Source organism: Streptomyces sp. YKOK-I1 (assembly GCF_054660435.1).
Window position 1 is genome coordinate 2,724,336 of sequence record NZ_BAAGDR010000001.1, and the last position, 54,300, is coordinate 2,778,635.

General features: G+C 71.3%; 53 protein-coding genes and 2 pseudogenes (2 of these 55 running past the window's edge). 13 read left to right on the forward strand and 42 right to left on the reverse strand.

Annotated features, from left to right (window positions below):
• Positions 1-314: the 3' end of a rhamnogalacturonan lyase B N-terminal domain-containing protein gene (locus tag ACYQ8Q_RS11680; RefSeq protein ID WP_460064257.1), read on the forward strand. 1,372 nt of this gene lie to the left of the window's left edge; the window shows 314 of its 1,686 coding nt (coding positions 1,373-1,686); its start codon lies off the left edge, out of view; its stop codon occupies positions 312-314.
• A gap of 87 nt (positions 315-401) precedes the next feature.
• Here ACYQ8Q_RS11680 and ACYQ8Q_RS11685 read toward each other — a convergent pair whose 3' ends face one another.
• On the reverse strand, positions 402-1,556 hold the full coding sequence (locus ACYQ8Q_RS11685) for a right-handed parallel beta-helix repeat-containing protein (RefSeq protein ID WP_460064259.1): 1,155 nt from the start codon (positions 1,554-1,556) through the stop codon (positions 402-404).
• A 218-nt stretch (positions 1,557-1,774) separates the two neighbouring features.
• On the opposite strand from ACYQ8Q_RS11685, the pseudogene ACYQ8Q_RS11690 reads away from it, so the two are divergent.
• Positions 1,775-2,586: pseudogene (locus ACYQ8Q_RS11690) on the forward strand (family 43 glycosylhydrolase); the annotation flags it as partial.
• Positions 2,587-2,877: 291 nt separating this feature from the next.
• On the opposite strand, the gene ACYQ8Q_RS11695 reads toward ACYQ8Q_RS11690, so the two are convergent.
• From ACYQ8Q_RS11695 to ACYQ8Q_RS11705, 3 genes are all read right to left on the reverse strand, one after another.
• Positions 2,878-3,675: an HAD family acid phosphatase gene (locus tag ACYQ8Q_RS11695; protein ID WP_460064261.1), complete on the reverse strand. Its 798-nt coding sequence runs from the start codon at positions 3,673-3,675 to the stop codon at positions 2,878-2,880.
• Positions 3,676-3,797: 122 nt separating this feature from the next.
• The gene (locus tag ACYQ8Q_RS11700; protein ID WP_460064263.1) at positions 3,798-4,910 is read right to left on the reverse strand and encodes a right-handed parallel beta-helix repeat-containing protein; all 1,113 of its coding nucleotides are present in this window, start codon (positions 4,908-4,910) and stop codon (positions 3,798-3,800) included.
• Between the two features lie 38 nt (positions 4,911-4,948).
• A complete protein-coding gene (locus ACYQ8Q_RS11705; RefSeq protein ID WP_460073268.1) occupies positions 4,949-6,091 on the reverse strand; it encodes a dienelactone hydrolase family protein in 1,143 nt (380 codons plus the stop codon).
• Here ACYQ8Q_RS11705 and ACYQ8Q_RS11710 point away from each other — a divergent pair.
• Complete coding sequence (locus ACYQ8Q_RS11710) at positions 5,981-6,292, forward strand: hypothetical protein (RefSeq protein WP_460073764.1); 312 nt, start codon at positions 5,981-5,983, stop codon at positions 6,290-6,292. The two genes, ACYQ8Q_RS11705 and ACYQ8Q_RS11710, sit on opposite strands and share 111 nt — an antisense overlap.
• A gap of 199 nt (positions 6,293-6,491) precedes the next feature.
• Here the strand turns inward: ACYQ8Q_RS11710 and ACYQ8Q_RS11715 are convergent, their stop codons facing one another.
• From ACYQ8Q_RS11715 to ACYQ8Q_RS11735, 5 genes are all read right to left on the reverse strand, one after another.
• Positions 6,492-7,523 carry a pectinesterase family protein gene (locus tag ACYQ8Q_RS11715; RefSeq protein ID WP_460073270.1) on the reverse strand — a complete coding sequence of 344 codons (1,032 nt, stop codon included), beginning with the start codon at positions 7,521-7,523 and terminating at the stop codon, positions 6,492-6,494.
• 7 nt (positions 7,524-7,530) lie between these two features.
• Complete coding sequence (locus ACYQ8Q_RS11720) at positions 7,531-8,646, reverse strand: pectinesterase family protein (RefSeq protein WP_460064265.1); 1,116 nt, start codon at positions 8,644-8,646, stop codon at positions 7,531-7,533.
• 121 nt (positions 8,647-8,767) lie between these two features.
• Positions 8,768-10,081, reverse strand: a complete 1,314-nt coding sequence (locus ACYQ8Q_RS11725; protein ID WP_460064266.1) for a pectate lyase family protein — start codon at positions 10,079-10,081, stop codon at positions 8,768-8,770.
• Between the two features lie 18 nt (positions 10,082-10,099).
• Entirely contained in the window at positions 10,100-10,894 is a 795-nt protein-coding gene (locus ACYQ8Q_RS11730; RefSeq protein ID WP_460064268.1) for a rhamnogalacturonan acetylesterase, read from the reverse strand.
• Between the two features lie 92 nt (positions 10,895-10,986).
• Positions 10,987-12,324, reverse strand: coding sequence for an ABC transporter substrate-binding protein (locus tag ACYQ8Q_RS11735; RefSeq protein ID WP_460064270.1), 1,338 nt, complete (start codon positions 12,322-12,324; stop codon positions 10,987-10,989).
• A 159-nt stretch (positions 12,325-12,483) separates the two neighbouring features.
• Between ACYQ8Q_RS11735 and ACYQ8Q_RS11740 the strand changes: the two genes are divergently transcribed.
• Entirely contained in the window at positions 12,484-13,758 is a 1,275-nt protein-coding gene (locus ACYQ8Q_RS11740) for an RNA-guided endonuclease InsQ/TnpB family protein (protein ID WP_460064271.1), read from the forward strand.
• On the opposite strand, the gene ACYQ8Q_RS11745 is transcribed toward ACYQ8Q_RS11740, so the two are convergent.
• From ACYQ8Q_RS11745 to ACYQ8Q_RS11810, 14 genes and pseudogenes are all read right to left on the reverse strand, one after another.
• Positions 13,745-15,256, reverse strand: coding sequence for a glycoside hydrolase family 43 protein (locus ACYQ8Q_RS11745; RefSeq protein ID WP_460064273.1), 1,512 nt, complete (start codon positions 15,254-15,256; stop codon positions 13,745-13,747). The genes ACYQ8Q_RS11740 and ACYQ8Q_RS11745 overlap by 14 nt on opposite strands.
• Positions 15,253-16,104, reverse strand: coding sequence for a DUF6807 domain-containing protein (locus ACYQ8Q_RS11750; protein ID WP_460064274.1), 852 nt, complete (start codon positions 16,102-16,104; stop codon positions 15,253-15,255). Before ACYQ8Q_RS11750 ends, ACYQ8Q_RS11745 begins: the two co-directional genes overlap by 4 nt.
• Complete coding sequence (locus ACYQ8Q_RS11755) at positions 16,104-17,258, reverse strand: Gfo/Idh/MocA family protein (RefSeq protein WP_460064276.1); 1,155 nt, start codon at positions 17,256-17,258, stop codon at positions 16,104-16,106. Before ACYQ8Q_RS11755 ends, ACYQ8Q_RS11750 begins: the two co-directional genes overlap by 1 nt.
• Positions 17,255-18,562 carry a pectate lyase family protein gene (locus ACYQ8Q_RS11760; RefSeq protein WP_460064278.1) on the reverse strand — a complete coding sequence of 436 codons (1,308 nt, stop codon included), beginning with the start codon at positions 18,560-18,562 and terminating at the stop codon, positions 17,255-17,257. Before ACYQ8Q_RS11760 ends, ACYQ8Q_RS11755 begins: the two co-directional genes overlap by 4 nt.
• Positions 18,559-19,458 carry a carbohydrate ABC transporter permease gene (locus tag ACYQ8Q_RS11765; protein ID WP_460064280.1) on the reverse strand — a complete coding sequence of 300 codons (900 nt, stop codon included), beginning with the start codon at positions 19,456-19,458 and terminating at the stop codon, positions 18,559-18,561. The genes ACYQ8Q_RS11760 and ACYQ8Q_RS11765 overlap by 4 nt, the downstream gene beginning before the upstream one ends.
• Entirely contained in the window at positions 19,455-20,390 is a 936-nt protein-coding gene (locus ACYQ8Q_RS11770; protein ID WP_055636563.1) for a carbohydrate ABC transporter permease, read from the reverse strand. The genes ACYQ8Q_RS11765 and ACYQ8Q_RS11770 overlap by 4 nt, the downstream gene beginning before the upstream one ends.
• A gap of 85 nt (positions 20,391-20,475) precedes the next feature.
• Positions 20,476-22,221 (reverse strand): L-arabinonate dehydratase, encoded by a 1,746-nt coding sequence (araD, locus tag ACYQ8Q_RS11775; protein WP_460064282.1) that lies wholly within the window; start codon positions 22,219-22,221, stop codon positions 20,476-20,478.
• Positions 22,218-23,129 carry a dihydrodipicolinate synthase family protein gene (locus tag ACYQ8Q_RS11780; protein WP_460064284.1) on the reverse strand — a complete coding sequence of 304 codons (912 nt, stop codon included), beginning with the start codon at positions 23,127-23,129 and terminating at the stop codon, positions 22,218-22,220. Before ACYQ8Q_RS11780 ends, araD begins: the two co-directional genes overlap by 4 nt.
• A complete protein-coding gene (locus ACYQ8Q_RS11785) occupies positions 23,126-23,782 on the reverse strand; it encodes a GntR family transcriptional regulator (protein WP_460064285.1) in 657 nt (218 codons plus the stop codon). The genes ACYQ8Q_RS11780 and ACYQ8Q_RS11785 overlap by 4 nt, the downstream gene beginning before the upstream one ends.
• A gap of 146 nt (positions 23,783-23,928) precedes the next feature.
• Positions 23,929-24,681 carry an MBL fold metallo-hydrolase gene (locus tag ACYQ8Q_RS11790; RefSeq protein ID WP_460064286.1) on the reverse strand — a complete coding sequence of 251 codons (753 nt, stop codon included), beginning with the start codon at positions 24,679-24,681 and terminating at the stop codon, positions 23,929-23,931.
• 94 nt (positions 24,682-24,775) lie between these two features.
• Complete coding sequence (locus tag ACYQ8Q_RS11795; protein ID WP_460073271.1) at positions 24,776-25,138, reverse strand: TIGR03086 family metal-binding protein; 363 nt, start codon at positions 25,136-25,138, stop codon at positions 24,776-24,778.
• Positions 25,117-25,413 (reverse strand): annotated as a pseudogene (locus ACYQ8Q_RS11800) (maleylpyruvate isomerase N-terminal domain-containing protein); the annotation flags it as partial. The pseudogene ACYQ8Q_RS11800 and the gene ACYQ8Q_RS11795, both read right to left, overlap by 22 nt.
• Positions 25,414-25,426: 13 nt before the next feature.
• On the reverse strand, positions 25,427-26,626 hold the full coding sequence (locus tag ACYQ8Q_RS11805) for a hypothetical protein (RefSeq protein ID WP_460064288.1): 1,200 nt from the start codon (positions 26,624-26,626) through the stop codon (positions 25,427-25,429).
• A complete protein-coding gene (locus tag ACYQ8Q_RS11810; RefSeq protein WP_460064289.1) occupies positions 26,623-27,570 on the reverse strand; it encodes a 5-dehydro-4-deoxyglucarate dehydratase in 948 nt (315 codons plus the stop codon). Before ACYQ8Q_RS11810 ends, ACYQ8Q_RS11805 begins: the two co-directional genes overlap by 4 nt.
• A gap of 169 nt (positions 27,571-27,739) precedes the next feature.
• Here ACYQ8Q_RS11810 and ACYQ8Q_RS11815 point away from each other — a divergent pair, with 169 nt between their 5' ends.
• Entirely contained in the window at positions 27,740-28,549 is an 810-nt protein-coding gene (locus tag ACYQ8Q_RS11815; protein ID WP_460064291.1) for an NAD-dependent epimerase/dehydratase family protein, read from the forward strand.
• 86 nt (positions 28,550-28,635) lie between these two features.
• The gene (locus ACYQ8Q_RS11820) at positions 28,636-29,832 is read left to right on the forward strand and encodes a TerD family protein (RefSeq protein ID WP_460064293.1); all 1,197 of its coding nucleotides are present in this window, start codon (positions 28,636-28,638) and stop codon (positions 29,830-29,832) included.
• A gap of 66 nt (positions 29,833-29,898) precedes the next feature.
• Here the strand turns inward: ACYQ8Q_RS11820 and ACYQ8Q_RS11825 are convergent, their stop codons facing one another.
• Entirely contained in the window at positions 29,899-30,465 is a 567-nt protein-coding gene (locus ACYQ8Q_RS11825; RefSeq protein ID WP_460064294.1) for a TetR/AcrR family transcriptional regulator, read from the reverse strand.
• Positions 30,466-30,622: 157 nt separating this feature from the next.
• Between ACYQ8Q_RS11825 and ACYQ8Q_RS11830 the strand changes: the two genes are divergently transcribed.
• Complete coding sequence (locus ACYQ8Q_RS11830; RefSeq protein ID WP_460064296.1) at positions 30,623-32,068, forward strand: MFS transporter; 1,446 nt, start codon at positions 30,623-30,625, stop codon at positions 32,066-32,068.
• Here the strand turns inward: ACYQ8Q_RS11830 and ACYQ8Q_RS11835 are convergent.
• The 4 genes from ACYQ8Q_RS11835 to ACYQ8Q_RS11850 form a co-directional block, all read right to left on the reverse strand.
• Positions 32,050-33,075 carry a 1-aminocyclopropane-1-carboxylate deaminase gene (locus tag ACYQ8Q_RS11835; protein WP_460064298.1) on the reverse strand — a complete coding sequence of 342 codons (1,026 nt, stop codon included), beginning with the start codon at positions 33,073-33,075 and terminating at the stop codon, positions 32,050-32,052. The genes ACYQ8Q_RS11830 and ACYQ8Q_RS11835 overlap by 19 nt on opposite strands.
• A 14-nt stretch (positions 33,076-33,089) precedes the next feature.
• Positions 33,090-33,746: a GntR family transcriptional regulator gene (locus tag ACYQ8Q_RS11840; protein WP_460064299.1), complete on the reverse strand. Its 657-nt coding sequence runs from the start codon at positions 33,744-33,746 to the stop codon at positions 33,090-33,092.
• A 207-nt stretch (positions 33,747-33,953) separates the two neighbouring features.
• Positions 33,954-35,402: an alkaline phosphatase PhoX gene (locus tag ACYQ8Q_RS11845; protein WP_460064301.1), complete on the reverse strand. Its 1,449-nt coding sequence runs from the start codon at positions 35,400-35,402 to the stop codon at positions 33,954-33,956.
• A 1,221-nt stretch (positions 35,403-36,623) separates the two neighbouring features.
• Positions 36,624-38,054, reverse strand: a complete 1,431-nt coding sequence (locus ACYQ8Q_RS11850; RefSeq protein ID WP_460064303.1) for a hypothetical protein — start codon at positions 38,052-38,054, stop codon at positions 36,624-36,626.
• Positions 38,055-38,326: 272 nt separating this feature from the next.
• On the opposite strand from ACYQ8Q_RS11850, the gene ACYQ8Q_RS11855 reads away from it, so the two are divergent.
• On the forward strand, positions 38,327-40,153 hold the full coding sequence (locus tag ACYQ8Q_RS11855; RefSeq protein ID WP_460064305.1) for an endonuclease/exonuclease/phosphatase family protein: 1,827 nt from the start codon (positions 38,327-38,329) through the stop codon (positions 40,151-40,153).
• Between the two features lie 4 nt (positions 40,154-40,157).
• Here ACYQ8Q_RS11855 and ACYQ8Q_RS11860 read toward each other — a convergent pair whose 3' ends face one another.
• From ACYQ8Q_RS11860 to ACYQ8Q_RS11870, 3 genes are all read right to left on the reverse strand, one after another.
• Complete coding sequence (locus ACYQ8Q_RS11860) at positions 40,158-40,892, reverse strand: SRPBCC family protein (protein ID WP_460064306.1); 735 nt, start codon at positions 40,890-40,892, stop codon at positions 40,158-40,160.
• Between the two features lie 20 nt (positions 40,893-40,912).
• Complete coding sequence (locus tag ACYQ8Q_RS11865; RefSeq protein ID WP_460064308.1) at positions 40,913-41,521, reverse strand: ArsR/SmtB family transcription factor; 609 nt, start codon at positions 41,519-41,521, stop codon at positions 40,913-40,915.
• A 76-nt stretch (positions 41,522-41,597) separates the two neighbouring features.
• A complete protein-coding gene (locus ACYQ8Q_RS11870) occupies positions 41,598-42,035 on the reverse strand; it encodes a DUF3618 domain-containing protein (RefSeq protein ID WP_460064309.1) in 438 nt (145 codons plus the stop codon).
• Between the two features lie 118 nt (positions 42,036-42,153).
• On the opposite strand from ACYQ8Q_RS11870, the gene dapA reads away from it, so the two are divergent.
• Positions 42,154-43,053 carry a 4-hydroxy-tetrahydrodipicolinate synthase gene (gene dapA, locus ACYQ8Q_RS11875; RefSeq protein ID WP_460064311.1) on the forward strand — a complete coding sequence of 300 codons (900 nt, stop codon included), beginning with the start codon at positions 42,154-42,156 and terminating at the stop codon, positions 43,051-43,053.
• A gap of 12 nt (positions 43,054-43,065) precedes the next feature.
• Here the strand turns inward: dapA and ACYQ8Q_RS11880 are convergent, their stop codons facing one another.
• Positions 43,066-44,289, reverse strand: coding sequence for a WD40 repeat domain-containing protein (locus ACYQ8Q_RS11880; RefSeq protein ID WP_460064313.1), 1,224 nt, complete (start codon positions 44,287-44,289; stop codon positions 43,066-43,068).
• Entirely contained in the window at positions 44,286-44,843 is a 558-nt protein-coding gene (locus tag ACYQ8Q_RS11885; RefSeq protein WP_460064315.1) for a SigE family RNA polymerase sigma factor, read from the reverse strand. Before ACYQ8Q_RS11885 ends, ACYQ8Q_RS11880 begins: the two co-directional genes overlap by 4 nt.
• 140 nt (positions 44,844-44,983) lie before the next feature.
• Here ACYQ8Q_RS11885 and ACYQ8Q_RS11890 point away from each other — a divergent pair, with 140 nt between their 5' ends.
• On the forward strand, positions 44,984-45,535 hold the full coding sequence (locus ACYQ8Q_RS11890) for an HAD domain-containing protein (RefSeq protein WP_460064317.1): 552 nt from the start codon (positions 44,984-44,986) through the stop codon (positions 45,533-45,535).
• On the opposite strand, the gene ACYQ8Q_RS11895 is transcribed toward ACYQ8Q_RS11890, so the two are convergent.
• Entirely contained in the window at positions 45,511-45,816 is a 306-nt protein-coding gene (locus tag ACYQ8Q_RS11895) for a hypothetical protein (RefSeq protein WP_460064318.1), read from the reverse strand. The genes ACYQ8Q_RS11890 and ACYQ8Q_RS11895 overlap by 25 nt on opposite strands.
• 157 nt (positions 45,817-45,973) lie before the next feature.
• On the opposite strand from ACYQ8Q_RS11895, the gene ACYQ8Q_RS11900 reads away from it, so the two are divergent.
• Positions 45,974-46,150 carry a hypothetical protein gene (locus tag ACYQ8Q_RS11900; protein WP_460064320.1) on the forward strand — a complete coding sequence of 59 codons (177 nt, stop codon included), beginning with the start codon at positions 45,974-45,976 and terminating at the stop codon, positions 46,148-46,150.
• Between the two features lie 26 nt (positions 46,151-46,176).
• Here ACYQ8Q_RS11900 and dapD read toward each other — a convergent pair whose 3' ends face one another.
• Together dapD and ACYQ8Q_RS11910 are read right to left on the reverse strand one after the other, a co-directional pair.
• Positions 46,177-47,166, reverse strand: a complete 990-nt coding sequence (gene dapD, locus ACYQ8Q_RS11905; protein ID WP_460064321.1) for a 2,3,4,5-tetrahydropyridine-2,6-dicarboxylate N-succinyltransferase — start codon at positions 47,164-47,166, stop codon at positions 46,177-46,179.
• A 98-nt stretch (positions 47,167-47,264) separates the two neighbouring features.
• Entirely contained in the window at positions 47,265-48,431 is a 1,167-nt protein-coding gene (locus ACYQ8Q_RS11910) for an MFS transporter (protein WP_460064322.1), read from the reverse strand.
• Positions 48,432-48,577: 146 nt separating this feature from the next.
• Between ACYQ8Q_RS11910 and ACYQ8Q_RS11915 the strand changes: the two genes are divergently transcribed.
• Positions 48,578-49,507, forward strand: a complete 930-nt coding sequence (locus tag ACYQ8Q_RS11915) for a winged helix-turn-helix transcriptional regulator (RefSeq protein ID WP_460064324.1) — start codon at positions 48,578-48,580, stop codon at positions 49,505-49,507.
• Here ACYQ8Q_RS11915 and ACYQ8Q_RS11920 read toward each other — a convergent pair.
• Together ACYQ8Q_RS11920 and ACYQ8Q_RS11925 are read right to left on the reverse strand one after the other, a co-directional pair.
• Positions 49,431-50,033, reverse strand: coding sequence for a TetR/AcrR family transcriptional regulator (locus tag ACYQ8Q_RS11920; protein ID WP_460064325.1), 603 nt, complete (start codon positions 50,031-50,033; stop codon positions 49,431-49,433). The two genes, ACYQ8Q_RS11915 and ACYQ8Q_RS11920, sit on opposite strands and share 77 nt — an antisense overlap.
• On the reverse strand, positions 50,033-50,353 hold the full coding sequence (locus tag ACYQ8Q_RS11925) for a DMT family transporter (RefSeq protein ID WP_460064327.1): 321 nt from the start codon (positions 50,351-50,353) through the stop codon (positions 50,033-50,035). The genes ACYQ8Q_RS11920 and ACYQ8Q_RS11925 overlap by 1 nt, the downstream gene beginning before the upstream one ends.
• A gap of 200 nt (positions 50,354-50,553) precedes the next feature.
• Between ACYQ8Q_RS11925 and ACYQ8Q_RS11930 the strand changes: the two genes are divergently transcribed.
• Positions 50,554-51,441, forward strand: coding sequence for an AbfB domain-containing protein (locus ACYQ8Q_RS11930; protein WP_460064329.1), 888 nt, complete (start codon positions 50,554-50,556; stop codon positions 51,439-51,441).
• A 76-nt stretch (positions 51,442-51,517) separates the two neighbouring features.
• Here ACYQ8Q_RS11930 and ACYQ8Q_RS11935 read toward each other — a convergent pair whose 3' ends face one another.
• The 4 genes in view from ACYQ8Q_RS11935 to sufC are tightly spaced (at most 16 nt apart) and all read right to left on the reverse strand, a layout consistent with a single transcriptional unit that may run on beyond the window.
• A complete protein-coding gene (locus tag ACYQ8Q_RS11935) occupies positions 51,518-51,850 on the reverse strand; it encodes a metal-sulfur cluster assembly factor (protein ID WP_171140724.1) in 333 nt (110 codons plus the stop codon).
• The gene (gene sufU / locus ACYQ8Q_RS11940) at positions 51,847-52,311 is read right to left on the reverse strand and encodes a Fe-S cluster assembly sulfur transfer protein SufU (protein WP_067258568.1); all 465 of its coding nucleotides are present in this window, start codon (positions 52,309-52,311) and stop codon (positions 51,847-51,849) included. The genes ACYQ8Q_RS11935 and sufU overlap by 4 nt, the downstream gene beginning before the upstream one ends.
• Before the next feature lie 16 nt (positions 52,312-52,327).
• On the reverse strand, positions 52,328-53,584 hold the full coding sequence (locus ACYQ8Q_RS11945; RefSeq protein WP_460064331.1) for a cysteine desulfurase: 1,257 nt from the start codon (positions 53,582-53,584) through the stop codon (positions 52,328-52,330).
• A protein-coding gene (gene sufC, locus ACYQ8Q_RS11950; RefSeq protein WP_055636906.1) for a Fe-S cluster assembly ATPase SufC crosses the window boundary here: on the reverse strand, positions 53,581-54,300 show its 3' portion. Its footprint extends 45 nt past the window's final position; only the last 720 of its 765 coding nucleotides appear in the window; its start codon lies off the right edge, out of view; the stop codon is at positions 53,581-53,583. Before sufC ends, ACYQ8Q_RS11945 begins: the two co-directional genes overlap by 4 nt.

Here is a 54,300-nt window from a genome sequence, read left to right on the forward strand (position 1 = left end):
AGGAGCAGGCGGCGGCCGCCCACACCCTCCGCATCGGCGTCACCGACGCCTTCGCGAACGGCCGCCCGCGGGTCGGTGTGAACGACTGGGTCTCCGCGGTCCCGGCGGCGGTCACCCAGCCCTCGACCCGCTCCCTCACCACGGGGTCCTACCGGGGCAACAACCACACCTTCACGTACAACGTCCCGGCGACCGCCTGGAAGACGGACGTCTCGCAGTACAACGTCCTCAGGCTCAGCATCGTCAGCGGCTCGTCCGGCACGGCGTATCTGAGCCCGGGCACGTCCTTCGACTGCGTCGATCTCCTCGCCTGAGAGGACTTGCCGGCTTCAGCCCCTCTGCGGCCGGCAACAGGGAAAGCCCCCGTCGCTGGAACCCGACGGGGGCTTTTCCCGCATTCCTCAGTTCATGGTGGACCCGATGGTCGTGGAACCCGTGGTGAGAAATGTCGTCGCCGGCAACGCCCCGTCCGACTTCCGCGCCCCGTACGCGGAACTCGCGTCCGTGGAAACGAACTTGGGAGTGGCCACCCCACTGTCCCAGTTGTTCGCGGCGGACACCGCCGACGATCCCAGTTTCGACAATCCGCCCTTGTTGCCCACCGCGAGATTCCGGGCGAGCCGCGCCTTGCCGGTGGCGAAATAGAATCCCGTCTGGGCATTGGAGTACGCGGTGTTGCGGTTCAGCACGATCGCACCCGTGTTGGAGTTCTCGGTGAATCCGTTGAGCGTGTTGTCCCAGGCCGCGTTGTTGTTGACGACGTGCGCGACCGCGACGCCCCCGCCGCCCAGCTTGAACCCGTTGCCGTTGCCCTCGAACGCCGAGTCGCCCCAGCGGTTCCTGCCGTTGCCGAAGGCCCAGCTGTGCTCGATGGTGACGGGCGTGGAGAACTGCCAGAGGTCGAGCCCGTCATCCGAATTGTTGTACAGACGCGCTCCGGTGATCCTGTTGCCGCTGCCGGAGCCGAACTTGACGGCGATGCCGTCCGCGTTCTGCCCGTGCCCGGAGGCGTCGTAGTTGCCGTGACTGTCCAGGTTCTGCACGAGGTTGCCGACCGTGTCGTCGCCGCGCAGGGTGAACCCGGAGTCGCCGTTGTCCGCGGTGACGAGGTTCCTGAAGACACCGCCGGTGGAGGACGTGACGACGAAGCCCTGGGCGGGGGAGTTCTGGAAGGTGAGGTTCTGGACGGTCCAGTAGCTGCCGTAGATGCCGGTGAGCCAGGAGCCGTCGGGCAGCTTGGAGCCGTCGATCTTCACCTTCTCGCCGCCGTAGGCCTGGAGCGTGATGCGCGACGCGCTCGTGCCGCTGGCCGTGGACTTGAGGGTGGCCGTCGGGTAGTAGGTGCCGGCGCGGACCTGGATGACCGTGCCGGCGACCGCGTTCTTCACGGCCGACTCCAGCTGCGCGGTGGTGGAGACGGTGACGGTGGCGGACACGGCCTGGGCGCCGCCGCCCGACAGTCCGAGGTAGACGCCGCCGCCCCCCGAGGCGAGCGCCACGGCGGCGGCGATCGAGAGGGTGCGCGTCCTGCGGTGGCGTCCGGTGCTCAAACGCACGGGCGTTCCTTTCAACGTGAGGCTGCCGGGAGGAAGCGGGCCGGAGGGGCCGCCCCGGCCCGCTTCCGCACAGCAGTCGCCGCCATGGCCGAAAAGGGTTGCCGCGCCTGAGGAAAAGGATCGAAACTTTCGCGCCCCTCCCACCGGACCGCCGATCCCCGCAGACTGTGCTCCTGGCCCTTTTCATCAGCGACTTCACCGACGAGGGGAGAAAGGTGACGCCCACCTCGGTCGTGGACGTGACGGCGGCGGACCAGCGGGGATACGCGATCGTCACGGAGGCCTCGGCGACGGTCGTCCTGCCGATGGAGCCGGACGCCGACCTCTCGTGGCTCGCGCCGGAGATCCGGGTGGGCGAGGGCGCCGCGCTCAGCCCCGCGTCGGGGACGCCTCGCGACTTCCGCGAGCCGCAGGCCTACACCGTGACGGCGGCCGACGGTACGAGCCGCACCTGGACGGTCGAGGCGGTGCCGACCGGGAGCCCCCTGCTGCCCGGGCTCCACGCCGATCCGGATGTGCGCTTCCTGGACGGCGCGTACTGGATCTACCCGACCACGGACGGCTTCCCGGGCTGGGGCGGGACGCGTTTCTCGGCGTTCTCCTCGAAGGACCTGGTCCACTGGACCGACCACGGGGTCGTCCTCGACCTCGCCACCGACGTCGGCTGGGCCGACAGGTACGCGTGGGCGCCGGCGATCGCCGAGCGGGACGGCGGGTACTACTTCTACTTCTGCGCCGAGCAGCAGATCGGGGTGGCGGTGGCGGACTCCCCCGCCGGGCCGTTCCGGGACGCGCTGGGCAGGCCGCTGGTGGCGAAGGCCGACTACGGCGGCCAGATGATCGACCCCGCCGTCTTCACGGACGAGGACGGGACGTCGTATCTCTACTGGGGCAACACGCACGGCTATGTGGTGCCGCTGGACGACGACATGGTGTCGTTCGACGCGGGCGCGGTGCGGGAGATCACCCCCGGAGAACTCCCGAGAGGCGTTCTCCGTGGGTGAAGCGGCACGGCACGTACTACCTGATTTGACATCCTCCCTCGACTGAAGCCGAAGGATTCCAGCCTTCGCAGGCTGAGGTTCACGGGCACTCGAACCCTCACGGGTTGTCACCCCTCCGGCGTGTCCCGCCGCGACATGAACACTGTCCAGCTCGGCGCCCGCTTGGTTGTCGCCCAGCGCCGCGGTGACCTTATCGCTTGTGTGCCGGAGGCGTCGAATCACTCTCGCGGCGATTCGACGCTTCCTGCCCCGCCCCGCCGGAGCGGGCAGCGAGCCGGTCGTGCCGACGCTGCAGGGGATCGAGCCCCTACGGCACGTCAGCTGACGAAGTACGTCGGGTTCGGCAGCTTGTAGCGCCGGTCGGCGTAGCCGCCCTCGAGGTCGGAGTACTGGTCGCCGAAGTTGGCGATGATCTCGTACCCGAGGTCGTTCTCGATGTGCTTGCGGGTGCCCGACTTGTACTGGACGGTGGTGCAGGTCCAGTTGTTCGCGGTGGCGCAGGCGCTCAGGTAGGACGGCGGGTTGGCCGCGTCCTTGAGGAACATGTGGTCGGCGTCGAGGTTGACGTCGGCGCCGACCTTCTTCAGGTTCTCGACGGCGGAGACCCGCTGCGACTCCTTCAGGCCCGAGTTGTAGAAGACCTCGACGCCCTTGGACTTGGCGTACTGCACGAGTTCGGGGCTGCCGAAGACCGCCGGACGGTCCGCCTTCGCCACGTACTCGGCCCAGCTGGCCGAGTTGTAGGTGTAGTTGGTCTTCTTCTCGTAGTCGAGGCTGAGCAGCAGCGTGTCGTCGACGTCGAAGACGACCGCGGGCTTCTCGCCGTGGTGGCGGGCCTTGCGGGCCGCCTGGTCGATGTACTTCCGCGCGGACTTGTCGATCGCCGCGAGGTCCTTGGCGTACGGGCTGGTCGGAGACGCCTGGTACACGCCGTTCGCGTCCGCCGCGGTGCCGTAGTAGGTGTCGATGTCCTTCACCAGGAGCCCGATGTTGTAGGGCTCGTGGGTGGAGTTGGCCGTGGACTGGCCGGCCGTGGCCGCGCCGGCGCCGTAGAGCGCGGCACCGGCGACGGCACAGGCGGCGACGGAGGCCGCGATGCGCAGTGACTTATGCATGACAGGCTTTCTACGCGCGTCACGCGGTCGGGCGCGAGACCCGTTGCCCGATCGATACCCGTTCGGCGGGCAAAAATCGGGTCAAGCGCCCGGTTGGCCCAGCGGGGTGGGCCGGCGGCGGGTCAGTCCATCGTCGCCCCGATCGTCGTCGAACCCGTCGTCAGGAACGTGGTGGTGGGCAACGTGCCGCTGGAACTGCGGGCGTTGTACGTCGTGGAGGCGTCCGTCGACCGGAAGGCGGGCGTCGAGATGCCGCTGTCCCAGTTGTTGCCGGACGAGGTGACCGACGAGCCCTTGTTGACCGAGCCGCCGCCGTTGCTCACGGCGAGGTTCTTGCCGAGCTTGGCGGAGCTGGTCGCGAAGTAGTAGCCCCACTTGCTGTTGGCGTAGGCGGTGGTGCGGTTGATGACGATCGCCCCGGTGTTGGAGTTCTCGGTGAAGCCGTTGCCCGCGTTGCCCCAGGCGGCGGAGTTGTTGACGACGTGCGCGACGACCTCGCCGTCGCCGCCCAGCTTGTAGCCGTTGCCGTCGCCCGCGAACGCGGAGTCCGACCAGCGGTTGACGCCGTTGCCGAAGGACCAGGTGTGCTCGATGGTGACGGGCGAGGAGAAGGACCAGAAGTCGATCCCGTCGTCCGAGTTGTTGTAGAGGCGGGCGCCGGTGATCAGGTTGCCGGTGCCGGAGCCGAACTTCACGGCCACCCCGTCGGCGTTCTCGCCGTGGTTGGCGGAGTCGTAGTTGCCGTAGGAGTCGATGTTCTTGACGGTGTTGTTGACCGTGCCGTCCCCGGTGAGGGTGAAGCCGGAGTCACCGCCGTTGATGGTCTTGATGTTGTTCCAGACCGTGCCGGTGCAGGACTGGCAGACGACCGCGCTGTCCGGGGAGTTCTGGAAGGTGATGTTGGAGACGTTCCAGTAGTCGGCGGTCAGCTTGAAGATCCAGTCGCCGTCGGGGAGCGAGGAGCCGTCGATCTTCACGGTCTCCGAGCCGTACGCGGTGAGCGTGATCGGCGAGGAGGAGGTGCCGTTGGCGGTGGACTGGAGGGTGGCCGTCGGGTAGTAGGTGCCGCCCCGGACCTGGATGACCGTGCCCGCGGTGGCGTTCTTGATGGCGTTGGACAGGTCGGTGGAGTTGCTGACGACCACCGTGGCGGCCTGCGCCTGGGTCGGGAGGGCGGCGAGACCTGCGCCTAGGGCGAGGGCCGCGCCGAGCGCGAAGGCGGTGCGACGAGACATGGAGTGCGGGTCCTTTCTCGTGTGGGGAGAGGGGTGGTTCACAGGACGCGGTCGAGCCAGTCGAAGACCTCGTCCTGCATGCGGTCGACGAAGACATGGCCGAGCTCGGGCCAGGTCGTCAGTCGCAACCGCTCCTCGGCGTGGCGCGAGCGCCAGACGGCACGCAGCTTCTCGTGGGCGGTGCGGACGCCGTCGGTGGGGAACAGCGGGTCCAGTGCGCCGGAGAAGAACAGCATCGGCCGGGGTGCGGCGATGCTCGCCACGTCGGGGAAGTCGAGGAACCGGGGCAGTCCCGGGTGGAGCATGTAGTACGACGACTGCCCGCGCAGGGTGTTGTTGCCGGGCACCATCATTTCCTTCAGGCCGGTCATCCAGCAGACGCAGGCGGCGGCACGCACGGCGTCGGTCAGGGCCGCGGTCTGCCAGGCCCGGTAGGCGCCCATCGAGAAGCCGACGGCCGCGACCCGGCGGGCGTCCACCCGGTCCAGGCCCGCCAGGAACTCGGCGGCGCGGGCGTCCTCGCGGGCCATGAGGCCGGCCAGCGAGGAGCCGAGGTGGAAGAAGTTCGAGGCGAGGGCCTGCTGCTGGTCGTAGGCGAGGGGGCCGCGGTCGCCCCAGCCGAGGGCGTCGGCGCACAGCACGGCATATCCGCGCCGGGCCAGTTCGTCGCCGACGAACCGCCCGCTGAAGTACTTCGCCGCCCAGGCCTGTGCGGAGGCGAGCCGGACGTCGTCGTCCCAGGGCCGGACCAGTTTCTCCTTGCCGATGTCGAACTTCGCCCCGTGGTCGTGCAGCAGCAGCACCGCCGGGAAGGGGCCCGGGCCGTCGGGGGTGAGCAGGGCGGCACGGACCCGCTCGTGCCGGGTGAGCGAGAGGGTGACCGACTGGGCCCGGTAGCCGTCCTGCCGGACGGGCTCGCCGAACTCGGGGGCGTACGGCGTACGGTCCTCCCGGCCGACGATCAGCAGCTCGTCCACCTTGGCCCGGGCCGCCCGCCGCCAGGCCCGGAAGTCCCGCACCGGGGAGGCACCCCAGGCGAGGGGAAAGGTCAGGGCGGCCTTGAGCGCGGGGTGGAAGCCGGGGAGGGGCCCGTCGACCACGGAGATCCCGGCGACGGCCGTCCCGGCGGCACCTGTCCCGGCGGCAGCCGTGTCGGCGTCGGCGATCTCGGCACCAGCCACGTCGGCACCGACAACCTCAGCACCAGCCACGTCGGCACCGGCAACCTCGGCACCAGCCATGTCAGCACCGGCAGCCTCGGCACCAGCCGCGTCGGCACCGGCAGCCTCGGCACCAGCCATGTCAGCACCGGCAGCCTCGGCACCAGCCGTGTCGGCACCGGCCTGCGACGCGACTCCGGTTGCCTCGGTGGCGGCCGATGAGGCAAGGCCGGTGGGCCCGGCGCCCGTCGCCCCCGTGCCGGCCCGCGACGCGACGCCGGTGCGCCCCGCGCCGGCCGAGGAGGCGACGCCCGCCGCCCCGGCGGGCGGCTCGGCTCCCTTCGCCGCCGCACGCCCCGCCGCTCCCCCGGCCAGCAGGGCCGCCCCCGCACCGGTCACGAACGCACGTCGGCCCAGGGGGTCATGGCCGCCCGTCATACGGCCTCCAGTCCCCGAGGTAGGTCCGCCGGGTGTGGAGGGCCGCCTCCTCGGCCGTGAGCTGGGGCCGGTTCTCCGGTACGGAGATCTCCGCGCCGGGGCCGGAGTTGGCGTGCTCACGGAAGCGCATGGTCTGCCAGGGGTAGGCGTCCCGCATGTTGGTGTAGGGGGCCGCCGCGTCGATGCCGGGACCGATCCAGGTGTCCCGGACGACCAGGGAGGGCCAGGCGGTCGTCTCGTACGACGGCACCCAGGGCCGGGCGATCTTGTACGCCGCGTCCTCGGCGCCGGAGGTGATCCGGGAGCGGAGGGCGAGGAAGCCGTAGGGGTTGGCCCGGGCGGTGGAGGGGGCGAAGACCATGCCCTTGGGGGTGAAGGTCACCTCCCGCTGGAGGGTGTGGAAGCGGCAGCCCTCGAAGACGGCCCGGGCCCGCCCGAAGACGAAGTCGACGTCGCCCTCGATGTGGCAGTGGCGGTAGTACTGCCGGTCGAAGGCGTCGAGCGCGGTGGTGTCCGCGAAGAGGGTGTCCTGGTGGGCGAGCAGGCGCACGTTCTCGAAGTGGCTGCGGTCGCCGGTGACATAGGCGGCGACGGCCTGGGTTCCGGTGATGTCCGGGTGGTCGGCGCGCAGCCAGTCGTTGGCGAGGGTGAGACCGCGGACGGTGAGTCCGGGGGCGGCGGAGGTGAAGGTGGCGGAGCCCGCGGTGCCGTAGGTCCCCGAACCGTCGGGTTTCGGCGTCCCGTTGGCGTTGTCGTAGACGATGACCGCGGCACGGGGGTCACGGCTCGCGCCGCGCAGGGTCAGCTCGCCCTTGTCGGCTGGGACGGTGACGACTTCCCGGTACGTCCCCGGGTGCACGACGATCGTCCAGCCGGGGCCGTCGGCCGCGTCCACCGCCGCCTGGACGGAGTCGCCGGGACGGACGTGCAGGACGCGGCGGGACCCGGCGTGCGCGGGGGTGGTGCCGAGCAGCGCGGCGCCGGTGAGACCCGCGAGGAGGGTGCGTCTGCGCAGCGGCATCTCAGCACTCCCCCCGCCATGGCGCCCAGTCCCCGAGGTAGGTCTCCCGGGTCGCCGACTCGGCTTGTTCGTCGGTGAGCTGGGGCCGGTTCTCGGGGACGGTGATCTCCGCGCCCGGGCCGGTGTTGCGGTACTCGGCGAACCGCTGGTTCTGCCACGGGAAGGAGGCCGACATGTTGGTGTAGGGCGCGACCGCGTCGATACCGGCGTCCAGGCGGGTGTCGCGGACGGTGAGGCTCGGGCGGGCGGTGGTGTCGGAGCTGGGCACCCAGGGGCGGGCCAGCTTGTAGGCGGCGTCCGGGGCTTCGCTGCTGATACGGCTCCTGGTCACCAGGTAGCCGCGCGGGTTGGCGCCCGCCGTGGAGGGGGCGAGGACGAACCCGTAGGGGGCGGCGGCCAGGTCGGTGCGGTTCAGGGTGCGGAAGTGGCAGTGCTCGTAGACGGCGGTGGCCCGGCCGAAGACGAAGTCGACGTCGCCCTCGGCATAGCAGTGGGCGTAGTACTGCCGGGCGAAGGCGGTCAGGGCGATCGAGTCGGCGTACAGGGTGTCCTGGTGGCCGAGGAAGCGGCAGTGGTGGAAGGCGGAGCGGTCGCCCTGGACCTTGATGGCGACGGCCTGGGTGCCGGTGATGTCGGGGTGGTCGGCGCGCAGCCAGTCGTTGGCGAAGGTGATCCAGCGTGCGGTGAAGCCGTCGGCCTGCACGGTGGTGGTGGCCGAGCCGGTGGTGCCGTAGGTGCCGCCGCCGGGCTTGGGGGTGCCGGCCGCGTTGTCGTAGACGATGACGACGGCCCGCGGGTCCTCGGGGGCGCCGATCCAGGTGGCCTCGGTGCGGGTGGTGTCGAGGGCGACCGTCTCGCGGTAGACGCCCGCGGCGAGGACGAGGGTCCAGCCGCTGCCGGTGGTGGCGGCGACGGCGTCGCGGACAGTGCCGAAGTCGCCCCGGCCGAGCGGGTCGACGTACAGGGTCCGGGGGGTGAGCCGGGCGGCCGGGCTGCCGTGGCGGCCGAACGGGCCGCGTCGGCCGGGGGCGGCCTGCGCGGGCGCGGCGGCAAGCCCCAGGGCGGCCACGGTGCCGCCGGTCGCGGCGAGGAACCGCCTTCGGGAAAGGGAGGACATGCGGGTGCTCCTTGGCGGGTGCGGCGGGGTGCGGCGGTGCGGGGAGGGGGCCGGGGTGACGACGGGACGCCGCCGCCCCGGCCTTCGGGAAAGGGACGAGAAGGGGGCGAGAAGGGGGCGATCAGCCCAGGCGTCCCGCCCCCGCGCCGCAGTCGACGATCCGGGGCACGGACCGCGTGGGGTCGACCTTGGTGCGCAGGGTCGGGGTCCAGCCCGCGCCGGACTGGAGGACCTCGCCGGGGATCTCGGCGTTGTGGACGGCGATCAGGTCGGTGGCGGTGCCGTTGACGTAGTTGTCGTCGGCGGTCAGCGGCGAGACGTTCCAGCGCTTGAGCACCTTGGCCGCGCTGACCCCCTCGGGCAGGGTGAACGCGTTGTGCTCGGCGACGAGCTGGGACTCCTTGCCGATGCCGAAGCTGTAGGAGTAGTCGCCGTTCGCGACGAAGTGGTTGTTGTAGGAGTCGACCTGGCCGAAGCGGACGCGGGGGGCGCGCTCCACCAGGTTCGAGAACAGGTTGTGGTGGAAGGTCACCTTCAGGTGGCCCCGGTCGCCCGCCGCGGTCGACTCGCTGTCGCTGTTGCCGATGAGGATCGTCTTGTCGTGCTCGGAGAAGACGTTCCAGGAGGCGGTGACGTAGTCGGCGCCGCGGACGATGTCCAGCTCGCCGTCGTGCTGCTGGTAGAGCATCCCGAAGTAGGTGGGGGCGGCGCTGTCGGGGTGGGAGCCGTCGGTGAAGGTGTTGTGGTCCAGCCAGACATGGGTGGCCCCGTACACCACGGCGGTGTCGTACTCGGAGTTCCAGTTGCCGTTGGTGCCGTCGGTCGGGTCCCACTGCGGGAAGCAGTCGATCGGCGACTCGAAGGACAGATTGCGGACGATCACGTTGTCGACGGCCTTGATCTGGAGGCTGACGCCCTTGAACCCGGCGCCTCGGCCGATGCCGACGATGGTGGTGTTGGAGGGGATGATCGCCTTGATCGCCTTGTCCTGGTTGGCCTGCGAGACCCGGCGCAGCCCCTCCGGGCTGTCGTCGGGCTCGGCGCTGAGGTCGGTGTCCAGCCCCCAGACCTCCGGCGAGTACGTCGCCAGGTAGGCGTCGAAGTCGTAGCCGGGCGCCGCGAAGGCGTCGCAGCCCTCGGCGACGGCGTCGATGACCCCCTTCACCTTGATGATCTTCGGGGCGGAGCCGCCGGCGGCGAGGGCGTCCTTGAACTCGGCCCAGGTGGTGACGGTGTACACGTGGTCGGCGTCGGCGGCCGACCCGCCCGTGGTCCCCGTCCCGTACGAGCCCCAGCCGTCGTTCGCGGCGAGCACCTGGCGGCCGAGGTCGCGGGACGTGGTGTGGGCGGACGCGGTACCGGTGACGGACAGCACCAGTGCGGTGCACCCCACCAGGGCAGCAATGACGCGTCCATGACATTTCTGTGTACGCACTGTGCGGGTCTCCTCTTGTTACGTCAGCGGCTCGGGCCAGGTGATCCAGGACGTGGGGATCTCGTCGCGCAGCCGCACCACGTCCCGCGGGCCGAGCACCCGCGTCCGCAGCAGCTCCCGCGCGACGAGCCGCGCCACGGCGATCGCGCCCGGCGGATTGAAGTGCGTGTTGTCCTGCTCGGTCCCGGTCCAGTTGAAGTAGGTCTTCGTCGCCTCGACGCCCAGCTCCTGCCAGAGCGCGAGCGACAGCGCCTGGAGGTCGAGCAGCGCCACCCGCTCCTCCTCGGCGAGCGCCCGCATGGCCGCGGGGTACTCCCCGTGCGTCGGCACGGCGTTCCCCTCGGCGTCGAACCTCCGCCGCTCCACGGGCGTGGCCAGGACCGGCCGCGCCCCCTTCGCCCTGGCACCCTCGATGTAGAGGCGCAGGTAGTCCTGGTACGTCGTCCAGGGCTCGGTGTAGCGGGTGGGATCGGTGGTCTTCTCGTCGTTGTGCGCGAACTGGACGAGGAGGAGGTCCCCCGGCCGGATCGCCGCGAGGATCGCGTCCAGCCGCCCCTCGTCGACGAAGCTCTTCGAACTCCGCCCGTTCACCGCGTGGTTGGCGACCGGCCGGTCACCGCGGAGAAAGAACGGAAGCGCCATGCCCCACCCGGTCTCGGGCGCGGCGTCGGAGTACTTCTGCGCGGCGGTGGAGTCACCGGCGATGTAGAGCGTGCGGGGCCGGCCGTGGGCTGCGGCGGTACCGGCCACGGCGACCGAGAGGGGTACGGCGGCGAGAACCGCCGAGGCGACCTGTCTACGGGTAAGAGACAACGAACGTCCACCTCATGTCTTGTGGGGGCGCGGGGAACTGCGCGACCAGCCGCAACCGGCCCGCAGTCGCCCCACGACAGCAACCACCCGGGTTATCCGTGGTTCTTCTTCCAGTCGGCCTGAGCGGCGTTCAGCTGCTCCGCCAACGTGTCCAGGAAGTCCTTCGCGCTCATCTTCCCGAGCAGCACCTTCTGGAAGTTCGGCTCGTTGTCGGCCTTGGAGATCGTGTTCCAGTCGGGCAGGTAGTACGGCAGCTGCACGATCTTCGTGCCGTCCCCCGACAGCGCCTCGGCGGCGAGCTTCGTCGGCTCCGAGGACTGCACCCAGCTGTCCTGCGCCGCCTCCAGGTTCGCCGGCACCTGCCCGGCCGTCTCGTTCCACTTGCTGTTCGCCTCATGGCCCGCGGCGAACTCGATGAACCTCCAGGCGGCGGTCTTGTTCTTGCTCGACTTGAACAGCCCGAGCCCGTCGACGGGGTTGGACACCTGCACCCGCGTGCCGTCGTCCTGCGTCGGCGCGGGGATGCCCTTGAACTTGCCGGCCAGCGCCTTCTGGTGGTCGGCGTAGGAGCCGAGGTTGTGGCTCAGCATGCCGATGGTGCCGCTGTCCCACTGCGCGACCATCTTGGTGAAGTCGTTGTTGACGTCGGCGGCCGGGGTGTCCTTCTTGTACAGACCGACGTACTTCTCCAGCGCCGCCACGTTCTTCGGGTCGTTGACCGTGGTCTTGTCACCGCTCCAGAACTCGGTGAGGCCGCTCTGCCCGTAGGTGGCGTCGAGGGCCTGGGCGATGGACCCGGCACCGCCGCGGATGGTGTAGCCGAACGCGTTCTTGCCCTTGTTCGTGAGCTTGTCGGCGGCCGTGTAGAACTTCGTCCAGGTCGTCGGCGCCTCCAGGCCCGCCTGCTCGAACAGGTCGGTGCGGTACCACAGGGTGCCGTTGTTGGCGGAGGTTGGCACGCTGTACGTCTTGCCGTCGACCCCGGCCGCCTTGACGCTGTCCAGGAACTTGGCGTTGAGCTGGTCCTTCAGGTCGCTCTTGGCGAGGCGGTCGTCCAGCGGTTCGAGGGCGCCCTGCGCCGCGACCTCGGCGAGCATCGCGGTGCCCACACCGCCGACGTCGGGCAGGCCGCCGCCCTGGATGGCGGTGTCGTACTTGGACTGGACGCTGTCGGCGGGGACACCGACGTACTTCACCTTGATGTCCGGGTTCGCCTTCTCGAAGTCGGCGATGATCTCCTTCCAGATGTCGGTGCGGACACCGCCGTTGTTGTCCCAGAAGGTGATCTCGCCCTTGCCCGAGCCCTCGCCTCCCTTGTCCCCCGCGCTGCCGCTGCCGTCGTCACCGCAGGCGGTGGCGGTCAGCGCGAGCACGGAGCCCAGGGCGACGGCCAGTGCGGCGCGCCTGCTTCTGCGGATGCTGCTGTTCATTTGCGGCTCTCCCTCGTGGGTACCCCCGGCTTCAGCCGGGGAAGGATGCGAAGCTCCCGCACAACGGGGCGGGGAAAGGTGAATCGTCGCCAGGGCGATGCGGCGTCCGCCAATCACCACACGACGGCCTCTCACACGGGAACTGATAGAATGTGAGGCATGACGCAGCAGGTCAAGCGGGCTTTCAGGTACCGCTTCTACCCCACGGACGAGCAGGCAGCAGAGCTGTCGCGCACGTTCGGCTGCGTCCGGTTCGTGTACAACAAAGCACTGGAGGAGCGCACTCGCGCCTGGTACGGCGAGCAACGCCGGATTTCCTATGTGGAGTCGTCCGCAGCGCTGACGGAATGGAAGAAGACCGAGGAACTCGCCTTCCTCACCGAGGTCTCCTCCGTCCCGCTCCAGCAGGCGCTGCGCCATCTTCAGACGGCGTTCGGGAACTTCTTCGGCAGACGGGCGAAGTACCCGCGTTTCAAGTCGCGGAAAAAGTCCCGTGCATCGGCCGAGTACACCCGCAGCGCGTTCAAGTGGCGTGACGGGAAGCTGACGCTGGCGAAGATGGCGGAGGCCCTCGACATCCGCTGGTCGCGTCCGCTCCCAGAAGGCGCTGAGCCGTCCACGGTGACGGTGTCCCGGGACAGCGCGGGCCGCTGGTTCGCCTCGCTGCTCGTCGAGGACGTCATCGCCCCAGCCCCCGCCACCAACGCGGTGGTGGGCCTGGACGCCGGGATCACCTCCCTGGTGACCCTGTCCACCGGGGAGAAGATCGCCAACCCGAAGCACGAGCGCCGGGACCGCACCCGACTGGCCCGCGCGCAACGGGAGCTGTCCCGCAAGGTCAAAGGCTCGAAAAACCGGGAGAAGGCCCGCCGAAAGGTGGCCCGTGTGTACGCGCGGATCACCGACCGCCGCGTGGACTTCCTGCACAAGCTCACCACTCGGCTCGTCCGTGAGAACCAAACGGTCGTGATCGAGGACCTCACCGTCCGCAACCTGCTCAAGAACGGCAGGCTCGCGCGCGCCATCTCCGAGGCGTCCTGGACGGAACTCCGCACAATGCTGGAGTACAAGTGCGCCTGGTACGGGCGGGAACTCGTCGTGATCGACCGTTTCTTCCCCAGCAGCAAGCTGTGCGGGAAGTGCGGCACGGTCCGCAAGAAGCTGCCGCTGAACGTCCGCGAGTGGACATGCGACAACTGCGGTGTCGTGCACGACCGCGACACGAACGCGGCACGCAACATCCTGGCCGCCGGGCTGGCGGCGTCTGCCTGTGGAGACGGTGTAAGACCTCAACGGGAGTCCTCCCGGACGGGGCGGTCGTCGGTGAAGCAGGAAACCCAGCGGGCGACCGCTGGAATCCCCCGCCGTCAGACAGGGGAGGAAGCCAATGCGGCTCCCGACAGGCGTACGGGGGAAAAGGTCAGAGCGGTCTGATCCGGAACTCCGTGAACGAGGCCGCTCCGGCGTGCCCCGGTCCCGAGGGGGCGAGCGCGAAGAGACCGAGCAGGGCGCCGACCCAGCGCCAAGGGGTGGCGGCGAAGACCGGGCCGGACCAGCGCAGGCCCTCACCGACGTCGTAGGCGAACCGGCAGCGGGCGCCCGCGCCGATCTCGATCCGCAACCGGGCCCGGCCCCCGGGCGCGAGCCGCGGGCGGGCGGCGTCGCGTTCCCGTTCGGCGACCGGCTCGGCGAACCGGTGGACGAGGTGGACGCCGCCGTCACCGGCGCGCTCCAGCCCGATCCAGGCGAACGCGTCGCCGAGGACCGCGAGTCCGGCGCGGGCGCCGGGCTCCTCGCCGTGCAGGGTCAGCTCCACCTCGACGGCCGACGGGACACCGGGGAGCCGCTGGGTGAGGACGCTCGGCAGTCTGCGCAGGTCGTGCGCGTCGCCGGTCCGGACGCAGGACAGCCGCAGGCCGTCACCGGAGTGCTGGGTGGCCCAGCCGACCTGGGGGTTGGCGGTCCACTGCCACTGGCGGCCGAAGCGTCCGCCGGGGAAGTCGTCGTCGGTCGCGGGCGCGGCGGGCGGCTGCGCCGGCAGGCCGGGGCGCCGGTGGACGCGGACGGGGGCGCCCTCGTCGCCTAGCACCGGCCAGCCGTCGTCCGTCCCCCAGCGCATCGGCTGAAGGTGGACGACCCGGCCGTAGGCGCCGCGCTGCTGGAAGTGCAGGAACCAGTCCTCGCCGGCCGGGGTGCGCACCCAGCCGCCCTGGTGGGGGCCGTTGACCTCGGTGTCCCGCTGCTCCAGGACGACCCTCTCCTCGTACGGGCCGAAGAAGTCCCGCGCCCGTAAGGCGCCCTGCCAGCCGGTCTCGACTCCCCCGGCGGGCGCCAGGATCCAGAACCAGCCGTCGTGCCGGTAGAGCTTGGGGCCTTCGAGGGTGAACCAGCCGGGGATGCGGTCCCCGTCGACGATCAGCTTGCCCTCGTCGAGCAGGGAGGCGCCGTCGGGGTGCATCCGGTGGCCGGTGAGCCGGTTCTTGACGCCCGCGCGGGACTTCGCCCAGGCGTGCACGAGATACGCCTCACCGCTCTCCTCGTCCCACAGGGGACACGGGTCGATCAGCCCCTTGCCCGCCTTCACCAGGTGCGGGCGGGTCCAAGGACCCCTGATCTCGGGGGCGTTGACCTGGAAGATGCCCTGGTCGGGGTCGCCCCAGAAGATCCAGAAGCGGTCGTCGTGGTGGCGGATCGACGGGGCCCAGACCCCGCAGTCGTGCCGGGGCGTGGTGAACTCCGCGGCCGGTTCCAGGCGTTCGAGGGCGTGCCCGACCAGCGTCCAGTTCACCAGGTCCCGGGAGTGCAGCAGGGGCAGTCCGGGGACGCGGCCGAAGCTGGAGGCGGTGAGGTAGAAGTCGTCGCCGACGCGGACGACGTCCGGGTCGGACCAGTCGGCGTTGAGGACCGGGTTGGTGTAGGTGTCGGCGGTCACTGGCTCACCGCCTTCCTGACCAGTGCCGCCGCCTCGTCGCGGCCCAGGCGGCCGTCGGCGACGACGGTGACGATCCGGCGTACGGCGGTGTCACCGGGGGCGATCGGGAGGCGGGCGGCCGAGGCCAGCGAGGAGCCGACGCCCGGGTACTCGGCGGTGCGGACGAACCAGGGATCGCGGCGGGTGGCGTCGGTGGCGCCCGCGAAGACCAGGGTCCAGCCGGTGCCGGCCAGCGCCAGCCAGTCGGCCCGGCCGCCGTGCACCCGCTCCTCGCCCTCGGTGTGCGCGGTGAAGACGTCCGGAGCGGTGTCCTCCTTGCGGGCCCGCCAGAAGAAGCCGCCGTAGGCCGCGCCGGGGCGTCCGTTGGTCGCCGGACTGCCGAGGGAGAGCCCGGCCCCGGTCACGTTGGTGAGGGAGAAGGTGAAGTCCAGCGCCCAGGCGGTGTCGGTGAGCGCGGTGGCGGCGACGGTACGGCGCTCGCGCAGCAGCTCGGCTCCCGAGGCGACCCAGCGCAGCTCCTCCACGAAGCCGTCGGGGTCGCTGAGCTGGAAGGAGTGGTGATGCTGGACGCCGTGGTTCTCGAGCTCGGTCGGGCCCCGGTCGCGAACGTAGGTGCGTCCGCCCCAGAAGTTGTGCCCCTCGACGTCGGGTACGGCTACACCGACGCCGAGGTGGTGGAGGTGGTCGGCGGGGGCCAGCTCGGTGACCTGGGTGCCGGCCAGGGTGGTGACGGGGTGGAGGTAAGGGCGGGGGGAGAGCCGGGCGGGCAGCTCGGGCCGGATGACGTAGCGGCCGACCGGGCGGCCCGCGACGCGCAGCACGACCGGTGCGTCGGATGCCGGTGCCATCAGGTGCTCACCTCTTTCGGATGCGCGGTCGTGAGCGCCCAGGCGGCGCCCAGTTCGGAGTAGAGGGCGAGGGTGTCGGCGGCGGCGGCGACCAGACCGTCGATTCCGGGGACGACCCTGCGGTCCTCGTCCTTCAGCAGGTGCCAGGTGTCCTGGTCGAGCTGCACGGGATCGGGAGCGGTCCGGATCGCCTCGACGACCCGCATGAACGCCTCGGTGGCGGCGGGCGGGACCAGCAGGGCGGTGCCGTCGGTGAGGTGCTCGACGAGGTTCTCCAGCAGGTCGGTGCGGCCGTACTCGAACTCCTCGGGGCCGTGGCCGGCGCGCTGGAGCAGGACGCGGTCCTGCTTGTACCAGTAGGTGATCCGGCCCCGGTCGCCGTGGACGACGACATAGGGGTCGTCCGGGTCCTCGGCGCACAGGGTGGCGGCGACCACGATCGGCAGACCGTCCGTGGTGGTGACGCGGACGCAGGAGGTGTCGTCGGACTCGATGGCGTTGGCGTGCGCCAGTTCCGTCTCGATGCCGGCGACGTCCTCGGCGCGGGTGGCGCCGGCCAGGGCTAGGGCGGTGGCGACGGCGTGCGCGAGCGGGTTGGTGAGGGCGCCGTCGATGACGTCGACGCCGTTCAGCCGTCGCTTGCCGGCCCAGGGGGCCCGCCGGAAGTAGGCCTCGGCGCGGGCCCAGGCCCCGGCGCCGCCGACCCCGCCGATCTCGCCGATCACCCCGTCGGCGAGCAGCCGGCGGATCGCGGGTACGGCGTGCGAGCCCAGCGACTGGAAGCCGATCTGGCAGACCACGCCCGCCGCGGCGACCCCGTCGGCCATCCGGCGGAACTCGGCGTAGGACGGGGCGGGCGGCTTCTCCAGCAGGATGTGCACCCCGCGGGCGGCGGCCGTGAGGGCCAGATCGGTGTGGGTCGGGATCGGGGTGCAGATCACCGCGATCCGGGCGCGGGTGGAGTCCAGCAGGGCGCCGAAGTCGGCGGACTGCTCGGGCGTGCCGAGGCCCTCGGGGAGCTCGTCCGGGGTGAGCGGGGTCAGCTCGCAGACGCCCGCCAGCCGGACGATGCCCTTGTCCTGGAGCCGCCGGATGTTGTCCAGGTGCCAGCGGCCGTGTCCGCGCGCACCCGCCAGGACGATGTCGATGGTCATGGGATCCTCCCTGCGCCCGCGCCGCGTGCCACCTCACGGTCGGCCACCGCGGCGCTGTCGATCTTTCCGTGCAGGGTAGGCGTCCAGCCGACGTCCGCGGTGAGATCGCGCTCGCTGCCGCTGTTGTAGGCGTTGTGGATGGCCAGGAGATCGACGGGCCAGCCGTTGAACAGGGTGCCGCTCTGGTCCAGGGCGGTGCCGTTCCAGCTCTTGACCAGGTCGGCGGCCTCGACGTGCCCGGGGGTGTGGAAGGCGTTGTTCTCGGCGTGGATCCCGGACTCGGTCGACACGCCGAGCGAGTAGCGGTACTCCGTGCCCTCGGGGACGACGTACCGGTTGTCGTAGACGTGCACCTGTCCGAAGCGGACGCGCGGGGCGCGCTGGACGACGGACTCGAACTGGTTGTGGTGCAGGGTGACCCGGAGTCTGCCCCGGTCCCCGGTCGCGGAGTCGCTGTTGCCGATCAGCATCGCCTTGTCGTGGTCGGCGAACCGGCTCCAGGAGACGGTGACCAGGTCGGAGCCGTTGGTGATGTCCAGCAGGCCGTCGTGGCGCAGGTAGTTGCGGGCGAAGTAGGTGGGCTCGTCCGCGTCGGGGTGGCCCTGGTCGCTCGCGGTGACGTGGTCGACCCAGACATGGGTGGCGCCGGTCAGCCAGACGTTGTCGTACGCCGTCTTCCAGTCGCCGAGACCGCCGGTGTTGGGCTGCCAGACGGGGAAGCAGTCGTAGGCGTCGCGCAGGTCGAGGTTGCGGAGGATGACGTTGTCCGCGTTCCTGACCTGGAGGGACGCTCCCTTGAGGACGGCCCGTCCGCCGAGGCCGACGATGGTGGTGTTCGAGCCGACGGTGAGGACGATCCGCTCGGCCTGCCGCGCCGCCGAGGCCTGCCGCGCCGCCGAGGCCTGCCGGGCCTCCTCCTGGGCGCCGGCCGGCTTGGCGGAACCCCAGGTGCGGGGGTCGTAGGCGGCCAGGTACGTCCTGGTCGTGTAGCCGTCGGTGGCGTAGTCGGCGCAGTCCAGGTGGTCGCCGGCGTCGTCGGTGTTGGCGTCGATCGTCCCGGCGACCTTGATGATCTTGGGGGTGCCGCTGCCGTTGTCGAGGGCGCGGACCAGTTCGGCGCGGTTGGTGACGGTGTACACATGGGCGTCGTCCGCGGCCGCGCCGCCGGTGGTGCCGGTGCCGTACGCCGCCCAGCCGTCGTCCGGGGCGAGGGTGTCGCGGCTGATGTCGCGGGCCTCGGCGTGCGCGGGGAGACAGAAGGCGCCCACCAGGACTCCCACGAACGCGATCTGACGGAGTCTCATCCCTTCACCGCCCCCGCGCTGAAGCCGGTGATCAGCCACTTCTGGATGAAGGCGAACACGATCACCACCGGGACGGCGGCGATGATGCCGCCCGCGGCGAGCGCGCCGAGGTCGACGCTGTCCGCGCTCATCAGGGTGTTGAGACCGACCGGGATGGTCTGCTTGGTCTGGTCGGAGAGGAACATCAGGGCGAAGAGGAAGTGGTTCCAGGCGTGCACGAAGGCGAAGGAGCCGACGGCGATCAGGCCGGGACGGAGCAGGGGGAGGACGACGATCCGGAAGGCGGTGAGGCGGCCGCAGCCGTCGACCCAGGCGGCCTCCTCCAGGGAGTAGGGCACGTTCCGGATGAAGCCGCTGATCAGGATCATCGACAGGGGCAGCTGGAAGACCGTCTCGGCGATGATGACGCTGCCCAGCGAGTTGATCATCTTCAGTTCGGCGAAGATCTGGAAGAGCGGGACCAGCAGCAGCGCGCCCGGGACGAACTGGGTGCACAGCAGGGCCAGCATGAACCCGCGCTTGATCTTGAAGTCGAAGCGGGCCAGGGCGTAGCCGCCGGTCAGCGCGACGAGGGTGGTGAGCAGCAGGGTGGCGACGCCGGTGAGCACGCTGTTCTGGAAGTAGATCCCGAAGTCGCGTTCGTTCCAGACCTTCTCGAAGTGCTCGAAGGTCATCGGCCAGGGCACGAGCGAGGTCGAGCCGGCCGGGCGGAGCGCGAAGAGCAGGATCCAGTAGAACGGGATCAGCGTGAAGAGCAGGTAGATCGACAGGGGGACGTAGATCTGCCAGCGGGGGACCTCGTCCCAGGCACGGTGGTTCCTGCGCGGCCGCTGGTCGGCGGCGGGGGTCACGGGCGCGGGTGCGGGCGCGACCTCGGTGGCCTCCTTGGTGATCACTTGCCTTCACCTCCGAACTTGCTGAGCCGCAGATAGACCATCGAGCAGAAGAGCAGGATCACGAACGCCACCGTGGTGAGGGCGGACGCGTAGCCGAAGTTGTGGGCGTCGACCGAGGTGTTGGCGATGTAGAGCGGGAGGGTGGTGGTCTCCCCCGCCGGGCCGCCGCCGGTGAGCGTGTACAGCAGGTCGACGTTGTTGAACTCCCAGACCGCGCGCAGCAGCGTGGACAGGACGATCGCGTCCTTGAGGTGCGGCAGGGTGATGTGCCAGAACTGCTTGAGCCGGCTCGCCCCGTCGACCTCGGCGGCCTCGTAGAGGTCCTTCGAGACGGACTGGAGGTCGGCGAGGATGAGGATCGCGAAGAAGGGGACCCCGCGCCACAGGTCGGCGACGATCGCCGCCGGGAAGACCGTGGAGGTGTCCGACAGCCAGCTGGTGCCGTACTCGCCGATACCGGCGTCGGCGAGGTAACGGGTGATGCCGGTCTGGGAGTTGTAGAGGAGCACCCAGATCGCGGAGGTCAGCACGCCGGAGACGGCCCACGGGGAGAAGACCAGGGCACGGCCCAGCGCCCGGCCGACGAAGGTCTGGTTGACGATCAGCGCCAGCGCCAGACCGAACAGCAGCTGCAGTCCTACCTCGACGACGACCCATTTGGCGCTGAAGGTCAGGGTGTCCCAGAACTGCGGGTCGTCGGTGAAGGCGTGGACGAAGTTGTCGAAGCCCGCGTAGCCGTTCCGCCACGGCTTGGTGGGGTTGTAGTTCTGCAGGCTGTAGTAGAAGACGCTGATCACCGGGTAGGCGATGAAGCCCAGCATCAGCAGCGCCGCCGGCGCGATCAGCAGGTACGGGAGCCTGCGGGGCGTGGCGGAGGCACGGCGCCGCCGGGGTGGCGCGGGCGGCTTCGCCACGGCTGCGGCTTGGGCCATGGACTGTTCTCCGTTCTCGGGTGCGTCGTACAGGAAGCGCTTTCTCCGTGTGCAGGGGTGTGCGAGGTCGTGCTTGCCGTCGCGGTCAGCCCGCGTAGGGGTCCTGCACCGTGCCCGGCCGCGCGAGGAACTCGAAGTCGCAGCCGGTGTCCGCCTGGGTGATCTGGTCGTTGTAGAGCGCGCCGTAGCCGCGCTCGTAGCGGGTGGGCGGCGGTACCCACTCGGCTCTTCTGCGCTCCAGCTCTTCGTCGTCGACGTTGAGCTGAAGGGTGCGCCCGCCCACGTCCAGGGTGATGGAATCACCGGTGCGGACCAGCGCGAGCGGCCCGCCGACGTACGACTCGGGCGCCACGTGCAGCACACAGGCGCCGTAGCTCGTACCGCTCATCCGGGCGTCGGAGATCCGGACCATGTCCCGCACGCCCTGCTTGAGCAGGTGGTCGGGGATGGGCAGCATGCCGTACTCCGGCATGCCCGGGCCGCCCTTCGGACCGGAGCCCCGCAGCACCAGCACGCTGTCGGCGGTGATGCCGAGTTCCGGGTCGTTGATGGTGCGCTGCATGGTCCGGTAGTCGTCGAAGACGACCGCGGGTCCGGTGTGCTTGAGCAGGTGCGGCTCGGCGGCGATGTGCTTGATGACCGCGCCGTCCGGGCAGAGGTTGCCGCGCAGCACGGCGACCCCGCCCTCGCTCGCGACCGGGTTGTCGCGGGGCCGGATGACGTCGTCCTGGTGGACCTGCGCGTCGGCGAGCTGCTCGCGCAGGGTGTCGTGGGAGACGGTGGGCCGGTCCAGGTGGAGCAGGTCCGGGATCCGGGAGAGGAAGCCGGGCAGGCCGCCGGCGAAGTGGAAGTCCTCCATGAGGTACGTCCGGCCGCCGGGGCGGACGTTGGCGAGGACGGGGACCGTGCGGGCGATGCGGTCGAAGTCGTCGAGGGTGAGGCGGACCCCGGCCCGGCCGGCCATGGCGATGAGGTGGATGACGGCGTTGGTGGAGCCGCCGAGGCCGAGGACGGTGGTGACGGCGTCCTCGAAGGCCTCGGCGGTGAGGATCTCGGACAGGACGCGTCCCTTGTGGACCTGTTCGACGATCGTCAGGCCCGCCTGTGCGGCCATCCGGTCGTGTCCCGAGTCCACGGCCGGGATGCTCGACGCTCCCGGCACCGTGACGCCGAGCGCCTCGGCCGCGGCGGTCAGCGTGGACGCCGTGCCCATCGTCATGCAGTGGCCCGGCGAGCGGGCGAGGCCGTTCTCCAGCTCGGCCATCTCGCAGTCGCCGATGAGGCCGGCGCGCTTGTCGTCCCAGTACTTCCACATGTCGGTGCCGGAGCCGAGGACCTCGCCCCGCCAGTGCCCCGGCAGCATCGGCCCGGCGGGCACGAACACGGTGGGCAGGTCGACGCTGGCCGCGCCCATCAGCAGCGCGGGGGTGGTCTTGTCGCAGCCGCCCATCAGGACGGCCCCGTCGACCGGGTAGGAGCGCAGCAGCTCCTCGGTCTCCATCGCGAGCAGGTTGCGGTAGAGCATCGGGGTCGGCTTCTGGAAGGTCTCGCTGAGCGTGGAGACCGGGAACTCCAGCGGGAAGCCGCCCGCCTGCCAGACGCCCCGCTTGACCGCCTGCGCGCGATCACGGAGGTGCACATGACAGGGATTGATGTCCGACCAGGTGTTGAGGATCGCGATGACCGGCTTGCCGAGGTGCTCCTCGGGGAGGTAGCCGAGCTGGCGGGTGCGGGCGCGATGGCTGAAGGAGCGCAGGCCGTCGGTGCCGTACCACTGGTGGCTCCGCAGCTCTTCGGGCCGCTTCCGGGGAAGATCGTCGAAGCGCTTCACAGGGACCACCCCGCGGCGATGGCGGCGACCTCGGCGCGCTCGCCCTCGGGCAGCCCGCGGCTCGGCGGACGGACCTCGCTCCGGCACAGCCCAAGGGAGGCAAGGGCTTCCTTGACCACCGTGACATTGTTGGCGGAGCCGTTGGCGGCCCGCAGCTCCTCGAAGCGGCGGATCTGCTCCCAGACCTTCATGGCCGCCGGATAATCCCCTGATCGAAGCGCTTCGATCATGTTCAGCGAAACGGCCGGGGCGACGTTCACCAGCCCCGAGGTGAAGCCGGTGGCGCCCGCCGAGAAGTAGGAGGGGGCGTAGGGCTCGGCGAGCCCGGCCACCCAGACGAAGCGCTCCAGGCCCGCGTCCCGGGCGAAGGCGGCGAACCGGGCCGCGTCCGGGACGGCGTACTTCACGCCGATCACATTGGGGCAGGCGTCGGCGAGTTCCGCGAGGCGGTCGCCGTGCAGCTGCGCGTTGCGGATGTACGGGACGACGCCCAGCTCGGGCACGGCCTCGGCGATGGCCCGGTGGTAGTCGACCCAGCCGCGCTGGGAGACGTACGGGTGGACGGGCTGGTGCACCATCACCATCGCGGCGCCCAGCTCGCGGGCGTGCCGGGCGGAGGCGACGGCGGTGGGGACGTCGTGGCCGACCCCCACGAGGATCGTGGAACGGTCCCCCGCCTCGTCGACCGTCAGTTCCGTGACCAGCCGCCGCTCCTCGGGCGTGAGGGCGTAGAACTCGCCGGTGTTGCCGTTCGGCGTGAGCGTGGTGATCCCGCCGTCGAGCAGCCGGCGCAGCAGGGCCCGGTGGGCGGCCCGGTCGACGGTGCCGTCCTCGGCGAACGGGGTCACCGGGATCGCCACCACGTCGGCCAGGGCCGCACGCTGGGTCTCGAACGCCACGCTGCTCATTCCTGGCCTTCCTGGTTCGCTGCCTCGGGGAACGCCCGTTCGACGAACGAGGCGATATGGGCGTGCAGGGCGCGGGCCGCGCCGTCGGCGTCGCCGCCCAGGGCGAGCCGCAGGATCTCCCGGTGCTCACCGGCCTCGCGCTCCCAGGAGGGGGAGGCGGCCCAGGCGACGGCGGAGACCAGGGCGGCCTGGTCACGGACCTCGTCGAGCATCCGGCCGAGCAACGGGTTGCCGCAGGGCAGGTAGAGGGCGCGGTGGAACTCCCGGTTGGCGAGGGAGCGTTCGGCGGTGTCGGCCGCGTCGTCGGCCCGGGCGAGCGCGTCCCGCGCGGCGTCCAGCGAGGCCCCGCGCCGGACGGCCCGCTTGAGCGCCTCGGGCTCCAGCAGCAGCCGTACGTCGTAGACCTCGCGCGCCATGTCCGCGTCCACCATGCGCACCGTGACGCCCTTGTACTGGCTCATGACGACCAGTCCGGTCCCGGCCAGGGTCTTGAGCGCCTCGCGCACCGGGGTCTTGGACACCCCGAACCGTGCGGCGAGCTCGGTCTCGACCAGGGCCTGACCCGGCGTCAGCTGCCCCGTGAGGATGCGGCGTTTGATCTCCTCCAGCACGTACTGCGTGCGGGAGGGGATCGGCGTGGGCACAGAGGTCATGCGCGCCTCTCGGATCTCGACGGCTCGGATCTCACATATCGCGTCTCATATATGACGTACGAAGTACGACGCGTTGAAGGTAGGGAGGGGCTCTGTGTTTCGTCAATGCTTCTGACAGAGGAAGTTGACGTGACCGCGACGCCTCGTCAGAACGGAACGGTCTCGCCCTCGCGCGCCGTGCGGGTGGGTCCGCCGAAGGCCGCCGCGGCCCGCGCGGTCGCCTCCTCGCGGGTGAGCGTGGGCCCGACATGGGTGACGAACAGTTCGCGCACACCCGCCTTGCGGGCCGCGTCACCGGCCTCCTCCGGAGTCAGATGCACGTGTTCGCTTTCGCCATGCCGGTCGAGGTCCGCCTCGCACAGGAACAGGTCGGCGCCGGAGGCGGTCTCGGTGAGCGCGTCACAGGGGCCGCTGTCCCCGGAGTACACGAAGACGCTCCCCTGGGACTCGGCGCGCAGGGCGTACGCCTCGGTGCCGTGCGCCACCGCGCGGGAGGTGAGGCGTACGTTCCAGTGCCGGACGGTGTGCCCGTCGTACAGGGGACGGAAGTCGAAGACCCCGCTCAGGAACCGGATGTCCGGCCGCCCGAAGAAGCCCGCCAGGCGCCGGGCGCAGTCCATGGGGGCGTACACCAGGATGGGCACCGGCGGGGTCAGGCCGCCGTAGGCGAACGCATAGGCGGCGGAGAGCAGATCGGCGCTGTGGTCGGCGTGCAGGTGGGAGATCCAGATCGCCGTGAGCCGTTCCGGATCTGTGTGCCGCTGCAACTCGGCGAAGGTTCCGGGGCCCGCGTCCACCCAGACCTCGGCGCTCCCGCCGCGGAGCAGATAGCCCGAGCACGGGCGCCCCGGACGGGGGTGCGGGGAGGCGGTACCGAGGATGGTGAGACTCAGGGGCATGGTGGGGAGCGTACGGTCCGCCCCTGCCGGGCGGGCCCCGATTGCGTAGGTCTACGGCATCCGTACAAGACCGTCTACGGACGGCCACGGCCCGCTACGGCTGTCGCGGAGGGGCCCAGTGCGGGTCGCGGCCGCTCAGCGCGACCGCCCGGTCCAGCAGCGGGGCGTCCTCCGGGACGGGCACCACGGGACCGAAGATCCCGCCGCCCCGGCTGGGATCGTCGGCCGCCGCGCACAGGAAGGCGTACGACGCCTGGAGCGCGGCCGGGTCGGGGGTGTACTCCTGGCCGGTGGCCCGGGCCAGGTCCCAGCCGTGGATCACCAGTTCGTCGGCGGCGACGGCTCCGGCGACCGCGCCGGGCAGGTCGATGCCGCCCGCGTCGTACCGGTCCAGGCGGCGGGGTCGCGCCAGGCCTCGGCGAGTTCGTCGAGGACCCGGGGCAGCTCGGAGCGCCAGCCGGGCGCGATGTCCGGGGTCGCGACGGTCGGCGGCGTGTCGGTGGTGGGCCCGAGATCCTTGCGTGCGGCGTCCCGGAACGCGGCCGAGAGGTGCGTCAGATGCCCGAGCAGATGGTGGAGCGCGTACCGCGGGCAGGGCGTGCCGTCCGTGAGCTGCTCCTCCCGGACGGCCGCCGCGAGGCGGGCCACGATCCGGGTCTGGGGTCCGAGGTCGAGGGTGCTGGTCGTCGTATCGGTCATAGGAGGTGGACCGCCGCCGCCCCGGAAACTCATCGCACCCAAGGACTCATCGCGCCGCCAGCGCCTCCCGTACGGCGGTCAGGTCGGCGTCCGACGCCAGGCCCGCGTGGTACAGCCGGATCTCGGTCGCGCCCAGCTCACGCGCGCGTGCCGTGTCCGCGGTGAGCGTGCCGGGGCTACCGCCCATGCCGGAGACGACGCCGAGGTTCGCGGCGATCACCGCGTCCGCGCGGCCCTGCTCGGCGAAGGGCGTCAGCAGGCCAGGCCCGCCGGCGCACGGCACCACGACCCCGTCCGCGACGGACAGGACGTGCCCGGGGTCGACGCCCGGGTTGGCGCCCACGTGGTGGGTCACGGGGTCGGCGTGCAGCAGCACCTGGAAGCCCTCGGGGGCGGCCGCGCGGACGGCGGCGACCGCGCTCTCCTGGAGCGTGCGGGCGGTGTCGTCGCGCCACGCGCGCGTGGCCGCCGCGGTCTCCTCCCCCAGCAGCTTCTCGACGTCCGCCCAGCCTCCCCCGGTCTCGGCTTCGCCCGACCGGGCGGTACGCCCATCGTCCGGCACCCCCCGCCACAGCGGTTCCAGCGCCCCGCGCACGGCGGCGGCGAGCGCGTCGGCGTCCAGGCCCTGTGCGCCGTAGCCGGCCCGGCAGGCGGGGCAGAAGCAGAGCGCCATCAGGTACTGGCCCGCGTCGCCGAGACCGACCCCGCCGGTCTTGTCGTGGGCGTGCAGATGCTGGAGGCCGTACCAGCCGAGGGACTCCAGTTCGGTGCCGCGCGCGCCGGGGCGTACGGCGGCCTCGGCGGCGAGGTCGACGAGGTACGCGCGCGTGGCGGGCTGGGCGATGCACGGCGCCCAGGGGTAGCGGTCGCCGTAGGCGTTGACGACGGAGGTGTCCGGACGGTCGGCGCCCAGCCGGGAGTTGTGGGCGAGCACCACCCAGCTGTGCACCTCCAGGCCGGCGTCCGCGAGGGCCTCGGCGGCCTCCCCGTAGGCGTCGCCGGGCGCCCAGTCCCCGGCCGGGTAGGGGCGCAGTTCCCGGCCCTCCCAGCGGGCGTCCGCCGGGTACAGGACGGCCGCGTGCTCCGCGGTGACGATGCGGTGGCGCGGGTGGCGGGGGGTGAGGGCGCGGGTGGAGTGGTAGGCGGCGGCCAGGGTCACCTGCTCCACACCGAGGGAGGCGATCCGGGCGGGGGCGGCGGGGTCGCCGTTGACGTCCCAGGGGTAGACGAACGTTGACGCCTTCACTTGTCCTTGTCCTCCTCCAGGAGCGCGTGGGCGCGCTCGATCAGCTGCGCGAGCTGCTTGACATGATCATCGCCCGGTTCGCGCAGCGGCGGGCGGACTTCGCCGACGTCGAGGCCGCGCAGCCGGACGCCCGCCTTGACGAGGGAGACGGCGTAGCCGCGGCCCCGCGCGCGCAGTTCGACGAACGGGCGGTAGAAGCCGTCGAGCAGGCGGTGGACGGTGGCGTCGTCGCCGGTGGTGTGCGCCCGGTGGAAGGCGAGGGCGATCTCGGGGGCGAAGCAGAACACGGCGGAGGAGTAGAGGGTGACGCCGAGGGCGCGGTAGGCGAGCTGGGTCTGCTCGGCGGTCGGCAGGCCGTTGAAGTAGAGGAAGTCGCCGGGGCCCCCGGTGCGGACGGCGCTGATGATCCGCTGCAGGAGGTCGAGGTCGCCGAGGCCGTCCTTGAGGCCGACGATCCCCTCGGTGCGGGCGAGTTCGACGACCGTCCCAGGGGTGAAGACGGCGTTGTCGCGCTGGTAGACGATGACGGGGAGCGCGGTGGCCGCCGCGACCTCCCGGTAGTGCCGCAGCAGGCCCTCCTGGGGGGCGAGGACCAGATAGGGCGGCAGGGCGAGCAGCCCGTCGGCGCCGGCCTCCTCGGCGAGCCGCGCGTACCGCACGGCGAGCGCGGTCCCGTACCCGGCGCCCGCGACGACCGGGACCCGTCCGCCGGTCTCCTCGACAGCCGCCCGGACACAGACCTCGAACTCCTCCGGGGTGAGCGCGTGGAACTCCCCCGTGCCGCAGCAGGCGAAGACGGCGGCGGCTCCGTCCTCCACGCCCCGGCGGACATGCGCGCGGTAGACGTCGGGGTCGACGGCGCCGTCCGGGCCGTAGGCGGTGACGGGGAAGAACAGCGGTCCGCTGGGGATACCGAGTCGAGTGGCCAGGTCGGCGGGCGTCACGGGCTCTCCCTGGAGTCAGTACCGAGATGTGCGTGCATGCTTCTGATCGGAGTTTATATTTATGAACACATCTTGTGCCACCCTTGACCGGGCAAGCCAGTGATCCTTAACTTGTCCATGAATGTGAATACCGTGCACGCAGGAAGCCCGTGACCCAAGGAGACCGAGGATGCCCGCTCCCCGCACCGTCCTGCTCACCGGGGCCGCCGGCGGCCTCGGCACCCTGATGCGGGACCTGCTCCCCGCCCACGGCTACACGCTGCGTCTGCTGGACCTGCGCCCGATCGACGGCGAACCGGACGCGATCGTCGCCGACCTCGCCGACCGGGAGGCCCTGCGGGCGGCCGTCCGGGGCGTCGACGCGATCATCCACCTCGCGGGCATCTCCCTGGAAGCCCCCTTCGAGAAGATCCTGAAGGCCAACATCGAGGGCACGTACAACCTGTACGAGGCCGCCCGCGAGGAGGGCGTCGGCCGGATCGTCTTCGCCTCCTCCAACCACGCGGTCGGCTTCACCCCGCGCCCCCGGGGCGAGGACCCCCTGATCCCGGTCGGCACCCCGCACCGCCCGGACACCTTCTACGGCCTGTCCAAGTCCTTCGGCGAGGACCTCGCCCAGCTCTACTGGGACAAGCACGGCCTGGAGACGGTGTCGGTGCGCATCGGCTCCTGCTTCGGCGAGCCCACCAGCGTGCGCATGCTGTCGGTCTGGATGAGCCCGGCCGACGGCGCCCGCCTCTTCCACGCGGCCCTGACCGCGGAGAACGTCGGCCACACGATCGTCTACGGCTCCTCCGCCAACACCCGCCTGTGGTGGGACCTCGGCTCCGCGCGGGCGCTCGGCTACGAGCCGCAGGACGACTCCGAGCCGTACGCCGAGAAGCTGATCGCCGAACAGGGCGAACTGGACCCGGAGAACGTCGCGCACGCCCATCTGGGCGGCCACTTCGTGAGCGACCCGCCGATCTGGCCGTACTGACGGACCTCACCACGAGCCCACGGCGACGCGGGGAACGGTAAGGGAACGGTAAAGCGGCTTCGTTCGTTCTACCCGGCATGACAGCTATGACCCCTGGCTCGAACATCCCTCTCCCCGCCTCCCGGGTGGCGGTGGACGTCGCCGCCCCGGTGCGGCTCGACGTGTCGGGCCTGCTGCTCACCGGCGACGGCAAGGTGCGCTCCGACGACGACTTCATCTTCTACAACCAGCCCTCCGGCCCCGGCGTGACGTACCGCTCCGGCGGCGGTACGGCACCGGACGCGATCACCGTCGACACGGCCGCCGTCCCGCCGGGCATCGAGAAGATCGTCGTCACGGCGAGCCCGGACGCCGCGGGTCAGACCTTCCAGGGCATCGAACCGACGGCCACCATCCGCAACGCGGACGACAACAGCGTCCTCGCCACCTTCACCCCGCCGCAGCTCGGCACCGAGACGGCGCTGGTGGTCGTGGAGATCTATCTGCGCAACGGCGCCTGGAAGGCCCGGGCGGTGGGGCAGGGGTACGCCAACGGGCTGGCGGGCATCGCCACCGACTTCGGCGTGACGGTGGAGGAGCCGGCGGCGCCGGCCGCCGCGGCGCCTGTCGCTCCGGCCCCGGTGGCCCCGGCCCCGGTGACCCCGGCCGCCCCGCCCATGCCGCAGACCCCGCCGCCGGCGACCGCCCCGCCCGCGCCCGGCGCCGGGAAGATCAATCTGGACAAGGGCCGGGTCAGCCTCCAGAAGAACCAGACCGTGTCCCTGGTCAAGGGCGGCCGGCCGCTGCTCTCGCAGATCAAGATGGGGCTCGGCTGGGAGCCCGCCTTCCGGGGCGCCGACATCGACCTCGACGCTTCCGTGATCGCGTTCGGCCCCCAGCGCAACCACATCGACAGCTGCTACTTCGGCAAGCTGTCCATCGTGAACGGCGCGATCAAGCACTCCGGCGACAACCTCACCGGTGAGGGCGGGGGCGACGACGAGGTGATCGCCGTGGACCTCGGCCGGCTCCCGCAGGAGGTCACCGGTCTGGTCTTCACCGTCAACTCGTTCTCCGGCCAGAAGTTCACCGAGGTCGCCAAGGCCTACTGCCGGCTCCTCGACGCCGTCACCGGCGAGGAACTCGTCCGCTTCGACCTCACCAACGCCGAGCCCCAGACCGGTGTGATGATGGCCAAGCTGATCCGCCAGTTCTCCGGCGAGTGGGACATGACGGCGATGGGCGACTTCGTCAAGGCGAGGACCGTGCGCAACATGGTCAAGTCGGCGGCACAGGCGCTGTAGCGCGTCGTACTCCGGGTGCAGGCGCGCGCGGGGGCTGGTCGCGCAGTTCCCCGCGCCCCTGGAGGGCTACGCCGCCAACCCCTCCACCAGCAGGCCCACATACCGGCGGATCACCGTCCGCTCCCCCTTCGCCAGCTCCGAGGCCGTGGCCACGCCGTGGGCCAGCCGCAGGACGTCGATCGGTTCGAGGTCGCCCCGTAGCACCCCGGCCTCCTGCGCCGCCGACACCAACCGGGTCGCCGCGCCCTTCATGCTCGTCCCGCAGGCCGTCACCGCGGCCACGCTCCCGTCCGTGACGGCGGATCCCAGCAGCGCCTTCATGCCGCGCACCTCGAGCGTCCCCACGCACAGCTCGTTGAGCCACTCGACCAGAGCCTCTCCCGGCGGCAGCGTCTCCCCCAGCTCGTCGGCCCGCGCCGCGAGCGCCTCGATCCGGTCGACGTACGCCGCCTCCAACAGCGCCTGACGCGTGGGGAAGTGCCGGTACAGCGTGCCGGATCCGACCCCGGCCCGCTTGGCGATGTCGTCCAGGGACGCCCCCTCCCCATGCTCGGCGAAGGCCTCGGCCGCCGCCTTCAGCAACCGCTCGTAGTTGCGGCGAGCGTCCGCGCGCATGGGTCTGACCTGCGTCATCCAGTTACTCCTTGCGAACCGGGGGCTCTCTCCGTATTTTATCGAGCACTAAACGGAGAGAGTCCCCGCTTACTGCGCTTGTCTCTGCGGGCTGTGTCGTGCTGCCCGCATGCTCCATCACTTCCCGCGGGGACACCAGACAGGGAGCGAGCACCTCATGTCCACCACCGGCGCACCCCCGCACCCGGCAGCCGAGTCCGCGACCCGTCTGCGGGCGGTCCTCCTCGTCGTCGTGACGGCGTATCTGATGGTCGGCGTCGACTCCACCGTCGTGAACGTCGCCCTCCCCGACATCCAGCACGACCTGGGCTTCACCCCCACGGGACTGTCCTGGGTGCTCAACGCCTACACCCTCGCCTTCGGCGGCTTACTGCTGCTCGGCGGCCGTACCGGCGACCTCCTGGGCCGCCGCCGCACCCTCACCGTCGGCGTCCTGCTGTTCGCCGGCTCCTCCCTGCTGGGCGGACTCGCCACGGGCGACGGCGGACTGCTCGCCGCCCGCGCGCTCCAGGGCGCCGGCGCCGCCCTCACCGCGCCCAGCACCCTCGCCCTGATCGCCACTCACTTCCCCGAGGGCCCCCGCCGCCACCACGCCCTCGGCGTCTACTCCTCCACAGCCGGCCTCGGCGCCTCCGTCGGACTGGTCCTCGGCGGCATGCTCACCGCATGGGCGTCCTGGCGCTGGGCCCTGCTGATCAACGTCCCCATCGGCCTCGCGGTCGCCCTCGCCCTGCCCCGCGTGGTAACCGAGACCCCACGCCACGCGGGTCGCTTCGACGCGGCGGGCGCCCTGACCGGCACCGCCGGGACGACCTCCCTGGTGTACGCGTTCATCCGGGTGTCGGAGACGGGCTGGAGCGACGGCCGGGCGTCGGCCGGCTTCGGCCTCGCGGCCGCGCTGCTGACCGGCTTCGCCCTGGTCGAGGCCCGCGCACAGCAGCCGATCATGCCGCTCGGGCTCTTCGCCGACCGCGACCGCGCGGGCGCCTACGCCGGGGTTCTGCTCCTGCCGGCCGGTATGTTCGGCGCCTTCTACTTCCTCACGCTGATCTGCCAGCAGGTCCTGCGCTACAGCCCGTTGCGCGCCGGGTTCGCCTTCCTGCCGATGACCGCGGTGATGTTCACGACCGTGCGGTTCGTCCCCCGGCTGCTGGCCCGGTACGGTGCCAGGCCCCTCGTCCTGACCGGCATGACGCTGCTCGCCGGGGCGGGCGCCTGGCTCTGGCGACTGCGGCCCGGCGACGGGTACGCGACGGCCCTGCTGGGACCGCTCGTCCTGCTCGGCCTGGGCATCGGCCTGGCCCTGATGCCGCTGAACGCCACGATCCTCGCCAAGGTCCGCCCGCAGGAGGCCGGCGCCGCCTCCGGTCTGCTCCAGACCCTCCAGTGGATCGGCGGCACGGTCGGACTGTCCGCGCTGGTCACGGTGTACGGCACCGCCACCCGGGAGGCCACCGGCACCCCGGCGGAGATCCTCACCCACGGCGCCTCCCGTGCCTTCGGCGCGGCCGCCCTGATCGCCCTGGCCGCACTTCTCATCGCGGCCTTCGCGATCAGGGCCCGCCGGGGCACCCCGACCGCCGGTCAGAACAGCGCGCTGTAGGCGTTCAGCGCCGGCTGGCCGCCCAGGTGCGCGTACAGCACGGTGGAGTCGGCGCCGATCTCGCCGCGGGCGACCAGGTCGATCAGGCCGGCCATCGACTTGCCCTCGTAGACGGGGTCGGTGACCATGCCCTCGGTGCGGGCGGCGAGGCGCATCGCCTCCAGGGTGGTGTCGTCGGGGACACCGTAGACGCCCGCGTGGTACCGCTCGTCGAGTTCGATGTCGTCGACCGTCAACTCGCTGCGGACACCGATGAGCTGTCCGGTGCGGTGGGCGATGCGGGCGATCTGCTCGCGGGTCTCGGCGGGCTTGGCCGAGGCGTCGATCCCGATCACCCGGCGGGGGCGGCCGCCGGCCTCCTCCAGCGCGGCGAACCCGGCGACCATGCCGGCCTGGGTGGAGCCGGTCACCGAGCACACGATCACGGTGTCGAAGAAGACGCCCGACTCCCGCTCCTGCTCGGCCACTTCATAGGCCCAGCCAGCGAAGCCCAGCCCGCCGAGCGGATGGTCGGAGGCGCCGGCCGGGATGGCGTACGGCTTGCCGCCCGACTCCTCGACCTCGCGCAGCGCCAGTTCCCAGCTCTCCTTGAAACCGATTCCGAACCCGGCCCGCACCAGCCGTACGTCGGCCCCGGCCAGCCGGCTGATCAGGATGTTGCCGACCTTGTCGTACACGGCGTCGGGCCACTCCACCCAGCTCTCCTGCACCAGCACGCACTTCAGCCCGGCGCGGGCGGCGACGGCGGCGACCTGGCGGGTGTGGTTGGACTGCACCCCGCCGATCGAGACGAGGGTGTCGCAGCCCTGCGCGAGGGCGTCGGCGACCAGGTACTCCAGCTTGCGGGTCTTGTTGCCGCCGTACGCGATGCCGGAGTTGCAGTCCTCGCGCTTGGCCCACAGGGCGGCGCCGCCGAGGTGGGCGGTGAGCCGCTCCAGCGGGTGGACGGGCGAGGGGCCGAAGAGGAGGGGGTAACGCTCGTACGAGGAGAGGGACTTCGCGGACATGGAGCCTCCTTGGCTCATTCGGTGTCGGCCGGATCGGCCGGATCGGCCAGGTCGGCCAGGGTGCGCCAGATCTCCGCCGTGATCCGGACCGCCTCGTCCACGTCACCGTCGGCGCAGGCCCCGATCAGCCGTCCGTGCAGCCCGGCCGAGCGGCAGGTGCCGCCCTCGCCGAAGCGCCGTCGCTCCAGCCGCCGGATCAGGGGGGTGTAGCGGGCGACGGTCGCGGCGGCCGCGCGGTTTCCGGCGGCCCTGACCAGGACGTCGTGCAGTTCGTCGTCGGCGCGCAGGGCCGCGTCCACGTCCCCGTCCCGTACGGCGGCCGCGAACCGCTCGTTGGCCGCGCGCATCGCCTCGACGTCCGCGGCGAACAGACGCGGCACCGCGATCCTCGTCACCAGCTCGTGCATGGCGCCGACCACCGCCGCCGCGTCCCGTACGTCGGCCGCGACCACCGGTGTCACCCGGGTGTAGCTCTGCGGCTTGCTCTCCAGCAGCCCCTCGTCCACCAGCCGGGCGAACGCCTCCCGCACGGGCCCCCGGGACAGCCCGAGCCGCTCCGCGAGATCGCCGTCCCGCACCACCGCCCCGGGCTCGATGGCCCCGGTCACGATGGCGTCCCGGATCGCGGCGTAGGCGCGGTCCCTGAGCAGGGTGCGGGGTACGGCCTCCATGAACTGAAATGTTAGATGTCAGTCCGGGACCCGGGCAAGGGGTGGACACGGACGCAGACATGAGAGACGGCCCGCACCCCGGGTGAGGGTGCGGGCCGCAGGGAAGGTGCCCGAGATCAGGAGCCGGCGACGGACTGGCCGGATGCTCTACGAGGGTGGTCGCGAGCGAATTACCCGGCGTTACCCGGCGTCGCCCGGCCGGGTCGCTCAGCCGCGCTTCTGGCGCTTCCACGGGCCGGTGATCGCCAGCATGATGCCCGGGTCCTGGATGTTGGCGAAGAGGGTCTTGCCGTCCGGGGAGAAGGTGACGCCGGTGAACTCGCTGTACTCCGGCTCCTCCGCGGTGCCGATGTTGAGTTCGTTGCGGGCGATCGGGTAGGTGCGGCCGCTGTCGGTGGCGCCGAAGAGGTGCTGGACGCCCTCGCCGTCCTCGGCGATGACCAGTCCGCCGTACGGGGAGACCGTGATGTTGTCCGGGCCGTCGAAGGCGCCGTCCGCGTCCGGGTCCGGGTTGACGCCGAGCAGGACCTTCAGGGTGAGGGTGCGGCGCTTGGGGTCGTAGAACCAGACGGCGCCGTCGTGCTGGACGGGGCTCTCGCTGCGGGCGTACGAGGACACGATGTACGTGCCGCCGTCGCCCCACCACATGCCCTCCAGCTTGCGGGCGCGGGTGACCTGGCCGTCGGTGAACTGCTTGCGGACGGCCGTGGTCTTCGCGTCGCGGTCGGGGACCGCGACCCAGTCGACGCCGTACACCGTGCCGATCTTCGTGGCGCGGGACAGGTCGTCGACGAACTGGCCTCCGGAGTCGAAGCACTTGAAGGCCTCGAGGACGCCGGCGTCGTCGGCGAGGGTGCGGAGCTTGCCGCGGCCGTGGCAGAAGTGCTCCGGCGGGGTCCAGCGGTACAGGAGGCCGTTGGGGCCGGCCGCGTCCTCGGTGAGGTACAGGTGGCCGCGCTTGGGGTCGACGACGACGGCCTCGTGGGCGTAGCGGCCCAGCGCCTTGATCGGCTTGGGGCTCAGGTTGGCGCGGCGGTCCTCGGGGTCCACCTCGAAGACATAGCCGTGGTCCTTGGTCATGCCGTTCTGGCCGGCCTTGTCCTCGGTCTCCTCGCAGGTCAGCCAGGTGCCCCAGGGGGTGTTACCGCCCGCGCAGTTGGTGGAGGTGCCGGCGATGCCGACCCACTCGGCGACCCTGCCGCCGGGGCGGACCTCGACGACGGTGCAGCCACCGGAGGCGGCGGGGTCGTAGACCAGGCCCTCGGTGAGCGGGACGGGGTACTTCCAGTTGGCTCGCGGGCCCTTGAGCTCGTGGTTGTTGACCAGCAGGGTCGCACCGCGCGGGCCGTCGAAGGTGGAGGTGCCGTCGTGGTTGGAGGGGGTGAACTCGCCGGACTCCAGCTTGGTCCTGCCGCTGTACGTGATGATCCGGTACTTGAACCCGGCGGGCAGCGCGAGGATGCCGTCGGGGTCGGGGACGAGCTCCCCGTAGCCGACGCCGCCGTGTGCGGCCGCGGACTCCTCCGTCGCGCTCTCGGTCTCGGTGGAGGCGAGGGCGTTCGGCGCGGTGGCGAGGGCGCCGACGGTGCCCGCCAGTGCCACCCCGGCACCGGTGAGCGCGGAGTTTCTGGCGAAGTCCCTGCGGGTGAGCGACATGAAGTCTCCTGTGACGGTGGACGTGCCGTGGAGGGTGGCGGACCTCGTTCGGGCGACACCGTCCCGCCCATGCGTGAACGGGAGTTGAACGGCGCGCGGCGGACGGGGACCCGGTTCCATGAATCCGTACGGATCCAGCCATGCAAGCCAAAAGAGAACCCCTACGGGGGCGGCGATCGGCCGGAGCGGGAGGGAGCGGAGGGGGGCTGGGGGTGGGGGGAAAGGCTGGGGGCGAGGCCGAGGAGGAAGGGCCACGGGACGAAGAGGCGGGCAAGGCGAGGGAGGTGAAGAGCCAAGGGCCGGGAGGCCGATGCCGGGGCGGGGGGCAAGGAGTCTGGGGCGAGGTGGGGGCGAAGGTACGCAGGTCGGGCGAGGCCGGGGCGGGCTGCCGCCCGAAGGTTGCCCAAGCGGGTCCGGGCCACTCCCTGTCGGCCGCTGAAAAGCTCTGGACCATTCTCACCCGCAACCGGCCCCCGACCGCCGAAAGACACGAGGGCCGGCCACTCCCCCCACCGACCACGCAACAGCACGAAAGCTGACCACTCCCCCACCGACCACGCAAGAGCACGAAAGCCGCCCGCTCCCCCACGCAACAGCACGAGGGCAAGCCACTCCCCCACCGACCACGTAACGGCCCGAGAGCCGACCACTCCCCCACCAACCACGCAACGGCCCGAGAGCCGACCACTCCCCCGACCGCGAAGCGGCGGGGCTGGCCCCTCCGCCCACCGACCACGGCCTCCACCCACCGGCCACTCGCCACCCGCCACCCGCGACGGCTCACCGACCACCCGCCACCACCCACGGCCCACGGCCCACCGCCCACCCACCACCACCCACCGCCGAGCACGCGGGACACGTTCTCTCCCCCGGCGACCAGGCAATCCCGCTCCCACCACGGAAAACCGCGTTGCCTCTTCCCGCCGGGCGCAGGCCCCCAGCCGCCATTCCCCAGTCGCCGACCCCTGATCGCCAGCCCTCTCGCCGGTCCCCAGTCCCCGATCGCCCCCAACTCTCCGGTCCCCAGTCCCCGATCTCCAGCCCCCCTCGCCGATCTCCAGCCCCCGACCGCCCCGGTGCACTCCGTTCGGAGGCGTGTTCGCCTGACGCTGCATCCGCGCCGTGGAAAGCCGCGCACTCGCCCGCGCACGGCTCGTCGTCGTAGTGCCGCGCACCCCACGCGTCGGTCCTGCCCGAAGGCCCGTAGTCCTGGCCCCTGGCTCAGCCGTTCTGTTGGGATCTCGCCTTGAAAGCCGCCTTGCGGGCCTCCTTCGCGATGCGCTTGTCGGGGTGGAGGCGGCCCATCGCCTCCAGGACGTCGGGGGTCGCCGGGTGGTCGACGCGCCAGGCCGCCGCGAAGAAGCCGCTGTGCTGGGCGGCGAGGCCCTCGACGAGGGCCTGGAGTTCCTCGGAGTTGCCCTCGGCGGTGAGCTGCGCGGCGACGGTGTCGATGGTGAGCCAGAAGACGAGGTCCTCGGAGGGCGCGGGAACGTCGGTCGCGCCCAGCTCGCTCAGCCACACCCGGGCGAGTCCGCCCAGCTCGGAATCGTCGAGGACCTCCCGCACGGCCGGTTCGGCCAGGGCGCCGACGAGGGAGAGCGCCTCCTGGCAGCGCAGCCGGCGCAGCGGTGCGCCGGGGTCGGCACCCCGGGCGGCGGCGAGCAGCTCCCGTGCGGCCTCGAGGGGCTCGCGCCGCTCCAGCCACTGTTCCGTCTCGGCGCGGGCGGCCCGCGGACCGTACCCGGCGCTGCCGTCGAGGAGGACGTCGGCGCCCTTGTCGGAGAGGTCCCCGACGGACGGCGCCTCGAAGCCGGACTCCAGCAGCCGCGCGCGCAGCCCGTACAGACCGAGCGGGGTGAGGCGGACCATGCCGTAGCGGGAGACGTCCGTCTCGTCGACGGGTGTCCCGGCGCCCTCCTCGTCCGTCTCGTTCATGAGCGCCTCGTCCACCGGCCGGTAGGTGACCAGACCGATCGGCTCCAGGAGCCGGAACTGGTCGTCGAGGCGCATCATCGCGTCGGAGACCTGCTCCAGGACGTCGTTGGTGGGCTCGCCCATGTCACCGGGGACGATCATGGAGGCGGCGAGCGCGGGCAGCGGGACGGGGCCGTCGCCGGGGCCGTCCTCGCTGGCGGTGAGCAGATAGAGGTTGCCGAGCACGCCGTCGAGGAAGGCGGCCTCGCCCTCGGGGTCCCAGTCCAGCTTGGAGAAATCGACGGCGCCGCCCTCGTCCATGGCGTCGATCAGTCCGTCGAGGTCGGGCACCGCCGCGTCGGCGATCACCGACTCCAGCGCGCCGAGCCAGACGCCGAGCACGTCGTGCGGGGAGCCGCCGGTCAGCAGGGCGAGGTCCTCGCCGGGCGTGACGGTGTCGGCCTGCTCGTCGACGACCTCCAGCAGGCCGATGTCCAGGGCGACCCGCCAGGCTTCCGCCACGCCGGCGGCCGCGTGTTCGCCGGTCAGTGCGAGCTCCTCGGCGGCGGCCGGCAGCAGGTCCTCGGTCAGCCGGCCCCCGGCGTCGACGCGGGTGTCGGGGCCGGCCCAGCGGGCGAGCCGGGCGGCCCGGGAGAGCAACGGCGTGGACAGCGCGTCGCGCGCCAGCTCCGCTTCGGGGTGCAGCCGTACGGGCGGCAGGGGGGAGCTGTCTGACATCGGCTGGGTCTCCTAGGGCGTCGTACCACTCGGGCGTTCAGCCTAGAGGGATTTCCACCCATCCCGTCCGGTTCATCTCCCCGCCGGGAGTCATACATGGCTCAATCCTTGACAACTGGCCTGATCAAGCAGGAGATTGACGCGCGTAGAAGTTCGGGGGAACGACTGTTCACTCATTCTCCGCGCATTTCTACGCGCCTTTCTACGCGCGTCATACGCGCCCCCGCTCCACCCTCGTCCCGGCACCCACGCATGTCCCCGGAGGGATCCCGTTGCCGAGCAAGAAGTCCGCGCGCGTCGCCGCGCTCACCGTCGCCGCCGTCTGTTCCGCGGCCTCCACCGTCGCCCTCACCTCCCCCGCGCACGCGGACACGGTGGCGATCCATGACATCCAGGGCACGACCCGGATCTCGCCGTACGCCGGCCAGGCCGTCACGGGCGTGACCGGGATCGTGACCGGCGTACGCACCTACGGCTCCTCCAGAGGCTTCTGGATACAGGATCCGAACCCGGACGCCGATCCGGCCACCAGTGAGGGCATCCTCGTCTTCACCGGCTCCACCCCGAAGGTCGCGGTCGGCGACGCGGTCACCGTGAACGGCACGGTCTCCGAGTACGTCCCCGGCGGCACGTCGTCCGGGAACCAGTCCGTCACCGAGATCACCAAGCCGACGGTGACCGTGGTCTCCAGCGGCAACGCCGTCCCGGCCGCCACGGTGATCGACGCGCGGTCGGTGCCGGCCGCCTACACCCCGGCCGGCGACAGCGCCGCGAACAACTCGATCAACGCGCTCCCTCTGGAGCCGAAGAAGTACGCCCTGGACCACTACGAGTCCCTGGAGGGCATGAACGTCCAGGTCGCCGACGCCCGCGTGGTCACCGCCACCGACCCGTACAGCGAGCTGTGGGTCACGGTGAAGCCGCACGAGAACGCCAGCCGGCGCGGTGGCACGGTGTACGGCTCGTACACCGCGCAGAACACCGGCCGGCTCCAGATCCAGTCGCTGGGCGCGACGGCCGACTTCCCGGCCGCGAACGTCGGCGACACCCTGGCCGGCACCACCGCGGGCCCGCTGGACTACAACCAGTTCGGCGGCTACACGCTGGTCGCGAACGCGCTCGGCACGCTGAAGAGCGGCGGCCTGGAGCGGGAGACGACCCAGAAGCAGAAGAAGGGCGAGCTCGCGGTCGCGACGTACAACGTCGAGAACCTCGACCCGTCCGACACCACGTTCGCGGCGCATGCCTCCGCGATCGTGAACAACCTGCGCTCGCCCGACATCGTGTCCCTGGAGGAGATCCAGGACAACACCGGCGCGAAGGACGACGGGACGACCGCCGCGGACGTCACCGTGACCAAGCTGATCGACGCGATCGTCGCGGCGGGCGGTCCGGCGTACGACTGGCGTTCGATCGACCCGGCGAACGACAGCGACGGCGGCGAGCCGGGCGGCAACATCCGCCAGGTGTTCCTGTTCAACCCGCAGCGGGTGTCGTTCACCGACCGCGCGGGCGGCGACGCGACCACGGCCGTCGGGGTGGCGAAGGTGCGCGGCAAGGCGCAGCTGACCGTGTCCCCGGGCCGGATCGACCCGGCGAACACGGCCTGGAACTCCAGCCGCAAGCCGCTGGTGGGCGAGTTCGTCTTCCGCGGACAGACGGTCTTCGTGATCGCCAACCACCTCAACTCCAAGGGCGGCGACCAGGCGCTGCACGCGCAGTACCAGCCGGTGGTGCGCAGCTCGGAGGTCCAGCGCCACCAGCAGGCGACGCTGGTCAACGGGTTCGTCAACGACCTGCTGAAGGCGCAGCGCACCGCGGACGTCATCGCGCTCGGCGACATGAACGACTTCGAGTTCTCCGACACCGCGAAGATCCTCGAGGGTGACGGCGAGCTGTGGTCGGCGATCAAGTCGCTGCCCAGGAACGAGCGGTACAGCTACGACTACCAGGGCAACCAGCAGGTGCTGGACCAGATCCTGGTCAGCCCGTCGGTGCGGCGGTCCTGCGACTTCGCGTACGACAGCGTGCACATCAACGCGGAGTTCCACGACCAGATCAGCGACCACGACCCGCAGGTGCTGCGCTTCGAGCCGTGACCCGTCAGCGGGCCTGGCCGAACACCTCGTCCAGCCAGGTCCGCCAGGCGGTCTCGTTGGCCTCGGCATCGGCGTCCGCCGCGAAGTCGTGGACGCTGATGCCGACCGGGGCGCCCCAGTGGTTGCGCCCGAAGACACGGATCAGGGCGTCGTCGGTGCGCAGTCCGACGAAGTAGGGGTTGCGGTAGTCGAGCACGGCGTCGAACTCCCGCGGACCGCGCACGGTCACCCGGGTGCCCTCCACGGCGTCCTCGGCCAGGCCCAGCGCCCGCTCGACCTCGGTGAGCGCCCCGGGGGTGATGGACGCCTCCGGCCCGTTGAGCTGGGCGAACGTGACGGGGCGGGGCGCGAAGTGGGTGAGGTACTCGCGCAGGGTGTGCAGATAGAAGTCGGTGTGCCGGCTCGCCCCGTCGTACTGGTTGTCCCAGTCGTCGGTGAAGATCCCGCTGTGCACGTACCGCACCCAGGCGCGCCGGCCGCCGTCGCGCGCCTCGATGACGTGCTCGAGCTGGTTCAGGCTCTGGATCGGGATACCGACGTCCTCGCTGCGGATGGTGAGGTGGTGCGGGGCGTCGTACGCGGTGACGGTGGACCCGAAGGCCGCCGTGCCGCCGACCTTGGGCTCCGGGGCCTCCATCGGCCACAGGTACGCCCCGGTGCCGTGGGTGATCGCCTCCCACACCTCCTCAGGAGTGGCGTCGACCTCAAACTCACGGACGATCTCGAATTCCTTGGACATCTTCTGCTCCTGAACCGGTCTCACGGGTGGGGAAGTTCGGGGTCCTGCGGTTTCGGCGTGGGATGGACGGCGACGACGATCCGGTGGTCACGGCCGCCCTCCGCGTCCGGGGAGTCGTACTTGCGGACGAGGGCGCTGACCCCCGCCGTGAGTTCCTCGATGAACGCGGCGCGGTCGGCGGCGGAGGCGAAGCGGACCTCGCCGTCCAGCGCGTAGGTCGCCAGCCGCTTGCGGGCCTTCGCGGCTCCGGTGATCAGCGCGCCGACGTCCCGCACCAGGCGCGCGCCGAGCGCGAGCAGCCAGCGCGCGGAGAGCTGGTCGCGGAAGCGGTCGGGGTCAGGCTGCACCTCGGCGAGGGCGAGCGGCGAGATGACGTACGAGGCGGCGGTGGCCCGCATCAGCCGCTCGGTGACATTGCCCTTGCGGCGCTCGCCGGCCAGTTCGACCAGGCCGTGCCGCTCCAGGGCCTTCAGGTGGTAGTTCACCTTCTGCCGCGGCAGGCCGACCTTCCCGGCCAGCATCGCCGCCGACGCGGGCCCCGCGGCCAGCTCGGCCAGCAGCCTGGCCCGTATGGGGTCCAGGGAGACGGCGGCGGCCTCGGGGTCCTCGATCACGGTCACATCCAGCATGCGTACACCGTCTCACCGAAAACTTTTTTTGTCCAGGAAGGATGAGTTTTCGGTGAGGCGGTGGCCGGGCCGGGGTTCAGCGCTCGGGCCGGCGCCGCGCGAGGACCGCCGCCGCGAGGAGCGCCGCGCCCGCCGCGCCCGCGATCGCGACCGGCTTGGCGTGCCGCATCGCGCACCGCATCGGCGCGGGGGCTGGAGCGGACGCGGATGCCCGGCGCTCCAGGGCGGGGCCTGCTCGGGCCACCTCGCCCCGGGCGGCGCGGGCCGCATGCTCCCGGAGGGCATGACCCGCACGGAAGGCGGCGCCGCGCAGTTGCCACGCCCTCGCGCCCGCCCGGTCCCGGAGATCCGCCGTACGGACCCACACCCGCCCGCCCACGTCCGCACGGCCGGCCAACTCCCCCATCGCGCCGCCCAGTCGGCCCCCGGTCCGGGCCATCCCCCGCCACAGCCGCGCCACCGTCCCCCCGACCGGTCCGCTGTCCGCCATCGGTGCGCCCTCTCCCTCGCTCATCCGCTCACGGGACTCCGGGTACCCGGTCCGACCGGACCCTCACCTCTCAGCATCACTTATCGATATCTCGTAGCAGATTTAAGTGGAGCTTCACGGTGATGATGCCGAGACTGCTGTCATGACATACGCGGCTTCCCTGACCCCTCCCTTCGGCCGGGCCCTCTGTGCGATGGTCACGCCCTTCACCGCGTCGGGTGCGCTCGACCTCGACGGGGCCCAGCGGCTCGCCGAGTGGCTGGTGGCGCACGGCTGCGACGGGCTGGTGCTGTCCGGCACGACCGGCGAGTCGCCGACCACCTCGGACGCCGAGAAGGCGGAGCTCGTGACGGCCGTACGGGAGGCGGTCGGCGACGGGGTCCCCCTCGTCGCGGGCGTCGGCACCTTCGACACCCGGCACACGGTCGGACTCGCCCGGTCCGCCGAGAAGGCCGGCGCCGACGGGGTGCTCGTGGTCAGCCCCTACTACAGCCGGCCCCCGCAGGACGCCCTGGAGGCGCACTTCCGGGAGGTCGCCGACGCGTCCGGGCTGCCCGTGATGCTGTACGACATCCCCGGCCGCACCGGCACCCGGATCGAGCCGGAGACCCTGCTGCGGCTCGCCGGGCATCCGCGGATCGTCGCCGTCAAGGACTGCTCCTACGACTTCCTCGGCGCCCAGAAGGTCATCGGGCAGACCGGGCTGGCGTACTACGCGGGATGCGACGAGCACAATCTCGCGCTCTACGCGGTGGGCGGGGCGGGGTACGTCAGCACCGTCGCGAACGTGGTGCCGGCCCAACTCCGTGCCGTCCTGGACGCGTTCGAGGCGGGCGACACCCCCGTGTCCGCCCGCCTCCAGCAACGCGCCACCCCTCTCATCGCCTCGATGATGGCGGCGGGTCTGCCCGGCGCCGTCACCGCCAAGGCGCTCCTCGGAGCGCTCGGTCTGCCCGCGGGTCCGGTCCGCGCCCCGCTGCGCCCGGCGGACCGCGCGGCGGTCGACGGGCTGCGGGACGTCTACGAGCGCTGCGTCGCCTGATGCCGAGGACCGTCATCGGTCCGCGAACACCGGTTCCCAGCGGCCCAGGGTGTCGTCCTTCGTCGAGCGGAAGCCGCTGAGCGGGACCACCTTGTCGCTGTGGAGCGTGACCAGGACGAGCCGCTGGTGGTACTCGTTGCCGTCCTTGCCGATGTCCCAGGCGACGAGCGAGTCGTCGCTCGCCCAGGCGAGCAGCTGCTGGCCGTGCGTCTCGGTGATCTGCTTGCCGCTCCTGGGGTCGAGGATCCAGGAGGACGTCTTGTACTTCTTGCCCGCGAAGTCCCCGGCGAGCAGGCTGCCGTCGGGCGAGAGACCCGCGTCGACGTACCAGCGCTGGTACTTCGCGTCGGCGGGCGGACCCACCTCGGTGCCGTCCCGGTCGTAGTACTGGTAGCCCGGGTCCATGGGCCTGCCGGACCAGATGAGGCTGCCGTCGCGGCTGAACGCGAAGTCCTGGCGGGTGTTGATCATGTCGTCGGAACCGGGGCCGCCGCCCGCGCCGACCTGGCTCCAGGGCCCCGCCTTCCCGGACGCCACGTCGATGACGTAGAAGCCGGTGCGGTGCGACTGTGTCTCCACGGTCATCTCGCCGCCCCCCTTCAGCTTCTTGGGGATGGGCCTGAGGTCGGGGTTCTCGCTGTACGTCGTCGCGACGAGCTCCCGTCCGTCGCGGGAGAACGCGAGCCCGCCGACGGTCCGGTCGACCTTGATCCACCGCTTGACCTCGCCACTGGCCAGGTCGAGCAGGCCGATCCGGCTGACGGGCAGGTTCTGCTCCAGGACGGCCGCGGTCCTCAGCCCCGGGGCGACGGCGACCCATGACCACTTGGTGGTCTTCACGTACTTCTTCGTCACCGGGTTCAGCAGCCAGTACGTGCGGGTGGCCACCGCCATCTCCTTGGACTGCGCGACCGGGACCGTCCCGTAGTACGCGGCCAGCGCCGTCCGCCCTGCGGCGATCAGATCGCTCGGCGGGGACTGGTCGGGGTGCGCGACGGTCCGGTCCGGCACCGTGACGTCCGCGGGGCGTACGTCCCTCGTCCCGCCCGAGTCCAGCATCGGCACCGCCACGGAGACCGCCACCACGGCGGCGACCGCGGCCGCCGTCGACACCAGCCTGCGGGTACGGCGGCGCCGGCGCAGCCCCAGCACACGGTCGGCGAGGCCCGGTGCGGCCGGCGTCTGCGCCTCGGCCTGGTCGCGCAGGGAGTCGCGCACGAGTTCGTCGACGTTCACGGACGCACCTCCACGGGCGAGAAGTCACGGGACGGCGGCTGTTCGACGTCCGCGGGACCGAGGGCGGCGAGTTCCGGCGCGAGGGAGCGCAGCCGGGCCAGGGAGCGGTGGGTGGTGGACCGTACGGTGCCCACCGAACAGCCCAGGATCCGGGCCACGTCGGCCTCCGGGAGATCCTCGAAGTAGCGCAGCACGAGGACGGTGCGCTGACGGGCGGTGAGCCGGGACAGGGCCGCGCGCATCACGAGGCGCAGGTCGGCGGCGGACGAGCCGTCCGGGTCGGCGCCGCGTTCCGGCGGCTCGGCGACGCTGACCTCGCGCCGGCGCCACTTCAGGCGCCAGCGGCTGATCTGCTGGCGGTACAGCACCTGCCGTACGTACGCCTCGGGTTCGTCGATGCGGTGCCAGCGGCCCGCGGCCTTGGCCAGGGCGTTCTGGAGCAGGTCCTCACCGGCGTGCCGGTCGCCGCCGCTGAGCAGGACGGCGGTCCTCAGCAGCGCGGACGACCTGCTGTCCACGAAGTCGCGGAAACTCTCCAGTCCCTCGGCATCCATCGTCACCTTCTCTTCCCCCGGAGCGGACCCTCTGCCCGATCCCTGTGCCCTCTGTGACGCCTCCAGGCGCACGCCGCTATGCCTGCCGGCACGGAAATAATTCCGCCGACTCGGGGAGGGGGCTGCCCTACGGTGGCCGTATGAGCCGTCCGCTGCTGTTCCTCGACGTCGACGGGCCGTTGAACCCGTACGCCGCCAAGCCCGAGCGGCGTCCCGGCGGCTATACGACGATCAGGGCGGCCGTGCGACCGGGGCGGCCGTTGCGGGTCTGGCTGAACCCGGGGCACGGGGCGGCGCTGCTGCGGCTTCCCTACGAGCTGGTCTGGGCCACGACCTGGATGGCCCTCGCCAATCGCTGGATCGCACCGGTGGTGGGGCTGCCCGACCTCCCCCACGTCGACTTCGGCCCGGCCCTCCTCGCCGAGCGGACCGACGGCGTCCACTGGAAGACGGAGACCCTCCTCGCCCATGCCGGGGGCCGCCCCTTCGCCTGGGTCGACGACGAACTCACCCGCGCCGACACCGACTTCGTCACCGCCCGCCACCCCGCCCCGGCTCTGCTGCGTCACGTCAGCCCGCGCTCGGGCCTGGGGGACGGGGACTTCGAGGCGTTGCGGGACTTCGCGCGGGGGCTGGGTGCGCAGGGGTTTCCGGGGTCACCGGTGGGTCAGCAACCACAGGACACGGCGTAGGCGAGGAAGAGCGCGGCCACGGTGAAGGTGGTCGCCGCGACGCCGGCCAGCCGTGTGCGGCGTCCGGCTCCGGGGGGACGGCTCACCTCCCAGGCGCCGTAGCAGAGGAAGGCCAGCAGGGCCCCGCCGACGCCCTGGGCCGCGAGCGGGCTGCGCTGCCATCCCCAGAAGAACGCCAGCCCCAGACCGGCCAGGGTGAGGCAGACGAGCAGCGTCAGCGCCGCCTCGCCCACGATCTCCCCCACGAGCTCCTTCACGAACGAACAGATACCGCGGATCACACGCCCTCCTCCGCCCTGACCGACGCCCCGCAGAACGTGTCGGTCCCCAGTGGTGGAACACGCGCATGGCGTACGGATTCACCGCACCGCTCGCCTGTGGGCTCGACTATCCGGAGCAAGGCACGACGAGCCCGGCGCCCAGGAAGTACGTCTCGGCATGGACACACACTGCCTTGTCACACCCGACCAGGGCACCGCCTACGGCTGTGTACGGGAGGTGGAGCTGGACGGCGAGGTGCTGCGGGTGACCTTGGAGCCCTCGTCGTTGGAGGTGCTGCCGCGCATCCTGGCGTACGGGCGCCCCGATGCGCGGCCGCGGCTGATCAAGCTGTAGCGGGCCGTCCCCGTGCCCGGTGAGGGTCAGTTGTGGCTGTGGAGGACGTCGTTCAGGCCGCCCCACACCGCGTTGTTCGGGCGGGCCTCCACCGTGCCGGTGACCGAGTTGCGGCGGAAGAGGATGTTCGAGGCGCCGGAGAGCTCGCGGGCCTTGACGATCTGGCCGTCGGGCATCGTGACGCGGGTGCCGGCGGTGACGTAGAGGCCGGCCTCGACCACGCACTCGTCGCCGAGCGCGATGCCCACGCCCGCCTCGGCGCCGATCAGGCAGCGCTCGCCGATGGAGATGATGACGTTGCCGCCGCCGGAGAGCGTGCCCATCGTGGAGGCGCCGCCGCCGATGTCGGAGCCGTCGCCGATGATCACGCCGGCCGAGATACGGCCCTCGACCATCGAGGTGCCGAGGGTGCCGGCGTTGAAGTTGACGAAGCCCTCGTGCATGACCGTGGTGCCCTCGGCGAGGTGCGCGCCGAGGCGGACGCGGTCGGCGTCGGCGATACGGACGCCCTTGGGGGCGACGTAGTCCGTCATGCGCGGGAACTTGTCGATGGACGTCACCTGGAGGTGGAGGCCCTCGGCGCGGGCGTTCAGGCGGACCTTCTCCACGTCGTCGACGGCGACCGGGCCGAGGGAGGTCCAGGCGACGTTGGCGAGGTGGGCGAAGATGCCGTCCAGGTTCTGGCCGTGCGGGCGGACCAGGCGGTGGGAGAGGAGGTGGAGGCGGAGGTAGACGTCGTGCGCGTCGAGCGGCTTGGCGTCGAGGGAGGCGATGACCGTACGGACCGCTACCACTTCCACACCTCGGCGGGGGTCCGGGCCGACGGCCGCGGTCGCGCCGTCACCGAGGAGCTCGGCGGCGCGGTCGGCGGTGAGGCGCTCGGTGCCGGACGGGCCGGGGTCGGCCACGAGCTCGGGGGCCGGGAACCAGGTGTCGAGGATGGTGCCGTCGGCGGCGAGGGTGGCGAGGCCGGTGGCCACCGCGCCGGTGGTGCTTGGAGCAGTCGTATCGGTCATAGGAAAAACCTAACCGGACGAAGAGTGCGGAGGCTAACCAGCGGGGCGTTGTCTCAGGTAGCGGGCCAAGGGGGGCGGGAAGCCAGGAGCGGGCGATGTCAGCCGACGGCCTGCTGTGCGCTTTCGCTGTGGGGCGCTTCCCTCGGGTTCCCCTTCGCGCTCCCCCGTGGCTTGTGGTGCGCGGCGGTCAGTACCGCCGCTCCCGCCAGCGCCGCGAGTGCCGCGCACAGGGGCCAGAGGGTGGTCGGCTGCGCCGCGTAGAGGGTGCCGCCCAGGGGGGCCGCCAGGACCACGCCGGTGATCGACGCACCCGCGTAGAGGGACTGGAAGCGGCCCTGGACGTGGGGTGGCGCCTCGTCCGCCATGTAGGCGGTGGCCGTTGTCTTGTAGAGGAGTTCGCCGAGGGTGAGGAGGGTCATCATGGCGACGGCCGTGATGATGCTCGCGCCCAGGAGGAGGGTCGCGTAGCCGGCGCCCACCAGGAGGAGGCCCGTTCCGACGATACGGAGGGGGGCGTGGCGGCGCAGGGCCAGGGCCGCCGGGAGTTCCAGGCAGAGCAGGACCGCTCCGTTGACCGCCAGGAGTGCGCCGTACACGCCGGTGTCCATGTGGTGGTCGGCCAGGTAGAGGGGGAACGTGGAGTACTGCTGGCGGTAGACGATGTCGGTGACGACTATCGCCAGGAGGAGGGTGAGGACGGCCGGGCGGGTGCGCAGTTCCGGCCAGAGGCCGCCCGTCTCGTGACGGGACGGGCGGGGACGGGGGGCCGCTCCGCCGGGGAACACGCGGGCCATCCACGCCGCCAGGGCTAGGCCGCCGATGCCTTCGGCCGCGTAGAGGCAGTCGTAGGAGAGGTGGGTGGCCACGAAGGCGCCCAGGACGGGGCCGATGGTGAAGCCGCCGTTCGCCGAGGCCCGGATCAGGGCGAAGGCCTGGCGGCGGGCGCCGTCGGGGACGATCACCGCCACGAGGGCGGAGTTGGCCGCGCGCTGTACGCCGGAGGTGTACTGGGCCAGGGGGAGGACGGCGTAGAGGGCGGGGGTGGGAAGGACGGGGACGGCCGCGAGCAGGGCCCCGGAGGCGGTCGCGGCGGTGAGGAGGACTCGGCGGTGGCCCAGGTGGTCGCCGTACCAGCCGCCGGTGAAGTTGCCCGCGAGCAGGCCGGTGCCGCCGAGGCCCACCAGGAGGCCCGCCTCGCCGGGGCTCAGGGCGCGGGGGCCGGTCAGATAGAGGAAGACGAAGACGAAACTGACGCTGACGGTCATGTTGGCGAACGTGCCGGCCGCCAGCAGCCATACCGGTCGCGGTAATTCTCTCAGTCCTCGCACCCGTCCCCCTCTGAGTGAGTTCCTTTTGGGAACTCACTGTGTCAGCATGACAGCCTCGGGTCAATGGAGAAGGGAGGCCTGTCATGGCCCGCAGGACGAGCCTCGAGGACTCCACCTGCGCGATCGCGCAGGCCCTGGACGTCGTGGGCGACTGGTGGACGCTGCTGATCGTGCGGGACGCGGCGCGCGGGGTGCATCGGTTCGACGCGCTGCAACGTGAACTCGGGATGTCCCGGAAGGTGTTGACGGAGCGGCTGCGGCTGCTGGTGGAGGCCGACGTGCTGGTGCGGGTGCCGTACCAGGAGCGGCCCGTGCGGTACGAGTACCGGCTCACCCCGAGGGGGCGTGCGCTGCTGCCGGTGCTGGTGGCCCTTCAGGACTGGGGGGACGCCTGGGTACTGGGGGACGGGGAGACCACGGCCACGGGCGAGGAGGCGTCCGCCGAGGGGCGGCGGGTGCACGCCCTCGTGGGGACCCGGGTGCCGGAGCTGCGGCTGGTCGACGACCGGGGGGAGCCGCGGGATCCGGTCGACGACGAGCTGCCGTACACCGTTCTGTACTGCTTTCCGGGGGCCTTCGCCCGGGGCGCGTCCTATCCGCCCGGGTGGGCCGGCATTCCGGGGACCGCGGGGTGCACGCTGGAGTCGTGCACCTATCGGGACCGGAGGGGGGAGTTCCGGGAGGCGGGCGCCGCCGTGCGGGGGGTGTCGACCCAGCGGGCCGATGAGCAGCGGGAGTTCTCCGAGAAGGAGGGGCTCGGGTTTCCGTTGCTGTCCGATGCGGAGTTGTCGCTCATCGGCGCCCTGCGACTGCCCACGTTCCGGGCGGCCGGCGCCACGCGGCTGAAGCGGCTGACCCTGGTCGTGGACCGGGAGCGGGTGGTGCGGGATGTGCAGTATCCGGTGACCGATGTGGCGGGGAGCGTGGCGGCCGCGCTCAGTGCGGTGCGGCAGATGGGGCTGGAGAAGGGGAAGGCGACGGGGACGGGGACGGGGACGGGGACGGGGGGATGAGGCGGGAGAGGGCCTCTCGGGCGTACTCCTCGTCGTAGGGGGTGTCGGTGAGGAGGACCTGGAGGCAGATGCCGTCCATGAGGGCGACCAGGGCGCGGGCCGTCAGCGGGTCGGTGCGGGGGGCCAGGAGGGCGGCCATCGCATCGGCCCACTCGGCCGCCACCGGGCGCAGGGCGGGGCGGCGCAGGGCGGCCAGGTAGAGCTCGTACTCCAGTTCCACGCCGGTGCGGTCGCCGGCCAGCCATGCGCCGAGCCAGGCCGCCAGTTCGGTCGGCAGGTCGGCCTGCGGGTCCGACAGCGCGCCGCGGGCCGCGACCACCTTGGCGAAGCCCTCGTTGGCCTGGCGCAGGGCGGCCGTCATCAGGTCGTCGAGGGTGGTGAAGTGGTACGTGGTGGAGCCCAGCGGGACGTCCGCCTCGGCCGCCACCGAGCGGTGGGTGAGGCCGGCCAGGCCCTTGCGGCCGACCACGCGGATCGCCGCGTCGATGATCCGCTGGCGGCGCTCGGGGTCGTAGCGGCGGGCCATCAGTGCGCACCGCCCAGGTTCAGGACCACCACTCCGCCGATGATCAGCACGATTCCGGCGATCTTGGTGAGGGTGAGGGACTCCCCGAAGAGGGCGAGGCCGAGGACGGCGATGGTCGCGGTGCCCGCCCCGGACCAGATCGCGTACGCCGTGCCGATCCCGACCGACTTCAGGGTCTGGGAGAGGAGGAGGAAGGAGACGGCGTAGCCCACCGCCGTCAGCAGCGTGGGCCAGAGCCTGCTGAAGCCCTCGCTGTACTTCATGGCGGTCGTCGCGGCCACCTCGGCGGCGATGGCTCCGGAGAGCGTCAGGTATCCCATGTGTACGAGCGTACACAACGAATCGGGGTGATATGTACGGACGTACGCATGCAACCTGCGGACAGCTACGAAAGCGTTATCGAAAGCGCTCACCCAAACGGCTGAACCTGAGCCACAGCGTCCACTACTGTTTCACCGTTCATACACCGGGCCATCGCAGCCGCGGCCGCCGTCAGCAGCGCCGCTGGAGGAACTAGCGCATGCCAATAAACAAGTCCCGGCCGCCCCAGGAGCAACCGTGGGAGAACGGCTGGGCCCCGGACACCTCCCGGGCTCCCGGAACCCGACGGCTCTGGCTGGCCGGCGGACTCGCCGTGGCCACCGTCGTCGCCTGTGTGACCGCGATCGCGGTCAACGACCGGGATTCCGACGGGGGTTCGGAGGCACGTGAGGGGCGGGCGCTGTCCGGCGACCCCGACTCGGACGGGCTGATCTCGTTCGCCACGCCGTCGGTCTCCGCCAGCGGCACCGCCTCCTCGACGGCGGGCGGCGACAAGGGCACCCAGGGCGCCGACAGCCCCTCCGCGTCCGCCTCCTCCTCGTCCTCGGCGGCCGGGGACGCCTCGTCGGCCGCCGACGAGACGGACGGCAGCGGCAGTCCCTCGCCGCACACCTCGGGCAAGGCCTCGGCGTCGCCGACCAAGAAGCCCTCCGACCCCACGCCGACCAGCTACGAGCGGTCGGTGCGGTCGGTCAACTACCCGGACCGCTACTGGCATCTGAGCAGCGGTCTGGTGAAGCTCGACCCGCTGCGCGGCTCGGAGTCCCGCGAGGACTCCACGTTCACCGTGGTCAAGGGGCTGACGGACAGCTCCTGTTACTCCTTCAAGACGGACGACGGCCGGTATCTGCGGCACCGCAACTTCGTGCTGCGCGCCGACAGTTACGACGGCTCCTCGCTGTTCAAGCAGGACGCCACCTTCTGCGCCCGCTCCTCCTCCTACTCCGGCGCCGTCATGCTGGAGTCGGTGAACTACCCGGGCCGCTACCTGCGCCACAAGGACTTCCAGGTCCGCCTCGACACATACCAGAACAGCGAGCTGTACCGCGCCGACTCGGCGTTCCGGTTCGTGGCCGGACTGGGCTGAGACGCCGGGAGAAACAAGAGAGTGGCGGCACCCCCGGGAAGGGGTGCCGCCACTCTCTCGTTTCCGTCAGGTGATCTCAGACGTTGAAGCCGAGCGCGCGCAGCTGCTCGCGGCCGTCGTCGGTGATCTTGTCGGGGCCCCACGGGGGCATCCAGACCCAGTTGATGCGGAGTTCGTTGACGAGGCCGTCCGTGGCGGACTTGGCCTGGTCCTCGATGACGTCCGTCAGCGGGCAGGCCGCGGAGGTCAGGGTCATGTCGATCGTCGCGATGTTCGCGTCGTCGATGTGGATGCCGTAGATGAGGCCCAGGTTGACGACGTCGATGCCCAGCTCGGGGTCGACGACGTCGTACAACGCCTCGCGGACCTCGTCCTCGGAGGCCGGCTTCATCTCCACGGTGTCGCTCATGCCGTCTTCCTTTCGGCGTCCGAGCCCAGGGCCTGGGCCGTCGCGTCCTTCCACGCCATCCAGCTCAGGAGGGCGCACTTGACCCGGGCCGGGTACTTGGAGACACCGGCGAACGCGACCGCGTCCTCCAGCACCTCCTCCATCGCGTCGTCGGGCTCGATCCGGCCCTTGGACTGCATCAGCTCCAGGAAGGTCTCCTGGATCTTCTGCGCCTCGGACACGTCCTTGCCGACCAGGAGGTCGTTGAGGACGGACGCGCTCGCCTGGCTGATGGAGCAGCCCTGGCCCTCGTAGGAGACGTCCTCGATCTTCGTGCCGTCGTACTTCACCCGCAGGGTGATCTCGTCACCGCAGGTGGGGTTGACGTGGTGCACCTCGGCGTCGCCGTCCCGCAGACCACGCCCGTGCGGGTGCTTGTAGTGGTCCAGGATGACTTCCTGGTACATCGAGTCCAGCTTCACGGTTTCAGCACGCCCCTCAGCCGAAGAAGTTCCGTACGTGCTCCAGGCCGTCGACCAGTGCGTCGATCTCGGCCGGCGTGGAGTACAGATAGAACGACGCTCGCGTGGTCGCGGGAATTCCGTACCGCAGGCAGACCGGGCGGGCGCAGTGGTGGCCGACCCGGACCGCTATGCCCTGCTCGTCCAGCACCTGGCCCACGTCGTGCGGGTGGATGTCGCCGAGCGTGAAGGAGATCGCGGCGCCCCGGTCCTCGGCCGTGGTGGGGCCGATGATCCGCAGGTCCGGGACTTCCGCCAGGCGGCGGACGGCGTACTCCGTCAGCGCGTGCTCATGGGCGAGGATCCGGTCCATGCCGATGGCGTTCAGGTAGTCGATCGCCGCGCCCAGACCGACCGCCTGGGCGATCGGCGGGGTGCCCGCCTCGAACTTGTGCGGGGCGGGAGCGTACGTCGACGAGTGCATCGACACCGTCTCGATCATCTCGCCGCCGCCGAGGAACGGGGGCAGGTCCTCCAGGAGTTCCTGGCGGCCCCAGAGCACACCGATGCCGGTCGGGCCGCACATCTTGTGGCCGGTGAAGGCCACGAAGTCGGCCTGGAGGGCCTGGACGTCCAGCGGCATGTGCGGCGCGGCCTGCGAGGCGTCGATGCAGACCAGCGCGCCGACCTCCTGGGCGCGGCGCACTATCGCCTCGACCGGGTTGACGGTGCCGAGGATGTTCGAGACCAGGACGAAGGAGACGATCTTCGTCTTCTCCGTGATGATCTCGTCGATGTTGGAGAGGTCGAGGCGGCCGTCGTCGGTGAGGCCGAACCACTTCAGCTTCGCGCCCGTGCGCTGCGCGAGCAGCTGCCACGGCACGATGTTGGAGTGGTGCTCCATCTCGGTGATGACGATCTCGGTCTCGCGGTCCACCCGGTAGGGCTCGTCGGCCCAGCCGAGCATGTTCGCCACGAGGTTCAGCGATTCGGAGGCGTTCTTGGTGAAGATCACCTCGTCGCGACTGGGCGCGTTGACGAACGCGGCGACCTTGTCGCGCGCGCCCTCGTACAGCGCCGTGGCCTCCTCGGCGAGCACATGCACACCGCGGTGGACGTTGGCGTTGTAGCGCTCGTAGTACTCGCTCAGGGCGTCCAGCACCTGGCGCGGCTTCTGCGAGGTCGCCGCGTTGTCCAGGTACACGAGCTTCTTGTCGTCATGGACCAGCCGGTCCAGGACGGGGAAGTCCTTACGGATCGCCTCGGTGTCGAGGAGGCCCGGCAGCTGTGTCACTCGGATGCGCCACCCTTCGTGTATGCCTCGTAGCCCTCGGCCTCCAGCTTGTCGGCGAGCTCGGGGCCACCCGACTCGACGATCTTCCCGGCGGCGAACACGTGCACGTGGTCGGGCTTGATGTAGCGCAGGATGCGCGTGTAGTGCGTGATCAGCAGGGTGCCGACCTCGCCGGACTCCCGGACGCGGTTGACGCCCTCGGAGACGATGCGGAGGGCGTCGACGTCCAGACCGGAGTCGGTCTCGTCGAGGATCGCGACCTTCGGCTTGAGCAGTTCGAGCTGGAGGATCTCGTGGCGCTTCTTCTCACCGCCGGAGAAGCCCTCGTTGACGTTGCGCTCGGCGAAGGAGGGGTCCATGTTGAGGCGCTCCATGGCCTCCTTGACCTCCTTCACCCAGGTACGCAGCTTGGGGGCCTCGCCGCGGATGGCGGTGGCGGAGGTGCGCAGGAAGTTGGAGACCGAGACACCGGGGACCTCGACCGGGTACTGCATCGCCAGGAACAGGCCCGCGCGGGCGCGCTCGTCGACGGACATCTCCAGGACGTCCTCGCCGTCGAGCAGCACGGTGCCGCCGGTGATCGTGTACTTCGGGTGGCCCGCGAGGGAGTAGGCCAGGGTCGACTTGCCGGAGCCGTTGGGGCCCATGATGGCGTGCGTCTCGCCCTGCTTCACGGTGAGGTCGACGCCCTTGAGGATCTCCTTCGTGGCGTTGTC

Coding starts and splice junctions, on each gene's coding strand:
- ACYQ8Q_RS11735 (WP_460064270.1), bottom strand. CDS start 12,324: ATGAACAGCAGCATCCGCAGAAGCAGGCGCGCCGCACTGGCCGTCGCC.
- ACYQ8Q_RS11750 (WP_460064274.1), bottom strand. CDS start 16,104: ATGGCACCGGCATCCGACGCACCGGTCGTGCTGCGCGTCGCGGGCCGC.
- ACYQ8Q_RS11755 (WP_460064276.1), bottom strand. CDS start 17,258: ATGACCATCGACATCGTCCTGGCGGGTGCGCGCGGACACGGCCGCTGG.
- ACYQ8Q_RS11925 (WP_460064327.1), bottom strand. CDS start 50,353: ATGGGATACCTGACGCTCTCCGGAGCCATCGCCGCCGAGGTGGCCGCG.
- ACYQ8Q_RS11870 (WP_460064309.1), bottom strand. CDS start 42,035: ATGAGCGAGGGAGAGGGCGCACCGATGGCGGACAGCGGACCGGTCGGG.
- ACYQ8Q_RS11700 (WP_460064263.1), bottom strand. CDS start 4,910: ATGTCTCGTCGCACCGCCTTCGCGCTCGGCGCGGCCCTCGCCCTAGGC.
- ACYQ8Q_RS11695 (WP_460064261.1), bottom strand. CDS start 3,675: ATGCATAAGTCACTGCGCATCGCGGCCTCCGTCGCCGCCTGTGCCGTC.
- ACYQ8Q_RS11865 (WP_460064308.1), bottom strand. CDS start 41,521: ATGCTGGATGTGACCGTGATCGAGGACCCCGAGGCCGCCGCCGTCTCC.
- ACYQ8Q_RS11815 (WP_460064291.1), top strand. CDS start 27,740: ATGCCCGCTCCCCGCACCGTCCTGCTCACCGGGGCCGCCGGCGGCCTC.
- ACYQ8Q_RS11770 (WP_055636563.1), bottom strand. CDS start 20,390: ATGGCCCAAGCCGCAGCCGTGGCGAAGCCGCCCGCGCCACCCCGGCGG.
- ACYQ8Q_RS11820 (WP_460064293.1), top strand. CDS start 28,636: ATGACCCCTGGCTCGAACATCCCTCTCCCCGCCTCCCGGGTGGCGGTG.
- ACYQ8Q_RS11825 (WP_460064294.1), bottom strand. CDS start 30,465: ATGACGCAGGTCAGACCCATGCGCGCGGACGCTCGCCGCAACTACGAG.
- ACYQ8Q_RS11740 (WP_460064271.1), top strand. CDS start 12,484: ATGACGCAGCAGGTCAAGCGGGCTTTCAGGTACCGCTTCTACCCCACG.
- dapA (WP_460064311.1), top strand. CDS start 42,154: ATGACATACGCGGCTTCCCTGACCCCTCCCTTCGGCCGGGCCCTCTGT.
- ACYQ8Q_RS11900 (WP_460064320.1), top strand. CDS start 45,974: ATGGACACACACTGCCTTGTCACACCCGACCAGGGCACCGCCTACGGC.
- ACYQ8Q_RS11910 (WP_460064322.1), bottom strand. CDS start 48,431: ATGACCGTCAGCGTCAGTTTCGTCTTCGTCTTCCTCTATCTGACCGGC.
- ACYQ8Q_RS11920 (WP_460064325.1), bottom strand. CDS start 50,033: ATGGCCCGCCGCTACGACCCCGAGCGCCGCCAGCGGATCATCGACGCG.
- ACYQ8Q_RS11850 (WP_460064303.1), bottom strand. CDS start 38,054: ATGTCAGACAGCTCCCCCCTGCCGCCCGTACGGCTGCACCCCGAAGCG.
- ACYQ8Q_RS11835 (WP_460064298.1), bottom strand. CDS start 33,075: ATGTCCGCGAAGTCCCTCTCCTCGTACGAGCGTTACCCCCTCCTCTTC.
- dapD (WP_460064321.1), bottom strand. CDS start 47,166: ATGACCGATACGACTGCTCCAAGCACCACCGGCGCGGTGGCCACCGGC.
- ACYQ8Q_RS11885 (WP_460064315.1), bottom strand. CDS start 44,843: ATGGATGCCGAGGGACTGGAGAGTTTCCGCGACTTCGTGGACAGCAGG.
- ACYQ8Q_RS11840 (WP_460064299.1), bottom strand. CDS start 33,746: ATGGAGGCCGTACCCCGCACCCTGCTCAGGGACCGCGCCTACGCCGCG.
- ACYQ8Q_RS11760 (WP_460064278.1), bottom strand. CDS start 18,562: ATGAGACTCCGTCAGATCGCGTTCGTGGGAGTCCTGGTGGGCGCCTTC.
- ACYQ8Q_RS11930 (WP_460064329.1), top strand. CDS start 50,554: ATGCCAATAAACAAGTCCCGGCCGCCCCAGGAGCAACCGTGGGAGAAC.
- ACYQ8Q_RS11830 (WP_460064296.1), top strand. CDS start 30,623: ATGTCCACCACCGGCGCACCCCCGCACCCGGCAGCCGAGTCCGCGACC.
- ACYQ8Q_RS11780 (WP_460064284.1), bottom strand. CDS start 23,129: ATGAGCAGCGTGGCGTTCGAGACCCAGCGTGCGGCCCTGGCCGACGTG.
- ACYQ8Q_RS11845 (WP_460064301.1), bottom strand. CDS start 35,402: ATGTCGCTCACCCGCAGGGACTTCGCCAGAAACTCCGCGCTCACCGGT.
- ACYQ8Q_RS11935 (WP_171140724.1), bottom strand. CDS start 51,850: ATGAGCGACACCGTGGAGATGAAGCCGGCCTCCGAGGACGAGGTCCGC.
- ACYQ8Q_RS11790 (WP_460064286.1), bottom strand. CDS start 24,681: ATGCCCCTGAGTCTCACCATCCTCGGTACCGCCTCCCCGCACCCCCGT.
- ACYQ8Q_RS11860 (WP_460064306.1), bottom strand. CDS start 40,892: ATGTCCAAGGAATTCGAGATCGTCCGTGAGTTTGAGGTCGACGCCACT.
- ACYQ8Q_RS11785 (WP_460064285.1), bottom strand. CDS start 23,782: ATGACCTCTGTGCCCACGCCGATCCCCTCCCGCACGCAGTACGTGCTG.
- ACYQ8Q_RS11720 (WP_460064265.1), bottom strand. CDS start 8,646: ATGTCCTCCCTTTCCCGAAGGCGGTTCCTCGCCGCGACCGGCGGCACC.
- ACYQ8Q_RS11915 (WP_460064324.1), top strand. CDS start 48,578: ATGGCCCGCAGGACGAGCCTCGAGGACTCCACCTGCGCGATCGCGCAG.
- ACYQ8Q_RS11890 (WP_460064317.1), top strand. CDS start 44,984: ATGAGCCGTCCGCTGCTGTTCCTCGACGTCGACGGGCCGTTGAACCCG.